The following is a 57671-nucleotide window of genomic DNA, read 5'->3' as shown; positions in this document are numbered from 1 at the left end:
ACGTTCAGAACCTCGATGCCGTGGTCCCGGGCAGCCTCCATGTCGATGTTGTTCACACCGGTAGCCACCACGGCAATGGTGCGCACCTCGGGGCAGGCTTCAAAATGCTCGCGGCCAAGCACGACCTTGTTCACCAGCACGGTATCAAAACCGCGCATGCGCTCGACGACCTGGTCCGGTGCCGTTCGGTCATGGCAGGTGATGGAGCCCACGACCCGCTCAATCGGAGACAGGTCAACATCCTCACCCAGAGTGGTGGCATCCAGAAATACGGTTTTCATGATTTTCACTCGACTCCCAATCCGGTAAACCGTCAGACTAAGTTAGACTGAGGAAAACGATCAACTTCCGGAGGACCAATATGGAGCATGAATTCTGGCACAAGCGCTGGCAGAGAGACGAAATCGGCTTTCACCAGGGCACCGTGAATGAGTATCTGTATGAGCACTGGACGGAACTGGCCGGCCAGGGTACAGACGCGGTATTCGTGCCACTGTGCGGCAAGGCCCACGACATGTGGTGGCTGCACGACCGCGGCCATCCGGTGATCGGTGTCGAGCTGAGCGAGATTGCCTGCAAGGACTTCTTTGAGGAAGCTGGCGAGAAAGCCAAGGTACACCCGGGCGAGCCATTCACGGTTTTCCAGCATGACAACCTGCAACTGTGGTGTGGCGATTTCTTTCAGCTGGTTCCGGACGACCTCCGGCACATCCGTCTGGTCTATGACCGGGCCGCGCTGATCGCCCTGCCCCCGGAAATGCGCAAAAGCTACGTCGAACACCTGACAGCGGTGATCCCGGATGGTACGGAGATTCTGCTGGTGACGCTCGATTACAACAGTGGGGAGATGAAAGGCCCGCCGTTCAACGTGACCAATGAAGAAGTCTACGAACTCTACGGCGAAGATTACGAAATCACCCACATCCGCAGCAACGACCTGCCCCGGGACAACCCGTTCGCCAAGCGCCGTGGCCTGCTTAACGGCGCCTCTGAGAGCGTATTCCGGCTGATCAGGAAGTGATCCCTCCGGCGGGCCGGTAACATAATTTAATGAACCTAATAGCTCCGCCAACTGTCCAAGACCCGTACCCTGATCTAAGCTCAGGTTAAAGGGCCGCGGGATTTGCTCCAGACAATCCCGTCCCGGCCCTGCCATTTCTTCCATCCATAACCAGACACCGACCGCCCGGAGAGGCGGCCAGACAAGCAACGGGGAAATTGCGTGAGTTAACAGGCAGATAACAATGCGAGCGGGGGATCATCCATGAGCATACTGCAGCAGTTCAAAGACCGCTATGAAGCGACCCAGGAAGAGGAATACTCCCTGGAGGAATACCTGGAGATCTGCAAGAACGACCCGGCGGCCTATGCCACCGCCGCCGAGCGTATGCTGATCGCCATCGGTGAGCCGGAGTTGGTGGATACCTCCCTCGACCCACGACTGTCCCGCATCTTTTCCAACAAGGTCATCAAGCGTTACCCGGAATTTTCCGAGTTCTACGGCATGGAAGACGCCGTGGAAAACATCGTCTCCTTCTTCCGCCATGCCGCCCAGGGCCTGGAGGAAAAGAAACAGATCCTGTATCTGCTCGGCCCCGTGGGCGGCGGCAAGTCGTCCCTGGCGGAAAAGCTCAAGCAGCTGATGCAGAAGGTGCCGTTCCACGCCATCAAGGGCTCACCGGTAAACGAATCTCCCCTGAGCCTGTTTGACCCGGCCGAGGATGCCCAGATTCTTGAGGAGGAATACGGCATACCCCGCCGCTATCTGACCTCGATCATGTCACCCTGGGCGGTCAAACGCCTGCACGAATACGGCGGCGACATCAGCCAGTTCCGGGTGGTCAAGAAGTACCCCTCGGTACTGGATCAGATCGGCGTGGCCAAGACCGAGCCCGGCGATGACAACAACCAGGACATCTCGGCCCTGGTGGGCAAGGTCAACATCCGCATGCTGGAGGACTACTCCCAGGATGATCCGGATGCCTACAGCTTCAGCGGTGGCCTGTGCAAGGCGAACCAGGGGCTGATGGAATTCGTGGAAATGTTCAAGGCGCCGATCAAGGTGCTGCATCCGTTGCTTACCGCCACCCAGGAAGGCAACTACAACACCACCGAAGGCATGGGTTCGGTGCCTTTCGATGGCATCGTGCTGGCCCACTCCAACGAATCCGAGTGGCAGACCTTCCGCAACAACAAGCACAACGAAGCCTTCCTGGATCGGGTCTACATCGTCAAGGTGCCCTACTGCCTGCGGGTGACCGAGGAAATCCAGATCTACCGCAAGCTGCTCACCAACAGCTCGCTGTCCGGCGCTCCCTGCGCTCCGGACACCCTGGACATGCTGGCCCAGTTCTCGGTGCTCTCGCGCATCAAGGAGCCGGAGAACTCCAGCATCTATTCCAAGATGAAGGTCTATGACGGCCAGAGCATCAAGGACACCGATCCCAAGGCAAAATCCATCCAGGAATACCGGGACGCGGCCGGCGTGATGGAAGGCATGGACGGGCTGTCCACCCGCTTTGCCTTCAAGATTCTCTCCAAGGTGTTCAACTTCGACACCACCGAGGTCGCCGCCAACCCGGTGCACCTGCTGTACGTGCTGGAAAAGCAGATCGAGCAGGAGCAGTTCCAGGCGGAAATTCAGGACCGGTACCTGCGTTTCATCAAGGAATACCTGGCGCCCCACTATGTCCAGTTTATCGGCAAGGAAATACAGACGGCCTACCTGGAAAGCTACAGCGAGTATGGCCAGAACCTGTTCGACCGCTACGTGACCTACGCCGATTTCTGGATTCAGGACCAGGAATACCGGGACCCGGACACCGGCGAAATCCTCGACCGCGCCTCCATCAACGAGGAGCTGGAGAAAATCGAGAAGCCGGCCGGCATCTCCAACCCGAAGGATTTCCGCAACGAGGTGGTCAACTTTGTACTGCGGGCCCGGGCCAACAACGGCGGCAAGAATCCGTCCTGGCTCAGCTATGAGAAGCTGCGGGCGGTGATCGAGAAGAAAATGTTCTCCAACACAGAGGACCTGCTGCCGGTCATTTCGTTCAACCCCAAAGCCAGTCAGGAAGACCAGAAAAAACACAAGCAGTTCGTCGAGCGCATGGTCGATCGCGGCTACACCGAGAAACAGGTTCGGCTGCTGGCCGAGTGGTACCTGCGGGTCCGTAAATCCCACTGACCCGGTGACCGTTTAAGGCAGGAGGTTCGCCATGGGCACGACGCATATTGTCGATCGTCGTCTGAACGGCAAGAACAAAAGCGCAGTGAACCGGGAACGGTTCCTGCGCCGGTATCGTCATCACATCAAGCGGGCCGTCAGCGAGGCGGTTCACAAACGCTCGATCACCGACGTGGAACGGGGCGAGAGCGTCAGCATTCCCACCCGGGACATCGACGAACCGGTGTTCCACCACGGCCAGGGCGGGCGCCGGGAAATGGTCCATCCGGGCAACCGGGAATGGATCACCGGCGACACCATCGAAAAGCCCCAGGGCGAGGGCGGCCAGGGTTCCGGTGCCGGCCAGGCCAGCCCGGACGGCGAGGGTATGGACGAGTTCGCCTTCCAGATCACCCAGGAGGAATTTCTGGACTTCCTGTTCGATGATCTGGAGTTGCCCAACCTCGCCCGCAAAAAGCTCAAGGACACCGAAGCCTTCAACTACGTTCGCGCCGGCTTCACCAGCCAGGGCGTTCCCGCCAAGCTGGATGTGGTGCGCTCACTGCGTGGCGCCCATGCCCGGCGGCTGGGCCTCGGCGGGGCCCGCAAACGCAAGATCCGGGAACTGGAACAGCAACTGGCAGAGCTGAAAGCTGCCCCCCATGAACCGGACCCGGCATTCTGCCACAGTGACCAGATTCAGGCTCTGGAGGAAGAGATCGCGCGCCTGAAAGCGAACGTGCGGCGCATTCCCTTCATCGACGAAATCGACCTGCGCTACCGCCAGCACGTCAAACAGCCACGGCCGGCCACCAGCGCGGTCATGTTCTGCCTGATGGATGTGTCTGGTTCGATGACCCAGATGCACAAGGACATCGCCAAGCGTTTCTTTATCCTGCTGTACCTGTTCCTGAAGAAAAACTACAAGAAGATCGACGTGGTCTTCATCCGCCATCACACCAGTGCCAAGGAAGTGGACGAGGAAGAGTTTTTCTACAGCCGGGAAACCGGCGGCACCATTGTCTCCAGCGCCCTGCGCCTGATGCAGCAGATCATCGAGGCCCGTTACTCGCCGGCGGAATGGAACATCTACGCCGCCCAGGCCTCCGACGGCGACAACTGGAACGATGACTCGCCGATCTGCAGCAAGCTGCTGGCCGAGCAGGTGCTGCCTCTGGTGCAGTATTACGCCTATGTCGAAATCACGCCCCAGGACCACCAGATGCTCTGGTACGAATATGAGAAAATCATGGCGCGGTTCCCGGAGAGCTTTGCCATGCAGCAGATTGCCGACGCCGGGGAAATCTACCCGGTGTTCCGCCAGTTGTTCGAGAGGAAAGCCGCATGAGCCGTATCGCCGACCAACCGAATGCACCGGAGCGCGAACAGCCCACGGCCGGGACGCCGATTTCCACCACCTCCGAATGGACCTTTGAACTGATCCGGGAATACGACGAGGCCATCGCCGAATGCGCGGCCGAGTTCGGCCTGGACACCTACCCCAATCAGGTGGAGGTGATCAGTGCCGAGCAGATGATGGATGCCTACAGCTCTGTGGGCATGCCGGTGGGCTACAACCACTGGTCGTTCGGCAAGCAGTTTCTCAACACGGCCCGCGGGTACCAGCGGGGCCAGATGGGGCTGGCCTATGAGATCGTGATCAACTCCAACCCCTGCATCGCCTACCTCATGGAGGAAAACACCCTGCCCATGCAGGCGCTGGTCATCGCCCACGCCTGCTATGGCCACAACTCCTTTTTCAAGGGCAACTACCTGTTCCGCACCTGGACCGACGCCAGCGCCATCATCGACTACCTGGTCTTTGCCCGCCACTACGTGGCCGAATGCGAGGAACGCTACGGGGTGGAGGCAGTGGAGGAAATTCTGGACTCCTGCCACGCCCTGATGAACTATGGCGTGGACCGCTACAAGCGCCCTGCCCCTATTTCCGCTGCCGAGGAGGCCCGGCGACAGAAAGAGCGTGAGGAGTACCAGCAACGGCGCATCAACGACCTGTGGCGCACCATTCCCCAGCCCGATGAGGACGAAGACCCGGTGCGGCGCCAGAAACGCTTTCCGGAAGAACCCCAGGAAAACCTGCTGTACTTCATCGAAAAGAACGCGCCGTTGCTGGAGACCTGGCAGCGGGAGATCGTGCGCATCGTGCGCAAGCTGGGCCAGTATTTCTACCCCCAGCGCCAGACCCAGGTAATGAACGAGGGCTGGGCCACCTTCTGGCACTACACATTGCTGCACCGGATGTACGACAAGGGGCTGGTCAACGACGGCTTTATGCTGGAATTCCTGCAGAGCCATTCGGCGGTGATCTACCAGCCGCCTTTCGACAGCCCTTACTATTCCGGGCTTAACCCCTACACGCTCGGTTTTTCCATCTTCACCGACCTGCGCCGGATCTGTGAGGCCCCCACCGACGAAGACCGGGAATGGTTCCCGGACATTGCCGGCAGCGACTGGCTGAAAACCCTGCATTTCGCCATGCACAACTTCAAGGATGAAAGTTTCATCCAGCAGTTCCTGTCTCCGAAAGTCATGCGGGACCTGAAGCTGTTTGCCGTCGAGAACGATGAACTGGAAGACCACTACACGGTCACGGCCATCCACGATGACCCGGGCTATCGGCCCCTGCGGGAGAAACTGGCCCGGCAGTACAATCTCAGTTACCGGGAGCCCAACATCCAGGTGTGGAATGTGGATGTCCGGGGCGACCGCTCACTGACCCTGCGCCACATCCCGGTGGACCGGGTACCGCTGGGTGGAGATACCGATGAGGTCATCCGCCACGTGCACCGGCTGTGGGGCTTCGATGTCCACCTGGAAAGCGTGGAAGACGGACGGGTGGTGGAGGAATTCCATTGCCCGACGCCACCGGCTGCGGACCCGGACTAGAATACAAAGTCGATCCGCACCCGAAGTCCGTTCAGCTCTGGCGACCGGTCCAGTGACATCCGGCCGCCATAGAGCTGTACCAGTTCGTTAACGATGGCCAGGCCCAGCCCGGAGCCTGACCGTTCCTCGTCCAGCCGGCCACCCCGCTCCAGCGCCTGCCGGATCTGCTCCGGAGACATGCCGGGGCCGTCATCATCGACGGTCAACGTCAGCGCCTGACTATCACCCGACACCTGCAGACTGACGCGGGCGCTCGCCCAGTGAATGGCGTTTTCCAGCAGATTGCCGACCAGTTCCTGAAGATCCTGCTGTTCGAACGGAACCGGCCCTGTCACCTCAAGGCCATGATGGAAGTTGATACCCCGGCGCCCGGCCAGGGTTTCCAGTGCCGACAGCACCGGGGTCAGGGTATCGCGGAGATTGGCCCCGCCACCAATGGCGGCCGGGCCGGCGGCCGAGGCGCGCGCCAGGTGATGACGTACGGCATCGTTCAGCCTCGCAAGCTCCGCCCGGAACTCCGCCTGTCGGGATGCCGGCAACTGCTCACAAAGATTGGTCAGGACAGCCACCGGTGTCTTCAGGGCGTGGGCCAGATTCCCGGCGGTGGTCCTGCCCCGCTCAATCAGTCGCTGGTCCCGCTCCAGCACCTGGTTAATCACTCTGGCCAGCCGGGCAAGCTCTTCCGGGAACCGGGTCTCCAGGGATTGTCGCTGGCCGGATTCCACCGCCTTCAGGCTGCGCTCGATGCGCCTCAGGGGCGCCAGCCCCCAGCGCACCTGCAAAGCGATCAGCGCCAGCAACAGGACGGCCAGAGTCACCAGCGACACGATCAGCAGGGCATGAAACCGCGCCACCTGCGCGTTTACTTCGGAAAGATCGCCGGCGACCGTGACGGTGACCGGGTCGGGGTACACAGGTAGTCGCACCTGGCGGGTCAGGGTCCGCAGGGACTGCCCCCGGGGGCCGGGCATCTCCTGCCAGCGCAGGCCATTCCCGGACGCCACCGGCAATCGCTGATCCCACAGCGAACGGGAGGTCACCACCGAACCTTCCGCCCCTGAAAGCTGCCAGTACCAGCCGGAGTAGACCCGGTCGAAGCGGGGATCGCCCAGTTGCGGGCCGGGATCCAGGGTGTTGCCCCCAGGGGTGAACTCAATACCGGCAATAACCACATCCAGCAGGGACTCCAGGCGATCATTGAACGCCGTGTTCACCGCTTCGCGGAAATTCCAGGCCAACAGGCCACCGGCCAGCGGCAGTACCAGTGACACCAGCACCAGGGCGGAGACCAGCATACGTGTTGCCACCGGCCACTGGCGCAGAGGTGGCATCATCCCGCGTCCTCCGCCTGGCCCATCATCCGATAGCCCTGGCCGCGTATGGTTTCAATGGCTTCACTGCCGAGTTTGCGGCGCAGCCGGCTGACCTGGACATCAATGACGTTGGAGTCCGGCTCCTGGTCGCCGTCGTAGACATGCTCTGACAACTCGATACGGCTGACAATGCGCGGAGCAGCGTGAATCAGGTGCGACAACAGGCGAAATTCCTGGGCGGTAAGGGAAACCGGCATTCCGGAACGGGTGACCTGGCCGGCATGGGTGTCCAGGGCAATGTCGCCCACATTCAGTACCGGGTGGGAGTGGCCGTGAGCCCTGCGCACCAACGCCCGCAGGCGGAACAGCACCTCGGCGGTTTCAAAGGGCTTGGTGACATAGTCATCAGCCCCCGCTGAAAAACCGGCGGCCTTGTCCGACCAGCGTTCCCGGGCGGTCAGGATCAGTACCGGCAGATCAATGCCCTGCTCCCGCCAGCGGGACAACCACTGGGTGCCGTTACCGTCCGGCAGCCCGAGATCGAGAACCACTGCGTCGTAACACTCTGTAGACACAAGAAAATCCGCCTGGCGGCCGTCACCAGCCACTTCCACCAGCACGCCGGCATCCTTGAGTGTGCGCGCCAGACCATTGGCCAGAGCCTGGTCATCCTCCACAAGCAGTATCTTCATTGTCGCTCCATGGACCGCAGGTTCCTGCCTTCGACTTCCAGCACTTCGCCGGTGCGGGCATCAATCTCGAACTCGGCCACCTGTCCCTCCGGCCCCAGAAGTTCGATCTCATACAGGATACGGCCATCCTCCTTTTCAATATCGACATCAATGACATCGCCTTTCCAGTCCTGCTGAAGGCTGTCCATGATGTCACCCAGGGGCTTGATGCGGCCGGCTTCCACCTCACGGTGAAGCTTGCGCCACTCATCGTCATCAGCCGCCGCCATCTGCAGGGTAAACGGCAGGCAGAGCGCCAGCCCAAATACCAGCAGCAGACGTCGGGAAAAACGGTCCCGGGGGATGAGGTTTGGTTCCTGATGTTTCATGGGGTTAATGATCCCAAAAGCCACATGAACGGTTGATGAATGAGTTGCTCACGCCGGTGTCAGATGCACCGGGGTAATCTGGCATCACGCTGGTGGCAGAAGCACTCCGCCACCCGTTGTATCCATCATATCGGCAGACACAAGGAGCTGACCATGAAAAAACTGATGACACTGACCCTGATCACCGGCCTGGCAACCGCCCCCATGGCGATCGCCCAGACGTCTCCCTCCCAGGCGGACCGCATACTGTCCCAGGGAACAGACTACGGCATCACCCAGTTCCGCAGCGTCGAGTTCAGCGACGGAGGCTATGATGATATTGAGCTGGAAGGCTGGATGAACGATTGGTACGTTGAACTGGACATGAACGGTGATGGCACCATCCGCAAGGAAGAGCGCCGCAAATACGAGCGCGAACCCTACGGCCTGAGTGCCGGCGAAATCCAGGACTACCTTGAGGCCGCCACCAATGAAGGCATGGCGACCGTGGATGAAATCAAGGTCGACCGTCGCGGAGAAGTCGAGGTGGAAGGTGAAGACGACACCGGTCGAGAGCTGGAACTGGAGTTCCGCAAAGGCGAGCTGGAACCGGTTCGCATCAAACGGGATGACTGAGCCTGGATGACCTGCAAACCGGCACAACCAGCCCCCAATACAACCGCCGGCAACACAGGCCCTGTGCTGCCGGCCTGATCAGCCGCTGACCGATGGCAGGCCGGACAGGGCCATCGCCAGCTCCTGCTCATCGTACTCGTGGTCGTGCAGTTCGCCGGCGAAGTACGAGGTGTACGCCGCCATATCAAAGTGGCCATGACCACAGAGGTTGAACAGAATGACCTCGTCCCGGCCCTCACGCTTGCACCGCAGTGCCTCCTCAATCGCGCCCTTGACGGCATGATTGGCTTCCGGCGCAGGCACAATGCCCTCGTGGCGGGCAAACAGCACGCCGGCTTCGAAGCATTCGCGCTGAGTGTAGGAAACGGCATCAAACAGGCCCAGTTCACTGGCGTGAGACACCATTGGCGCCATGCCGTGATACCTCAGACCACCGGCATGGAAGCCCGGCGGCGTGAAACCGGAGCCCAGGGTGTGCATCTTGGTCAACGGCGTCATGTGCGCGGTGTCGCCATAATCATAGGCATACCTGCCGCGAGTGAGCGTCGGACAGGCCGAGGGTTCCACCGCCACAATCCGTGACTTTTCACCGCCCCGCAGGGCATGCCCCATGAACGGGAAGGCAATACCCGCGAAGTTGGAGCCACCCCCGGTACAGCCCACGATGACATCCGGCCAGCAGTCGGCCATCTCCATCTGCTCCATGGCTTCCAGCCCAATCACGGTCTGGTGCAGCAGCACATGGTTGAGTACCGACCCCAGGGCGTACTTGGTACCCGGATCCTGTGCCGCCAGCTCCACCGCCTCGGAAATGGCAATCCCCAGACTGCCGGTATGTTCCGGGGTCTCGGCCAGCACCTTGCGACCGAACTCTGTCAGTTCTGACGGGGAAGGCACACACCGGGCTCCGTAGGTTTCCATGACCGCCCGACGATAGGGTTTCTGGTTATAGGACACCCGGACCTGAAACACCGTGACATCCAGATCAAACAGGGATCCGGCAAACGACAGTGACGTGCCCCACTGACCGGCCCCGGTTTCGGTGGTCAGGGTCCGGATACCCGCTTCCCGATTGTAGAAGGCCTGCGGTATCGCGGTATTGGGCTTGTGACTGCCCGCCGGACTCACCCCCTCATACTTGTAGAAAATCTTTGCCGGTGTGCCCAACGCTTTTTCCAGACCATGGGCCCGGTACATGGGCGCCGGGCGCCACAGGCGGTAGACATCCCGAACCGGCTCCGGAATCTCGACTTCCCGCTCGGTGGACACCTCCTGTTCAATCAGCGCCTGGGGAAACAGAGGCTCAAGATCGCTCGCAGTAATCGGTTGCTGGCTGCCCGGATGCAGCACCGCCGGCAAAGGCTCCGGGAAATCGGCCTGCAGGTTGTACCAGTATCGGGGAATGCGATCCTCATCAAGTACGTACTTGGTTTGCATGGTTTTCCTCACCCTGAGAGTTGTTGTCGTCCGGCCCGCTCAGACCGGCAGCCACGTTTCCATAAGATCCACCAGCCAGGGCACCACCAGGGCCGTGGCAAATGCAGACAGAGCCATGGCCAGCCCCGAGAACGCGCCCATCTGATTGTTCACCTGAAACGCCCGGGCCGTGCCTATACCGTGAGCGGCCACGCCCATGGCGATACCCCGGGCCGCGTCATCCCGCACCCGGACCCACTCGAACAGCTTGGTGCCCAGCACGGCGCCAATAATGCCGGTGGTCACCACCAGTACTGCCGTCAGCGATGGCAGGCCGCCAATCTTTTCCGAAATCCCCATCGCCACCGGCGCTGTGGCGGATTTCGGTGCCAGCGACATCTGTATTTCCAGCGAGCCTCCGAACAGCCGGGCCAGCCCGATTGAGCTGGTAGCCGCGATCACCACACCCGCCACCAGAGAAATGGCCACCGGCAGCCAGAGCTGCCGCAACCGCGACAGCTGCTGATAGAGCGGAACCGCCAGGGCCACCGTCGCAGGTCCCAGCAGAAAGTGCACAAACTGCCCGCCTTCGAAATAGTCACTATACGGAGTACCCGTCGCCAACAGCAGGCCGATCAGCAACAGCACGGAAGTGACCACCGGATTGGCCAGAGGGTGACCATTGCTGCGCTGATATAACCGGAAAGCCAGCCCGTAGGCCACCAGCGTAATGGTGAGCCCCATCAGCGGCGACGCCGACAGGTAGACCCAGATATCCTTCAGCCCGGGCTCAGTCATGATCGGCCTCCTGCGTCTCCCGGGCGTTCCCCGTCAGCCAGCGGGTGGTCACCTGCATGACTATCGCCGTAGCCACCATGGTGACGATGGTGCTCAGAAACAGGGTCAGAGTAATGGGTAGCCACTCGGCGGCAATCCGGTCGAAATGCGCCATCATGCCAACACCGGCGGGCACGAACAGCAGCGACAGGTGACTGAGCAGAGTCGATGAGGCATGATCCACAGCCGCGGGCGTCCCGCCCCGAATCGCCAGGGTTGCGAACAGCATGACCATGCCCAGCACCGGACCGGGAATCGGCAGGGCAAACAGGCGCACGGTGATCTCACCCACTAACTGATACACCAGAAGCAGGGTGATTCCATTGAGGAACTGCATGTCGGTTATCCCCACAAAAACTCAGGATCCAGCCGGGAATACCAGAGGCCCCGGCCACCAGACCCCACACTATACTGCGAAGTTCCAGCCGGAGAACAGAATGGAGAAAAGGGTCAGGCGATCTGGAGCAAGCGCATCAACTGGGGGCGATGCTGACTCTGGATAACATCCGCCAGTGTGTACTGATCAAGTACATCCAGAAACGCCTTGAGGGCTTCACCAAACATGGACTTCAGACCACAGACCGGAGTTATGCGGCATCCATTCTTGCCGGAAAAGCATTCAACAATACTCAGGTCCTGTTCGGTTTCCCGGATCAGGATGCCGATGTTGATGTCTGCCGGTTTCATATTCAGGCGCATGCCACCCTTTTTGCCACGGATGGTTTCGATGTAGCCCTTTTTATTGAGCTGATGGACCACCTTCATCAGGTGATTCTTGGAAATGTCGTAGCTATCTGCGATTTCCTGGATGGTCGCAAGACGATCACCCTCTGCCGCCAGGTAGATCAGGACCCTGAGTGAATAATCGGTGTAACGGGTGATGTGCATTCAGTGCTCCAGATAACAGATAACTTCAGTAGCTCGGTCGACTGAGCATATAGCCAGCAACCGCAAGCAGGAACAGACCGGAAATGGTCAGAACCAGCCCTGAGGCTCCCAGCATCAGTAGCATCCCCCAGCTTATCGACATCATCGCCCAGGCCAGGATCTTGGCCTTCAGGGGAATGGCTCTCCTTTGCCGCCACTGTTCAATGGCAGGGCCAAACTGTGGGTGCTGTTCCAGCCATCGGGCAAAAGCCGGCGATCCCTTGCTGGCGAACCAGGCCGCCAGGATCACGAATGGCGTGGTTGGCACCAGGGGTAATACAACCCCCGCCAGCGCAAGTCCCAGTGAAAGATACGCAAGAAGTCGAAAACCGGTTCTACCGACACTCATACGCATGGCACGAGCCTCACAAACGTTCATGTCTGCAATCATTCTACCCTGATTTACCGGCACGGGACATGCGCCCTTATATCTCATATACAAAATATATCTTAGTAGAAAAACCACGCCCCTGCCGCCTCCAGAGGTCCCGGAAAAGCGACCGTGGTTTAACTGCGCCTGCCGTGCTACCGTAATCCTTAATCCATTGTTTCGGTATAGGAACCATGTCCGGAAACCGTCTGACAGACCGCTTCGGCAGAACCGTCAGCTACGTCCGACTGTCGGTCACAGACCGCTGCGATTTTCGCTGCGTCTACTGCATGTCCGAAGACATGACCTTCCTGCCCAAGGCCCAGATTCTGACCCTGGAGGAAATTGCCCGGGTCGCCCGCAACTTCGTGTCACTGGGCGCAGAAAAGATCCGCCTCACCGGCGGCGAGCCCCTGGTACGCAACAACGTGCTCGAACTCGTGGAAGAAATTGGCGGTTACGGGCTTCGGGATTTTGCGCTCACCACCAACGGCAACCGCCTGGCCAGCATGGCGCAGCCACTGCGTGAAGCGGGCTTGCATCGGGTCAACATCAGTCTGGACTCGCTGGATCCATCGCGGTTCCGGGAACTGTCCCGGACCGGTCGGCTCGAGAACGTACTCGACGGCATCGACGCAGCCCGCGAAGCCGGGTTTGACGGCATCAAACTCAACGTCGTGGTGATCAAGGGGCGCAACGATGACGAAGTACCCGAGCTGATCGAGTTTGCCCGGCGCAAGCGCATCGACATCAGTTTTATCGAAGAGATGCCTCTGGGCGAAATCTCCGAGCACGACCGGGGCCTGGGCCTGTGCACCAGCGATGAGGTGCGGGACATCATCAGCAAGCACCACGAACTGATCCCGACCACGGACGATTCCGGAGGCCCGGCCCGCTATTACCGCATGCCGGACAGCCCGGTTCGGGTCGGCTTTATCTCCCCCCATTCCCATAACTTCTGCGCCAGTTGCAACCGGGTCCGTGTCACCGCAGAAGGCCGCCTACTGCTGTGCCTCGGCAATGAACATTCGATGGACCTGCGGCGCGTATTGCGGGCACATCCCGATAATGACGATCCAGTGCGTCAGGCCATTATCGGCGCCATGGATCTCAAACCTGAACGCCACCACTTCTCCGCAGACGGGGATGTGCAGATACTCCGCTTCATGAATATGACCGGAGGGTGATGGAGCAACCATCCCATAAACCGGACAACAATAATGAACAACGACAAAACCGATGTTGTCATCATAGGCGCCGGCCTCGCCGGCATCACCACGGCTCTTGAACTGCTCGACAGCGGGTTTGCCATCACTCTGGTAGATGGTTCGAGTGGTCAGGCCCTTGGCGGCCAGGCCAATGAAGCCTTTGGCGGTATGCTACTGATCAACACCCCGGAACAGTCACGCAACCGCATACAGGATTCCCCGGAACTGCTGCTGGAAGATTGGCTGACAGCCGCCCGATTCGGCGACGGTGATCGCTGGGGTCGGGCCTGGGCGAGCCTCTATGCCGAGAAAAACCGGAGCATGATCTATGACTGGCTGCACGATCGCGGCATCCGGTTTGTCCCTTCCGTCCAGTGGGTGGAACGGGGCCTCTACGGCGACGGTAACCGCCGCCCCCGTTACCACATTGCCTGGGGCTGCGGCCGTGGCGTGGTCCAGACCCTGATCAGACAGCTGGAACAGCACCCCAGCCGCGACCGGTTGACCATACTGCGCAACCACCGGGTACAGACACTGACCCAGGACGCAGGGGGTGTCACGGGTTGCCGGGGCCAGACCGAAGACGGCAAGCCCTTCGAAATAACCGCAGACAACACCGTGGTCTGCACCGGGGGCATCAACGGCAACCTGGAAAAAGTCCGGGAGCACTGGGATGCCTGTTACGGCCCCGCCCCGGAAAACCTGCTTGCCGGTTCAAGCCCCGATGCTGACGGCGCACTTCATGATCAGGTCGATGCCATCGGCGGCCAGGTGGTTAACCTGCACTGGATGTGGAATTACGCCGCCGGAGTCCGTCATCCACAGCCACAATTCGAACATCATGGCCTGAGCCTGATTCCTCCCCGGTCGGCCCTGTGGATGGACTGCTACGGACGGCGCATCGGCCCCATGCCCTTGGTGACCGGATTCGACACCCACGATCTCTGCAAACAGATCGGACACCTGCCGAACCAGTATTCCTGGCAGGTAATGAACCGGCGTATTGCCGTGCGCGAACTGGCGGTGTCCGGCACTGACAGCAACCCCGATTTCCGGGATGGCAAGCTGTTGAAGGTCGTATGGCATGCCCTGCGCGGCGGCAACCCGGCCCTGATGGACTGGCTGATCGCCGAATGCCCGGACGTGGTCGTTGCCGACACCCCGGAACAGCTGGCACAGGCGATGGCCGGCGTCGACGGCACGGTGCCGGTCGACACAGCAGGCATGATCGCCGACCTTCAGGCCTGGGATGACCAGCTTGCATGCAGCTCCCGCCTGGCCAATGACGACCAGATCCGCCGCCTGCAACACCTGCACCAGTGGGGTCCGGACAAACTGCGCACCTGTAACCTGCAACCCATCCTTGATCCCAAAGCCGGGCCTCTGATCGCGATCCGCGAGCAACTGATCAGCCGCAAGAGCATGGGCGGCATACGCACAGATCTGGAATCCCGGGTACTGGATGCCTCGGACCAGCCCATTCCCGGTCTCTATGCCGCGGGTGAAGCGGCCGGATTCGGTGGTGGCGGTATTTCCGGTATAAGATCACTGGAAGGCACTTTCCTCTCCAACTGCATTCTGAACGGTCGTCGGGCCGCCCAAAGCATCAGCGGCCGGCTCTGAATCAACAAACACAACAAGGAACGGTCATGAAAAAATCCGGCGCGGCACTGGTACGATTCGCTCTCGAACAACTGGGCATTCGCAGGACTTTCGGCATCCCCGGGGTCCACACCACCGAAATCTATGACGAACTCGACCGCTCGGAAAGCATTACCCCCACCCTCGTTGCCCACGAGTGCGGCGGCGCCTTCATGGCCGATGCGGTCAGCCGGACCGGCGCCGAAATCGGCACCCTGCTGATCGTGCCAGCGGCCGGGGTCACCCACGCCGCCAGCGGTATTGGCGAGGCGGGTATCGACGGCATCCCAATGCTGATCATCTCCGGTGGCATTCACTCCCGGACCGAACACCGCTACCAGTTGCACGAGATGGACCAGCACACCCTGCTCAAACCCATCACCAAGGGCACCTGGCGGGTGGAGAGTCACCGGGACATCATTCCCACCCTTTACAAGGCCTACGAAACCGCCAACAGTGGCGAACCCGGCCCGGTCTTCGTCGAGATCCCGTACAACATCAGCAATTTCTTGGGTGACGTGGATGATCTGCCCCAGTGGCAACCACCGCAAAGTGAGGCACAGCCGGATCAGTCACTGATCGAAGCCGCGGCAAAGGCGCTCGCCGGGGCGAAGAAGCCGGGCATCTTTGCCGGCTGGGGCGCGGTTGATGCCCAGCCGGCGCTCATTGAACTGGCCGAACACCTGGACGCGCCGGTGGCAACGACCCTCCAGGGCCTCAGTGCCTTTCCCGGCAACCACCCACTGCACACCGGTATGGGCATGGGGGATTACGCCGTCCCCGCTGCCACCAATGCGTTCAGGCATGTGGATTGCCTGCTGGCCATCGGCACCCGCTTCTCCGAGATCCCCACCGGCAGCTACGGCATCACGCCCCCGGACAACCTGATCCACATCGACATCAACCCCGAGGTATTCAGTGCCAACTACCCGGCCAGCCACACCCTGGAAGGCGATGCCCGAACTCTGGTGCCGGCACTGCTTGAGGCTGTCAAAACCCTGAAACCGGAGGCAGCCGAAACGGGCATCCGCGACCAGATTGCCACCGACAAGGCCGAGTACCGCAAGGAATGGCAGGATCACGACAGCGGCGACCGGGTCAACGCGGAACGGTTTTTCACCGAACTGCGCCAGCAACTGGCCGACGATGCCATTGTGGTGGCGGACGACGGCAACCACACCTTCCTGGTGGCCGAGCTGATGCCCATCCTGGGCGCCCGCAATTACATGTCCCCGAGCGATTTCAATGCCATGGGGTACTGCATCCCCGGAGTTATCGGCGCCGGCCTGGCCAACCCGGACCGGCAGGTGGTGGGCATCGTCGGCGATGGCGCCCTGCTGATGACCGGCATGGAGCTGGTCACCGCCGTGCGCCAGCAACTGGGTGTGGTGGTGTTCGTGTTCAATGACGGCGAACTGTCCCAGATCGCCCAGGCCCAGCAGATTCCCTACAACCAGAAGACCTGCACGGTGCTGGGCGAGGTGGACTACGAGGCCTTTGCCCGGGCCTTCGGGGTGGAATACGTCGCCATGAACGGCAACGAAGAGGTCACCGATGCCATCAGGGCGGCCCTGGCCAAATCGGCGGAAGGGCGGCCCGTTCTGGTGAACGTGCGCATCGACTACAGCAAACCCACCCGTTTCACCCGGGGCGTGGTAAAAACCAACCTCGGGCGCATGGCGACCCGGGACAAGGTCCGCATTGTTGGCCGGGCGCTCTGGCGGAAGGTGCGCCCCTGACGGGGCGCGACGCACTCACTCGTGCGTCATATCCTCCATGGGCTCCATGCTGCCCATGGACATGCCCTGATTAAGATGGGCCATGGTCACCTCGGCGAAGGCCAGGACCTCGCCACCGAAGTCTCCGGCGAAGGCCTGTGCATCATCCTGGTTAGCAAATGACGCCAGGGTGGGGCCCATGGCCCCGGCCATTTCCGATCCGACCACATACCAGGCTTGCCGGGCATCCACCAGATGGCGATCATCCGGCGTATGCCAGTCAGAGCGGGCCATGTCATGCACGTAGACGGTATGGTCCCGGTTTTTGTTCTCCGGTTGCAGCAGCCAGGCAAACAGATCCCGGGTGGAACAGAACTTGTGCACGCCGCCGCCATTCTCGGGAAACGCTTCGCCCTTGGGGCCCGGGAATCGGGTGATCGCCATGCCGCAGACATGGCACTCGTCTGCGGACTCAAAATGAACCGGGTCCGGGCGCTCGGCAGTTTCTGATGACTCCTGCGAACAACCTGCCAATAAGAGAGCGGCCAGCACGAGCCCGGAACACCGCATGAAAAAACTCGCCATGGTCATAGTCCCCTCAGATTCGACGATTACGGAAAAGCATCAGGGCGCCGGCCAATGGCAGCCCGCACCACAGAAGCAGAGCCAGCCAGAGGCCAGCCGGCCCGACCGGCAGGTCTGAGCCCAGACTCAGCACACCACTCAGGGAGTCGCTACCACCAAACGCCACAATATTCAGTAACCGGTAGATATCGGTGGGATTAAGCAACAGCAGCCAGGGCAGAAGCTCCGGGTTCAGTGTTCCCTCGCTGGCCACCAGTCCTCCCAGCAACATCAAATCGAAAATCAGCACAAAGAAAAACCAGATCGCCAGGGCCAGGCCTGCGGCTACCGGCTTCTCGCTGACACGGACACTGACCAGATAGGCCAGAGCGATAAAGCCCCACCCCAGCAGAATCGTGGACCCCATGAACCGGGCCATGGCCGTCGCCAGGCCGGCAATGGCCACGTCATCCACCAGCAGTGCGATGGCAATACCCGCCACGCCAAACCCCATCACCGTTGCCAGAGCCAGAGTCAGGCCGTGGCCCAGGAACTTGCCCAGCAGCAACTGGGTGCGACTGAGCGGATAGGTCATCAGAAGCAGAAGCGTGCCGCCCTCCTCTTCCCCCACAATGGCGTCGTAAGCCAGCAGCAGGGCGATCAGCGGAATCAGGAAAATACCCAGGCTGGCCAGACTGGCGATGGTCGCCGGCGTGGAGGCATAACCAACCTGCCCGGAGGCCGCCGCACCAAACCAGGCAATGCCCAGCGCCAGGGTCGCGAACACCAGGGCAATAGACACCAGCCACCGGTTGCGCAGGCTGTCACTCAATTCCTTCCGGGCGATGGTCCATACAGCGTTCATTGGCCTCCTCCCCGGTGGGCAAGACCGCCGGCACCGATAAAGTGTACGTAGATGTCCTCCAGGCTTGGCTGGTGGATGGCAAGATCCGCAACCGCGCCGGAAGGCAGCAATGCCTGCAGGAACGCCATTTTATTCTGCGGGGCAATATCCACGCTGAGCTGATCACCCTCCCAGCGTAACGCCGCGCCCAGACCATCGGCGGCCGTGTCGACAGCGTCCGCCAGCGAATCAATGGCAGCCACAGGAGAGAGCCCCAGAGTCACTGGCATATTCGCCTGCTGGCGCAATGACGGCAGGTCACCCACCGCTTTCAGGCTGCCATCGGTCAGGATGGCTGCCCGATCAATATAGGGTTCCACCCCGGGCAACACGTGGGAACAAAGCACAATGCCGGAGCCTTCGTCTTTCAGTTGCTGTAGCAGTCGATACAGGTCGGCGGTGGCAACCGGGTCCAGTCCGACGGTAGGCTCATCCAGCATCAGCAGCCGGGGTTTGCCCAACAGGGCCTGGGCCAAACCCAGGCGCTGGCGCATCCCCTTGGAGTATGTGCGGGTGCGGGCATCCATGGCATCCGCCAGGCCCACCTGCGCCAACAGGTCCGGCACCTGCCCGGGCGAAGCCCCTTTCAGCCGGGCGAAGTGGCTGAGAATTTCCCGCCCGGTCAACTGGGGGTAAAACATAACGTTCTCGGGCAGGTAACCGATATGCTGGCTCACCCTGGGATCGCCCGCTTCGCCCCCCAGTACAGACACACGGCCAGCGCCGGGTTTGATCAGCCCCAGAATCAGCTTGATGGTCGTGGTCTTTCCGGCCCCGTTATGGCCGAACAGACCCAGGATTTCTCCCGGCTTCAACTGCAGGCTGATGTCCCGCAACACATCTTCCCGGTCATAACGATGGCTGACCGTCTCCAGCTCAAAACAGTTCATCGGATCTCCGATTGCAGAGGTTCAGGTATGCGCATCAACGGGTGCGGATCGCTCACCCCGGCCGACTTGACCACCGGAAAGGTCTCCTGCACCCAGCGCAGGGTGTCCACCGCCGGGCTGAACATCAGGACCTTGGCTTCCGGGTATTTCCAGAGCAGCCGGTCCACGTTGTCGTTGGGCTCATAGGGCACATCGCCAATGCCATCCTGGTCCCGGTCCCAACCCAGATAGTCACTCCAGTAGTTGCCGGTTTGCTCATCGGCCCAGGTCTGGGTCCGGGTGGCAACGTATTTCACCTGCCGCTGGTTATCCACGAAAGCGTTACCGAATACCGCGTTGTCCTCGGAACCGGCAGTCAGGTGAATACCGATATCGCTGTGAGCGAAGAGGTTGCCTTCAAAGGTGTTGTACAGGGAGTTGTAGATAAACACCGCCTTGCCCTCGGCACCGTCGATGGAGACTCCGGCAGACTGGCCCTGGGATACCCCGGTCACCACATTACCCCGCAGTTCCGACTGGGTGATGAAATTCATCAGGATGCCGTAGTTCTCGTCACTCTCGGACCGGTTGTTAATCACCTTCAGCCGCTTGCTCTGCATCAGCGCATAACCGGTCCGGGTTCCCCGGGTGATGTTGTTCTCCAGGAGGTTATCCATGGAATACATGTAGTGGATGCCGTAGCGCAGATCGGTCATCACATTGCCCCGCAGGGTATTGTGGTTGGCCGTCTCTATATAAATGGCATCACGGGTCTGGCTGATGTCGTTACCTTCAATCAGCGCCCCGGTGGTATTGAACAGGTGAATGCCGTTGCCCCGATCCTGGGAACGCAGACTGGTGTCACCCCGGATATGGTTGTTGCGCACCGTGACATCCGGCGTTGCGTCCAGCCAGACCCCGAACGCCGGCCCCTGCAACCGATTGTTCTCAATCATCACCCCCTGCGCCTCCCGGGCCACAAAGATCCCCGCATCCAGTTCGTTCAGGTCGTTGCCCCAGTTACGCACGGTGCAGCCGGACAAAGTCACTTTCTCGGCAACAACATGCACCGCATTACCCTGCCCACCAGCGTCAATCACGGTGTCGGGATGACAAGACACCGTTACCCCGGGCACCCGAATGGCCAGCGAAGGCACCTGCCCGGCGGGAAGCTCAAAAGCGGCGCCTGGTTCCAGGGTATCCAATTGTTCCTGTAAGTCCGCATGCGCGGTTAGCGATAAAAGAGCGACGGTCAGGGCCACTCCATAACGCAAAGGTGAATACATCGATGTCTCTCAGAAACTAAAGTTATCTTCGGTCAATACCGAAGCTGGGCAAGCCAAGAGGAGGACCCTTTCCAAAACTGTGCGGAGCCAGGGAAGGCGGAGCTCAAGCGTCACATGGATGTGCCGCAAGGAGCGTGTTTTGGAAAGGGTCCTCCTCTTGGTTTGCTACTGCCAATTCAAGGACATACCGGAGCCCCAAAACAGGAGCTCCGGTACACAGGCAGCCTATCAGGCCTTCTCAACCAGCATGCGACCACGCATCTCCATGTGCAGCGCATGGCAGAACCAGTTGCAGTAGTACCAGTGAACTCCCGGCTTATCAGCCACAAAGGTCACAGAGGATGTCTGCTGCGGACTGATTTCCATGCTCACACCGTGGTTGACCATGCAGAAACCGTGAGTCACATCCTCAATGGTATCCAGGTTGGTCACATAGACCGTCACCTCATCCCCCTGCTTCACCTTGAACTCGGTCAGGTTGTACTGGGGCGCAACGGAAGTGATGTAGACCCGCACCTTGTTGCCGTCACGGACAACCTTGTTGTCGGCCGTCAGGTTAACGCCATCCTTCTGTGCCTGCTCACGGGCAGAGGCAAAGAACGGATCCTCGCGGTCCCAGACTTTCCTGGTCTGGGTAATCTGATCACGGCGCAGCAGGATGCAGTCGTGAGGCTCGGCAAAGGTCGGGCCATCGTGAACCAGCTTCATTTCCTCCCCGGAAATATCGATCAGCTGATCGTTTTCCGGATGCAGGGGACCAGCTGGCAGGAAGCGGTCCTTGGAGAACTTGGACAGCACCACCAGCCACTTGCCATCGGCATCCCGTGACTCGGTCAAAGAAGCGTGGTTGTGGCCCGGCTGGTAATGAACATCCAGTTTCTGGCGGATGTAGTTCACCTTCTCGCCGTTGTAATGACGAATGGCATCCTCGATGTTCCACTTGCACACCTGGCTGTCGATAAACAGCGTGGTGTAGGCATTACCACGGCCATCGTAGGTGGTGTGCAGCGGCCCCAGACCCAGTTCAGGCTCAGCGACAACGACATCACGCTCGTTCTCCAGCTTGCCGGCAAACAGATCGTCCAGTTTGTCGATCTGGATGATGGTGCAGGTCGGCGACAGTTTGCCGTTGGCAATAAAGTACTTGCCATCCGGAGACGTATTCAGACCATGCGGGTTCTTGGGAACCGGGATGTAACGGGTCAGTTCGGAGCCATGGCGACCATCAACCACGGGCACCTCGGAATCACCCAGGGTCTTGTAGTTGCCGTTCTTGACCGCCTGCTCGATGCGTTCGATATTGAACACCACCGCCCAGTCGCGATCGTTACGCATGGTGCCCGCCAGATCCAGCGCCTTCTCGGAGTTGTAGCAGGTTGAACAGGCGTATTTGCCGGTGTAGTCGGCGTCGGTGTTATCCAGGTTGCCATCGACGATCACCTGGAAGGCCACTTCCATGGTCTCGGCATCGAGGGCGTTGAACATGGTAAAGCTGCTTTCCAGACTGGTGTCACTGCCGTCGTTCGGATGCGGAATGACATACTCTGCGTTACAGAAGACATACTTGGTCTTCGGTACTTTCTGCAGCCGCAGCCCGTGGATTGCCTGCACGTTGGGAATAGTGGTGATCTTGTCGCACTTCATGATATCAAGGCGGATACGCGCCACGCGGGTATTGGCCTTGTCATTGATAAACAGGTATTTGCCGTCGTAACGGCCGTCGGTCATGGAAATGTGCGGGTGGTGACAGTCACCGTTCAGGTGGGTGTTGTCATGGCCCAGAACATCCTTGCTCTCGTTGGTCAGACCCCAACCGGTGGCCGAGTCCACGTTGAACACGGGAATCCGCATGATCTCACGCATGGAGGGAATGCCCAGCACCCTCACTTCACCGGAGTGGCCGCCACTCCAGAAACCGTAATACTCATCCAGTTCGCCCGGGTGAATCACATAGTTATTGCGCGCTTCCTCTGCCGCAGCGGCAAACGCGTCCCTGGACATGACCGCCGTACCGAGGCCGGAGGCACCCGCCACACCCGCCAGGGCAGCGGCACCCATGAACCGGCGGCGGCTCAGGCCGCCTTCAGCCGGTTCCGGCACGTCATTGGTCAGTTCATCTCGTTTTTTCATAGCCTCTATCTCCGTTTCTGGTTATGACGGTTTTCATTTTTTCGGGTACTGCTGCTTACTCCACCTGGGCCACGGGAATCTGCTCCGGGTGCCCGGGGGCGTTGTGACCACGGCGCCGGCCCCGACGTTTAACGATCAGCGGCGGGCACTTGTGGTCATCGAAATAGGTCATCTGGCAATCCAGGCAGTAGTGGCACTCCATGTAATTGATGTGGCCATCGGGATGAATGGCCTGCACCTCGCATTCCTTGTCACACAGACGACAGGGGTTACCGCACTCCTTGCGCCGTTTGAGCCAGTCGAACACGCGCAGTTTGGTCGGCAGCGCCAGGGCGGCCCCCAGGGGGCAGAGATAGCGGCAATAGACCTTGCGGGTGAACAGGTTGACGACGAGCAGCGCCACGGCGTAGACCACAAAGGGCCAGCTGCGGGCAAAATGCAGGGTGATTGCGGTTTTGAACGGCTCCACTTCCGCCAGTTGCTCCGCGGTGCCCATGGCTTCCAGGGACACCCCGAACAGAACCAGCAGGATGATGTACTTGATGGCCCAGAGCCGCTCATGCCAGACGAACGGCACCGTGTACTGGGGAATCTTCAGTTTGCGGGCGATCTCATTGAGCAGTTCCTGCAGGGCACCGAAGGGGCACAGCCAGCCACAGTAGACCGCCCGCCCCCAGAGCAGGACGATGCCGGCCACCACGGCCCAGAGCACGAACATGATCGGATCAATCAGGAAAGTTGCCCACTTGAAGCCGCTGATCAGGCTGTTGACGAAGGTCAGCACATTGACGATGGACAACTGCCCCAGGGCATACCAGCCGATAAAGACCAGGGTATAAACCAGAAAGCCATGCCGTATCCAGCGCATCATCCGGGGCTTTTTCACCAGCCAGTCCTGGAAGAACAGGATGAACAGCAGAACCCCGATCCCCAGGCCCAGCACCGTGATCTGGAACTGTTTCTGATACCAGACCTGCACCCACATGGGCTGTGACTCCAGCCACTCCTCTTCGGTCAGCACCGGCTCGGGTCGAGTGAAATACTGGTCAGGCAACTGGTACTCCAGAGGAAAGACCTGGAACTCGCTGTCCAGTGGACCGGTCTGGCGTTTGACGGTCAGCTCCAGAGTCCAGGGCGTACCCGGATCAAAGTTGTACTGCTGGCGAACGATAAAGATCGCCATTTCATTGAAGTCCGGCATACCCTCGGCATACACATCGCTCAGGCGATAGTAGTCCAGGTCCCGGAAGTTGAAGGTGTCACCGAACTGGCGGATCTGAATGCGATCGAAAATGCCGCCACGGACATAGCCGGAGCCCTTGAAGGAATAATCTCCGTTGGCCATGACGGCAATGGCGTGCTCGCCGGGCTTCAGCTCGCGGGTCAGTCGCTGGTATTGGTTTTCACCCAGCAGGTTGCGCCCGATGCTGGGAACATCCAGATAGGCGGCATAGAGGTCGATCAGGGTATCGTCGCGCTCTTCCGGTGAAGCACGATCGACGTCTTCGGCGGGAGTCCCCTTAAAAGCATCATCCACCTGGCCCCGTGTCAGGCGCAGCCGGCGTATCGCGCCGTTGCCGGTCAGCTCCTGCCAGCTACGTGGCTGGAAGCCGTCTTTCTGTACCTGTGCAATAGGCGGCCGATTGGAAGCGCCGCCTTCCACCACACCGATTTCCACACCCACCCGGTGGGCGGTGCGCATCAGCACCTCATTGACCACCATGACAGTCACCGTGGCGCCGGACACACCATCCACAGCAATCTTGCGCTCATTGGACGTACCACCCACCGTGACTTTCTGGTCAGCCTTCAGGCCAACGTACTGATCGGTGAATTCGTGCAGCTTGCGCTCGGGAATACCTACGAGAAGGATGGGCTCATGGTGCTCGATAACCCGGGCCGCCCGGATTTCGCCTTCGGGGTCCAGAACCACCACCGCGTTGATCGGCTTACCGGAGTAGGCCGGCGTCTGGACAAAGTCCAGGCTCTGGTAGACATAGCCCTTGAGTTGCTCACCGGCATACAGGGCCTGGATGGCCCGGTTCCCATCCAGAGGCTCAAGACGGCTGGCTTCCGGGAAGGCGTTTTCAATCACCTGACGGCCAGCTACCGGCTGGTATTCGGAAACAGGCGCAGCCTGCACTGCCCCGCCGGCGAGGCCAGCCAACAGAACACAGAGCAGTACAATCCTTGAAACCAGCGTCACACGACCTCCCCGGCCCGATGTTTCATACCTTCCAAGCCTATGCGGATTAATTTCAAATCAAATACCTCTTTTTAAATACTCACCCGGAGCAATGCAGTGCCCGAGCTCCTCAGTCGCCGGAGTCGCTGAGGATGAGCCGACACACGTCATCAACCGCGCGTTCGTCGTAGCTCTGGCCGTAATGCTTGCGGAAGCCAACTTCATACAGGCGCACATGCCGCTCCGGCACCACGCCGATGTTTGCCAGGCAGGCCCGGGCACAGTGCAGAGGACAACCATCGATCACGGTGATAGCCCGCCCTGACCGGGCCGTTTTGACCAGGGCCGGCACCTGGCCTCCGACACCGGAAATGCAGGACATCTCAAAGGCACCGGAATGATCCAGACGCACGGCGGCGTTATTGGCCAGTTGTGCCACATCGGAACAACCCGAGCAGGCATAGATCAGCGGGCGCTGCTTGCGGGGTTTTATGGCGTCTCCATCAGACATGGCGTTACTGCCCCATCTGCATCAGGGCATTGGAGTCCGGAATGAACAGACGGCTGCGGTTCACCCTGAGCAGGTTGTTGGACTTGAGCTCCGCCAGAATCCGGGAGAATGTCTCAGGCTGCATGGCCAGGCGGGAAGCCACCAGGCATTTGGGCAGTGGCAGTTCGACCTCGCCGCCCTGGTTGGCGTCTTCCGGCAGAAGATCAATCAGGTAGCGCACCAGCCTGTCCCGGGCGCTCTGTACCGTCATGATTTCCAGTTCGTGGAAACGGTCCACAGCGCGCTTGGCGTAATGCCCCAGCGCAGCCCGGGCGTATTCCGGATGCCGGTCCAGCAGTTCGCGGTAAGCCCGGATCGGCACCATCATCACTTCCGATGCCTTCAGTGCCTCGGCATAGCAGGCATAACGGGGCGGGTCCGCGTAAATCATGACCTCGGCGAAGCAGTCACCGGGCGCGATACTGTCGAGTGTGCGGTCCACGCCGGACGAATCCAGGCGATACAGACGTAACCGCCCGGACACCACAAAAAAGAAATGATGGGCCAGCATGTCCTGGCGATACAGTAACTGGTGATGCCCCAACCGAAGACGCCGGGATTGCTGGATCAGGCGCTCCATATCCGCCGACCTCAAGCTACGGAACATGGCGTGCGCACGCATCGCCCGGAGACCGTCGTCCTCTTCCAGACTGCTGTTTACAGCCACAAGGACAGGCTTGGAGTACTGCGTGTTGGCGGCTTGAGTGACGGCCATGGGAATACCCCCTGCATAATCATTCATCAAGAATATTTGTTTATAATGCTAGACCCAGCCCCCGGAAAAATCGCTCCCCCGATGGGGGTAGAATCCGGATAACCGGCAGGGAATTGATTCAGCTCAATCCATTGGGAGGAGAGGTCGCCGGGGCCGGGTCTGCCCGCAACTGCCAGGCGAACATCCAGAGCGTGCCCGACAGCAATCCGAACAGAACCATGAACACGGCCGTACGGATGCCCAGCCACTGGTTGATTGCACCAAAGACCATGGGCAACACAAACGCCACGCTACAGGCGGCTACCAGCAAAAATCCGGCGAACAGGGAAGCCTCAATGCGGTGAGCGAGAATGACCCGATGCTGGAGGCTGCCCATGGCACAGCCCATGGCGAGTCCCAGCAGGACCACAATGGCAGTTTCCAGGGGCAGGGGCATGGCAAAGTCAATGACAATGACGGACCGGATACCCTGAATCGCCATGGTCATGGGAGGGTAAGACAGAACGAACAGCGCCATCAGACAAGTTACCAGCGCTCTCATGGCAACCCGGGCGCTGCCATAGCGATCAGAAAGCCCGCCCCCAACCACCTGCGCCAGAGCCCCTGGAATCACGAACCATTGAGCAAGGCCCGCCCCTTCATTCAGGTGCAGACCGAACTGTGCTGACAGAAAATCAGGCAACCAGAGCGCGAGCGCAAAGAAGCTGCCGGCGACCACACCGAAATAGAGGCAATAACGGAAAGTCGGCCCATGACTCAGGCGTTGCGCGAAATCCACCATGGATACCCGCTGGGCAGAATCTGCCGCCAGAGCCGGCTCCCGATCCGTCAGCATCATCAGAAGAGCAATCAGCAATAGCAATACAATCAGGTAGGCTACCGGCACGCCCTGCCAGGAAAACGCCTCGTGGAACAGCGGCACCAGATAATAGTTCAGGCCAGCGCCGGTTACCCCTGCCCCGAAAAGCCCAAGCACCAGCCCAAGGCGGCGAACCGGACAATGGCGTATGACAAACTGCAGACCGGCACTGTAGAAACCACCGGCCAGGCCAAGCCCGCCGGCAACCAGCAGATAGCCGATAAACGTATCCACCAGCAACAGCAACGCCATGCAGGCCGCCAGCCCTGCCAGACACCAGAGCATCACCTGACGGGCACCCCGGTTACGGGCTGCCAGCCCGGCTGGAATCGCCAGGGCGGCACTGACGGCCATCGGCGCAGACAGCAGAGCGCCGAACTGGAGACTGTTCAGGGCCAACCCCTGCCTCAGTTCAACGCCGGCCACGGCAAACAACGTCCAGCAACCGGCCGCCACCACAAAGCCGGTCACCGCCAGTGGTAAAACCACCGCCAGCGACGTCCCGTCCTCCTCCTGCCAAGGCTCCTGCATACCACCCTCTCCCGGAATTCCGAAATTTATTCTTCCTCCGGGACAGACAGCCGGTCAAAGACTATGATGGGTTATCAACCATCGGGGTAATTGACTATCATAGAAGAGGTATCAGGTTTCCTGGTTTTCGACCATAATTCCCCGCAAAGCACGACATCAGCACAGAACCACTGCCCAGGCTCCCCATGACTGCAAGAAATCCCCTGGTAAACCGAATCGGCATTGTCATTGGCGCGATTGTGCTGACCGCCATTGTCAGCATGGCCACGACCCTGGCGGTTTCCAGCAGCATTGAAGGTAACGCAACCGCCATCAACGTTGCCGGTTCACTGCGCATGGGCGCGTTCCAGCTGGTGTCCCGTTCAGGCGTACCACCGGGGCCGGGAGCCCAGAGCCAGCAGAGGCAACTGGCAGACTACGAAGCGCGCCTGCACGCGCCGGTCATCACCCATTCGATCCCCAAAACCGACGACCATCCGCTGGCTGTTCAGTACCGCACAGTGAATGAAACCTGGAATACCCTGCTCAAGCCCGCGCTCACCCGTCATTCGGTGGGCCAGCCCATTTCCCGGGAACTGATGTCTGCCGTGGAAACCTACACCGGTCAGGTGGACCGCCTGGTCACCATGCTCGAAGAACGCACCGAGGCCCGCATCGACCTCCTGCACCTGATCCAGATTATCAGCATGGTGTTCTCGATCCTGATCGTGGTGGCCCTGTTCCTTGACCTGAAAAACCGGATTATCCGTCCGCTGCTGAAACTGGTTGCCATTGCCAATGCGGTGGGCGAGCAGGATTTTTCCCGAAAGGCCCGGCTGGAAGGCTCGGACGAGCTGGCACGACTGGGGACCGCTTTTGACCAGATGACCGACGAGCTGGCCCAGACCTACCATGAACTGGAAAGCCGGGCCCGCCAGAAAACCGAAGAACTGGAAATCAGCCATGCCGCACTGCAGGCGATGCATTCCGCCAGCCGTGGCCTGTTCGCCAACCATGATCTTTGCAGCGGCGCCATCCCCATGCTGCACCAACTGGAGCGGCTACTGGGCATCGGCCCGATTCGCCTCTACCTGCATGACAAGGAATCCTCAGAGCCGGTGGAGGCCATCACCACCGCCACCGCCAAGCGCCCGTTCTATTGCCGTGACCACCACTGCAACGCCTGCCTGGTCAGCCCCGAGCAGTTTGATCAGATGCCCCTGGCAAACAGTGATGGTCGTCGCCTGCTGTTACCCATCCGCACACCTGGCCAGTTGCTGGGCACACTGGAGGTCTGGTACCCGGCCCGGACCGGGCTGTCTGCCACTTCCCGGCGACTGCTGGAGACCCTGACCGACCAGTTGGCCACCGCCATTTTCCTGGAGCGTCAGATTACCGAAGAACAGCAACTGACCCTCAACGAGGAACGCACCGTCATCGCCCGGGAGCTTCACGATTCCCTGGCCCAGTCCCTGTCTTACCTGAAAATGCAGGTTGCCCGTCTGCGCCGGCTGAACATCGAAGGCGAACAGGAACAACTGCATGCCGACATCATGGACGAACTGAGCAATGGCCTGAACAGCGCCTATCGCCAGTTGCGGGAACTGCTGGCAACCTTCCGGCTCAAGCTCGACACGCCGGACCTGGTGACTGCCCTGGAACGGACCATCGAAGAATTTTCCGAACGACTGGGCAAACCGGTGGAGCTGGAATACAACCTGCCCCCCCAGACCCTGTCACCCAACGAAGAGGTGCACACCCTGCAGATTATCCGTGAAGGGCTGGCCAACGCCGTCAAACACGCCGACGCCAGTGATATCCGGGTACAGGTACTGTTTGAATCACCCGGGGTCTATGCCTGTGTCCTGGACAATGGCAAAGGGCTCCCGGACGAAGGTCAGCCAACCAACCACTATGGCATGGTGATCATGCAGGACCGGGCCCGAACCCTTGGCGGTGACGTGACCGTCCGCAACCGGGAGCAGGGAGGTGTGGAAGTCGTGCTGACCTTCATCCCCAAAAGCCGGAACCTGATAAAGACAGAAACAGCGCCGGTCTGATCGCCGGCCACAAGACAGATCAAGAGAGAGACTATGGCTGAGACACCGGCAAGCATTCTGCTTATCGACGACCATCCCCTGCTGCGCCAGGGCATCAAGCAACTGATCGACATGGAAGAGGACATGGCCATCGCCGGTGAGGCGAGCAACGCCGAGGACGGCATCCGGCTGGCCACCGAACTGGAACCGGACTTGATCCTGATGGACCTGAACATGCCGGAGATGGATGGCATCCAGGCACTGCGGGAACTGCGGGAACAGAACGTGGCCTCACGCATCATCATGTTCACCGTGTCAGACCAGGAGGACGACGTGGTGGCTGCCCTGCGCGCCGGTGCCGACGGCTACCTGCTCAAGGACATGGAACCGGAAGACATGATCAAGCAACTGCATCAGGCGGCAACCGGCAAGATGGTGATCAGCGACCGCCTCACCACCCTTCTGGCCGAAGCCCTGCGCTCCAACCGGTCCCGCCAGGCGTCACGGCCGGACTTCGACAGCCTGACGCCCCGGGAGAAAGACATTCTGCGACTGATCGCTGAAGGCCTGTCCAACAAGATGATTGGGCGAAAGCTCAACATCAGTGATGGCACCGTGAAAGTTCACGTAAAACACCTGCTGAAAAAGCTCAATCTGCGCTCCCGGGTGGAAGTCGCGGTATGGGCGGTCGAGGAAGGTTTCCACCGGGGTTAATCCAGCTGAGCCATATCAAATCCCCGGGGAAAGCTTTCCAGTATGGTGGAAGGCTTCTGACCGTACGGAGCCTTTCATCATGCTGACATTGCCCAGACTGCCTTCCCCCGGTTCCCTGGCACAGGTTGGGGCGTGGTTTCAGCCCAACACCCTGGCCGGCCAGTCGGTTGCTGTTCTGAAGGAGTTTCTGCCCTCCCCCAGCCCGGCACTCGGACTGATTGAGCGCAGCATTCCCATGCCCCTGAAACAGCTGTTGGCTGAAACCCCGCTCAACCGACTGTTTGCCGAGGCCATGGAAGACGGTGAATTTGACGACTTCGAAGGCCGGCGCATCCGCCTGGAAGTCAACGGGGGCCACCCGGGCGTCACCTTCGGGTTCCGGGACGGCCGGCTGAGAATCGTCGAGGGCCCGGGCGAAGCCACCATCCGCGGTTCGCTGGCCGCTTTCCGCACCCTGGCCGAACGCCGCCAGGACCCGGACCAGCTGTTCTTCCAGCGTCGGCTGGTGATTGAAGGCGATACCGAGCTGGGGCTGGCCCTGAAAAACCTGCTCGACAGCCTGGAATGGGACGTCAGCCCCGGTAAACTCCTGCGCGGCTGAGCCCCGGGGTTCAGTCGTCCTCAGCCGGGCTGCCATGCCCGGCCATCGCCTGCAGTTCTGGCAGGGAGATCAGATCACTCCGCCGGAGCTGGTTTACCGCTGTCCGCCCCATCAGAGACAGGGTCAGTTCGGTTTCATAGCGAATATTGGTGAGCAGGTGTTCAATGGCCGGCTGGCCACCAGCGGCCAGGGCATACCCCCAGGGCCGCCCCATCAGGCAACCGTCCGCCCCCAGGCATAGCGCCCGCACCAGATCCTGGCCGGTCTGGACACCGCCATCAACCAGCACTTCACAGTCGCCAGCCACCGAATCCACCACGGCAGGCAAAGCTTCCAGGGAGGCCGGCGCGCCTTCCAACTGGCGGCCTCCGTGATTGGACACCACCACTGCATCCGCCCCGACCCTGACGGCGTCTTTGGCATCTTCCGGCTCCAGAACACCCTTGATCACGAGCTTTCCGGGCCAGTGCTCGCGAATCCAGTCCAGATCCTGCCAGGTCACTGAAGGATCAAACTGCGCCTCTACCCAGGCCTTGAAGTCTTCGGGCCGGCGTCCGGAGGGAACGGCGCTGGTGAGATTGCCGAACGACAGGGGTTTACCTCCCAGGGCAACCTCCTTCAGCCAGCGGGGATGTGCCAGAAGGTCGGCAAGCTTGCGCAGCCTGCCAACCGGGGAAAGACCGCCATTCATACCATTGCGGACATCCCGGTAGCGCAGCCCCAGGCGGGCCAGATCCACCGTAAAGACCAGCACCCGATAACCGGCCTTCCAGGCCCGGCCCAGCAATTCGGCCGAAAACCCACGGTCGCGCAGGACATAGAGCTGGAACCAGCGATCCGCCTCTGGCGCCGCCTCGGCCACTTCCTCCATGGAACAGATGGAAACGGTGCTCAGACAGAAGGGCACCCCGGCAGTCAGAGCCGCGCCCGCCGCCTGGCATTCGCCCCGCCGGGCCAGCATGCCCGCCAGCCCCATGGGAGCCATCACCAACGGCAGAGCAACTTCATTGCCAAGCAGAATTGAGGACGTATCCGCCTTCGAGACATCACGCATGACGCGTTGGCGGAAATGCCAACGGCTAAACGCCGCCCGGTTGGCGGCCAGGGTGGTTTCCGCGAAAGCGCCGCCATCGAGATAGTCAAACAGCAGCCGGGGCAACCGGCGACGGGCAATCCGGCGGTAGTCATCCACCGAGGCGGGGGTCAGCATGGAGCGCTCCTGTTTATTGTTATCGTGCCCTCTGCCTTCCGGAAGATACCGGCAAACAGCCTATCCAGGCTTTCCGTCGGCCCTTACGGAGAGCAGATAATGGTTATATCCAACAATATAGAGCAGATAGGCCAGTAACCAGAAAACGAATGGCAAAGCCACTCCCGCCAGCAGGTAGTATTCAGGCCAGAGCATAGGCACCAGAGTACGGAGTATCACCGTGACGACCAGCGCAGCCAGCGCAATCCAGATCACCCGTGGCAGACGAAGAGGCCTGCCTGTGTGGCGAAGCCCGGCAATGCATAGCACCGCAAGGACCGCAGTGCCGACGGCGCCGGCCGACAACGCATGACGGCCGGTATAGCCGGGGAGCAGCGCCGTCAGATCGGTTATTCCGACCAACACCAGGCCAACCATCATCCAGACATAGGATAACGTCAGTAGTAAAAGATACGGTCGCTTCATTGACCGCCCCCAGGGCCATTCGCTGATCCGGTCCGCCTGCGCAGCGGCGGCAGCCAGAGCAATCCAGCCCGTCACCGCATGCCCCGGCGCAAAAACATCCGCAATAGCGAACAAGACCAGCATGAACACAGCCAGACGCTCCCTGGCAACGGTCAGGCGGAACGGTCCGCAGAGACCGGATTCATGACGCGCTGCCATAGCCACCACCCGAACAATGCGGGAAACGGTCAGGGCAATCATCACCAGCAGGAGGTTGACCGTGCTGTTCAGCACGTCAATAGACGTCATGCCGGGCAGGCGTTCCGGCCATAACCAGCTCAGGTAGAAAATGCCCTGCATAACCACATAGACCGCCAGACCAACACCGATACTGGTATGAGCCCGCCCGCCTTCTGAACAAAAGGCAGGTACAACCGATGCCAGCAATGCCAACGAAAACAACAGGTTCACAGCAGCTACCAGCACAGGCGGGACGGCCGCGCAGAGCCAGAACAGAACCCGTCCGGCAAGCCAGATCAACACCAGCGCCAGCAGTCGCCCGCCGGTAACTGGCTCATATCCGGACCAGGATGGAACGGCTGTCAGCAGGAATCCGGCCAGTGCCGCGCCCACAAATCCGAACAGCATTTCATGTCCATGCCAGGCAATGGGTGGCAGGGGCATTGGCAGGGTGAAAAGCTGAAGCAATGCACCCACCCAAGGCAGCAGGGCCAAAGGTGCATAAATAGCTGCAAGCAGAAAGAACGGCCGGAAACCGTAGGCGAAGATGGGACTGGAAACCAACGACGACTCAGTGTTCATCTGCATTTTCTTTCTTCCCGGGCACGATTCAACTCACGGCATCCGGCAGATAGAAACCGGTATCCGGCAGCCTGCCGCCAATAAAGTCCGGTGAAAGCTCTGCCAGAGCGGTCAGGAAGGCTTCCAGCTCTGGCCGGGCTTTCGACGCCGGCATCATGACCATTTGGGTACGGGGGATGGCCCCCTGGTACACATTCTCCGCGAGGGGGGAAAGCTCAGCGCCCAGGGTCGCGGCCTTGGCGGGTTCACTGGTTACCCAGGACACAGCCCGGCCAATCGCCGACTGCATCACTTCCAGTGCCTGCGGATCAGCCTCCAGCAGATCCCGACGACAGATAACTCCGGCCTGCGGCAGCGCCGCACCTTGCCCTGTAAGCCGCCCCCACTCTTCCTGCAAATCAAGTTCTTCCGGTTTCTGGCCGAATTGCCCCGCCTGCAGCCGGGCGGCTGTGCGCACCGGCTCGGGCAGGACCGCGGCATCGAGGCGTTGCGCCACAAACATCTGCACCGTTTCAAGGGGGCTGGACTGATAAGTCACCCGCAGGTCCCGGTCAACCTCCAGCCCCGCCTTCCGGATCAGGAAACGGAACACAAGATCCGGCATATCACCGCGCCAGGGAATACCAATGTGCTTGCCCGCCAGGTTCTCGACGGCTGTCAGCGGGCCACTGGCCGGCAATCCCAGCATACCGAGCGTGCCCCAGATATTGACATTCATAAGAACAATAGGAACACCACGGTTGTATAGATTGGCAGCCACATTGGTGGGTGTTGCCGACAGGCCCACCTCCCCCCGGGCAAGCCAGGCCCGGAGCTGGTCCGGTGTCCTCCAGTTTCGTAGCTCCCGCTCAGGAATTCGGGCATTGACGTCCGGATCCTGCAGCGCGCGCGCGAGAATAACCTGAGGTAGTCCAAGTGGCGCGGCTACCGACAGCTTGCCGGTCATCGCAGCCAGGCAATGCTGCAGCGGCAATGACGCCAACACGGCAGCTCCGGCTGCCAGCTTCAGGAAGTCCCGTCGATCCGGATTCATGACATTCGCTCCGATGTGCGCTGAAACAGGAAACTCTTCCGGACCACCTCTTGGCGCAGAAGATGGCCAGCCTGTTCGTAAAGCCAGGCCGGCGAGCGTTGATGGAACGGGGTTCCAACGCAATGCTCAAACACCACTCTGCCGGGATGGCCCGACACCACTACAACCCGATGGGCCAGCCGCAAGGCTTCGGTAAGATCATGGGTAACAATCAGCGCGGACATCCCCTGATCCACAACCAGGCGTTCAACGAGATCCTGGCCCTCGGCCCGCAAACCCACATCCAGTGCACTGAAAGGCTCGTCCAGCAGCAGAATGTCAGCCTCGATAGCCAGGGCCCTCGCCAGAGCAACCCGCTGCTGCATGCCGCCAGACAACTCATGGGGAAAACAGTCATGGCTGTCTTCCAGACCCACCTTGGAGGCCAGAGCCCTGGCCCGTGCCAGACGCTCGCGGCGTCCGACTCCCCTTGACTTAAGGCCCAGCGCGATGTTTTCCAGCGTCCGGTGCCAGGGCAACAGGCGTGGGTCCTGAAAGACCACCCCGGTTGCGCCAAAGCGGTTGTTCACCGTCCCGGAAGATGCCTCAACCACACCAGCGGCAAGACGCAAGAGACTGGTCTTACCACAGCCGGATGGCCCGACCAGGCATACCGATTCACCTGGGGCCACCGTCATATCGATATCGGCAAGAATGCCGGAGGTGCCGATCGTCAACGAGACATTTTCAAAAGACAGCAACATGGCCTCCCGTTTCACACGGCCCCGGATGGTTTTGCCGACTGGCGCCAGGGTTCCATCTTTTTCTGCAGTGGGCGCAGCAAACCATGTTCAGCCATGAGAAGGAGGGCCACCACCACCAGAATCCAGGCCATGGCACCCGCGGTATCCAAGTTCACCCGAGTCAGCGCCATGCCTGCCCCGACACCATCATCGGTTGCAAACAGTTCCGCCATAACGGTGACCTTCCATGCTACGCCCAGTGCCGTAACCAGAGCGGGGAAAACGTAGGACACAACGTGTGGCAAATAGAAATCCCAGACCCTCATCCTCAAGGACACGCGGTAAACATCGGCCATCTCCCGCAGACGCGGGTCCAGAGTCCGCGTACCCATCTGAGCGCCGGCAAATGTCACCGGTACCGTGGTGACCGCCACCGTGTAGATCGCCGCCATGGAACCACTGCCGAACCAGAGCAGCGCCAGAACAATCCAGGCAATCGGCGGAATGCCCAGAAGCACCGTTGACACCGGCTCCAGAACCCGGCCAGCGGTGCCTGAAATGCCAGCCAGCATCCCGAACACGATTCCCAACAGTGCAGACAAAGCAAAGCCAGACATGGCCCGCCAGGTAGTTGCCCAGACGGCGCTCCATAACTGATCATCCACCGCCAATTCAACCAGCGCCCCGATGGCGTCCCGGGGGCCAGGTAACAGGAAGCTGCCGTAAACAAGACTGCCCCATTCCCAGAATGCCGCAAACAACAGGACTCCCGTCAAACTGCCAGCCCAACTCAGACTGCCCCGAATCAATCCGCCCATAGTTCTTCCGCCCAGATAGACCTTGGCAGTGTACCTTCAGCAAAGCTCACATCCTTTGACAATTATCAAATAAAAATTCATCTCATTCTCATTATAATTACCGACTGTCCTTGAACCTGTCGGAGCACCTTATGCCCTATCGTCCCCAAACCCTGAATCTCACAGCCCTACTCCTCTCCACCATAATGATCCCCGTGGCCAGCGCGGATGAGTCACAACTCCAGGAACTGGTGGTTACGGCAAAAGGCTATGAAGCCGACACCCTAGAAACCGCCAGCGCAGCAGAACAGATCACCACAGAGAGTGCCGCCGCATCGAAAACCACCGGTGACCTGTTTCGTGGCAGGCCGGGCCTGGCGGTCCAGGGAGATGGTGGCGCCTGGGGCGGCAACCCCGTTATCCGGGGCCTGAAAAAAGAAAGCGTGGTGATGCTGGTGGATGGTGTACGCCTGAACTCAGCTCAGCCCCAGGGCGCAATTGCCTCCCTCGCATCCATGAGCCTGCTCGACACCGTAGAAGTGGTCAAAGGCCCGGCTTCTGTGCTCCACGGCACCGGAGCCATGGGGGGCGCTATCAACCTGCGCACACCACAGGCCCGGTTTTCTGAAAAGCCGCAGGCAAAGGGTCGCTTCAGCGGCAGCACAGGCACGGTTGACAGCAGCCTGGCCGGCGGTGCCCTGCTGGAACTGTCAAGTCAGGACCACGGCCTGGTACTGGGAGCCGCCGCAAAAGACGTCGATGACTATGAGACACCGGACGGTGACGTGGAAAACAGTGGCTTCCGGTCCAACTCGTTTCTCGCAAAATACGCCTACCGGGTCACAGAGAACCAAAAACTCACGATTAACCTGCAGAACCATGAGGACCGGGATGTCTGGTATCCGGGTTCTGCCAAATCAGGTCCCGGCGGTAACGGTACTCTGACGATTCACTCGCCGAAACAGGAACGCACCCTGATGGAACTGGGGTACGAAGCTGCCCTGGCAGGCGGCACTCTGGAAACCAGTGTTTACAGGCAGGAGGTTGACCGACAGATCCGCGCCTGGTGGGACTTCCAGAACCGCAACCAGGTCTGGAATGACGTCACCTTCCGAACCGACGGCATCAAAGCCCAGTACCGTTTTCCGGTTGGTGAAAGCCATCTGATCACTCTTGGGGCCGATGCCTGGGAAATGACCGGCGACCCCCAACGATTCACCTACAATCCACCCATGTCCAACTCCGTGATCGCCAATTCGCCTTTCCGGGACGGTGAGATCGAAAGCCGGGGCCTGTTCGTCCAGGACGACATTCACGCCGGCAAATGGAACTTCCAGATTGGTGCCCGCTATGACAAGGTAACCGGCGACGCCAGCGTCGTTGGCAACGGTCCGGCGGCCCAGACGCAAGGTCTTGAGAACACCGCAGAAACCCTGTCCTGGTCAACCGGGGCCATCTATAACGCAAGCCCGATGCTCAACCCCTACATCAGCCTTGGCACCGCCTACCGCGCACCCGACATGAGGGAGCGCTTCGAGGATGCCAGCCGGGGCGACGGCTATTTCCATCGTGGCAATTCACAACTGGATCCGGAGAAATCAACCACTGCCGAGATCGGCCTCAAAGGTCGCGGTCAAGATGCCCAATACCAGGTTGCTGCATTCTATACCCGGATAGACGATTACATTGCCGGTCGGGTTACCGGTCAGAATCACCCCCAAAACGGACTTCCGATCAAACAGACGGAAAATCTGGATGAGGTGATCATCTATGGCATTGAAGCAGGCTTCCTTATGCCCCTGGAATCTCCACAGATTGATATGGATGGCAGCCTGACCTGGCTTCGTGGCGAAAACAAGCAAGACAATGAGCCGCTTTACCAGATGCCCGCCCCGGAACTGACACTGGGTCTGGGGGAACAAAACCGGGCCGGTTTCAACTGGCATGGTCAGGTACGGGCCGTTGCTGAACAGGATCGCACCGCTGATCGCTTCTCCAACGGAACCGAGAACACCACACCCGGCTACGCCACCCTGGACATGGAACTGGGCTGGAACTTCGGCGCCATCGGACGTCTGAGCAGCCTGGAAGTCTCCGTGGAAGGCAATAACCTGCTGGACAAACGCTACCGGGAACACCTGACCGATGGCGATATCCTGTCACCGGGGCGGGGCCTGGTAGCCAAGCTCTCCGGGACATTCTGAGGCGTATCGTCAACGCGCAGTTCCCGGAAGAATAACTTCCGGGAACTGCGGATGCTCGACGTCAGATTTCAGTTCGACTGCTCACGCAGTTCCCTTGCAGCAGCCACCATATTGTCCAGGGCCGGGATCACCTCGGGCCATTGGCGGGTTTTCAGGCCACAGTCCGGGTTCACCCACAGGCGCTGTGCCGGAATACGCTCAGCCGCCATTTTCATCAGCTTGACGATCTGCTCCACGCTCGGAATGTTCGGCGAATGAATATCATAGACGCCCGGGCCGATCTCGTTGGGGTACTCGAACTCCTCAAACACATCCAGCAGCTCCATATCGGACCGCGACGTTTCAATGGTGATCACATCCGCATCCATATGGGCGATGGATTCGATGATGTCGTTGAACTCCGAGTAACACATGTGGGTATGAATCTGGGTTTCGTCCCGGACACCATTCGCCGTAATCCGGAAAGACTCCACCGCCCAATCCAGATAGCTCTGCCATTCCAACCGGCGCAGCGGCAGGCCTTCCCGTAGCGCGGCTTCATCAATCTGGATGATGTTCACACCCGCCGCTTCCAGATCCTGGACCTCCTGGCGAATGGCCAGGGCCAACTGCAGGCAGGACTCGCTGCGCGGCTGGTCATCACGCACGAATGACCAGTTCAAAATCGTGACCGGGCCGGTCAGCATGCCTTTCAGGGGCTTGTTGGTCAGGGACTGGGCGTACTTGATCCAGTCAACGGTCATTGCTTTCGGCCGACTGATGTCACCGAACAGAATCGGCGGTTTAACGCAGCGGGAGCCATAGGACTGGACCCAGCCAAACTGGCTGAACACATACCCCTCAAGCTGTTCACCAAAATACTCCACCATGTCGTTGCGCTCGGCTTCACCGTGGACCAACACGTCCAGGCCCAGCTTCTCCTGCTCACGCACGGCATGTTCGATTTCCGCTTTCATTTTTGCGGTGTAGTCGCCGGCGGATATTTCCTGCTTCTTGAACGCCAGGCGCGTTTTGCGAATATCCTGGGTTTGCGGGAAAGAGCCGATGGTGGTGGTCGGATACAGCGGCAGGTTGAGATGAGTGTGCTGTTTGCCAGCACGCTCGCCATAGGGGCTCTTGCGCTGCCCCAGATCCGGACTAATGCTCCGGACGGCCTCCTTCACCTTCGGATTGTGAACCCTCTCGGACCTGGCGCGGCTATCAATAGCCGCCTGATTGGCCGCCAATTCATCGGCTACCGTTTCATAGCCATCATTGATCGCGCGGGCCAGGACACTCAGCTCCGCCAGCTTCTGCCTGGCAAAGGCCAGCCAGCTTCGGATGTCGCTGTCCAGCTTCGCTTCGCTGCCCAGGTCAACCGGCACATGCAGCAGCGAGCAGGATGGAGCCAGCCACAGGCGGTCGCCCAGTTTTTCGGCGACCGGGTTCAACCACTCCAGCACCCCGTTCAGGTGGGTTTTCCAGATATTCCGCCCATTGATCACACCCACCGACAGCACCTTGTGCGGCGGCAGCCAGTCCACCACCTTGGTCACTTCCTCGCGAGCGCGCACCGCATCCACGTGCAGACCGGCCACCGGCAGATTGCAGGCCAGTTGCAGGTTTTCCTGGAGGGTTCCGAAGTAAGTGGCCAACAGCAGCTTCGGCCGATTGGCCTTCAGGGTGTGATAGGCGGTCTCAAACGCGTGCTTCCAGTCCGAATCCAGTTCCGTGACCAGCGCCGGCTCATCAATCTGGACCCATTCGGCGCCCGCATCCGCCAGTTTCTCCAGCAACTGGCTGTACACTGGCAACAGTGCCGGCAGCAGGTCCAGACGGTTTGATCCATCCTTTTCCTTGCTCAGCCACAGATAGGTCACCGGACCAATGATCACCGGCTTGGCATTGACGCCGTTTTCCCGCGCTTCCGCCAATTGTCCGAGAAGGCGATCCGCGTTCAACGAGAAGGTGGTTTCCGACGTCACTTCTGGAACAATGTAGTGATAGTTGGTATCAAACCACTTGGTCATTTCACCGGCGTGGACACAGTTGCAGCCGCTGTCATTGGCGGACCGACCACGGGCCACGCGAAAATAGTTGTCCAGCTCACTGCCTTCCAGGCCATCGACCCGGGCCGGCAGGTTGCCCAGGGTAAAACTCATGTCCAGGACCTGGTCATAAAGGGAAAAATCGCCCACCGGCACCAGATCCAGGGATGACTGGGTTTTCCAGTTTTCAGCCCGGAGTTGCTTGGCCAGATCCAGCAACTCTGCTTCAGAACTCTGTCCCTTCCAGAACGCCTCCTGGGCGAATTTCAGTTCGCGCTTTGCACCAATACGCGGAAAACCAAGGTTATGAATTAACGCCATGTTTATTGCCTTTTCCATGAATTCTTGAAAGTAGGCGCAGCATAAGGGTGTTTCAAAATGAACAAAAATGGTTTATTTTCAGCATTCCATTAATTTTACTCATACAAAAATGCTTGAACGTCACCACCTCAAAGTTATTCAGGCCGTGCATCAACAAGGCTCCGTGACGGCGGCAGCCAATCATCTGCACCTCACCCAGTCCGCCCTGAGCCATACCATGCGCAAGCTGGAACAAGGCATCGGCACGCCCCTCTGGCTGCGGGAAGGCCGACAACTGAGGCTCACCCAGGCCGGAGAGTTCCTGCTCAACACAGCCAACCGCCTGTTGCCACAGATGGAACATGCAGAAAACCGATTGCGACAGTTTGCCGAGGGCGAGCGGGGCTCGCTTCGCATCGGCATGGAGTGCCACCCCTGTTACCAGTGGCTACTGAAGATCGTATCGCCCTTCCTGGCGCAATGGCCGAGCGTGGATGTGGATGTAAAACAGAAATTCCAGTTCGGAGGCCTTGGCGCCCTGCTGGATTTTGAAATTGACCTGCTGGTCACGCCAGACCCTTTCTATCGCCCCGGCCTGACCTTTGAACCCGTGTTCGACTATGAGCAGGTTCTAGTGGTGCCCTCAGAGCACGCTCTGGCGAACCGGGACTACGCCCAACCGGAAGACCTGCGGGGCGAAACCCTGCTCAGCTACCCGGTGGCGCTTGACCGCCTGGACGTCTATACCCATTTCCTGAACCCCGCAGCCGTTGCCCCCAGGCGCCACAAAACCATCGAAACCACCGACATCATGCTGCAAATGGTGGCCAGTGGGCGCGGTGTGGCGGCGCTGCCCCGCTGGCTGGTCAGGGAGTACTGTGAAAAGCTGCCCCTGGCAGCCGTCCGCATGGGCGCCGGAGGCGTTGATAAACAGATCTTCGTGGGTACCAGAGACAGCGACAAAGGCACGGAATACCTGCGGGCCTTTATCGAGCTGGCCCGCAACTACGAGCACCCGGAGGTAACATAAGGTCTGAACCTGACCAATCCTTAGGCAAGCCCCAGCCATTTCCGGATGGCCGGGACAAAGCGCTGCCTCACTCCCGCACCTCCAGGGATTCGAAACAGGGGGACAGCGCCTGCCTGACCAGGTCCGTATCGCGGCGTCTGTTTGTCGCTGTAAGCAGTGCCGGGTTCAGCATGGTTCCCCCTTCCCTGGCCAGTTGCAGGGCAAACCTTCGGACACCTTTGCGGGAAAGGGCTTCGCCAATGGCGATGACGTCTTCAGTGGCATGGAGGGCACCATGCCAGGTCAGCCGGCACTCAAAATCCACGGCAGCGGCCTGTAACGTGTCAATGGCCGCCCAACTGTCGGGCCCCGACTGTCGGCGAGTGGTGACTGCCTCGTAGCCGGATGGCAGCGCCTTGATATCCAGCCCCACCCAGTCCAGCCAGGGCAACAGCGGGCGCAGTCGTCTCAGGTTGGGAGCGCCGGTGTGCAGGCCGTTGTGAAACCCCATGGCCCGGGTTTCCTGCAAGGCCGGCAACAGGGCTTTCTGGATGGTGGGTTCACCACCGCTGAAGATAACGGCATCCAGAAGACCCCGCCGGTTGTCCAGATGCTGGCGAACCTGTTGCCAGGTGACGGGGTCGCGGCCCGGGTAAGCCGGGATCAGATGGGGATTGTGGCAGTAATGGCAACGCCAGGGGCAACCCTGCAAAAACAGGGTTGCCGCCAGGTGTTGCGGATAATCGACGGTGGAGAAAGCAGCCATGCCTCCGATCACCAGGTTATCCGCCTTCATTTCAACGCTCCCGGAAATGGGTCCGCTCACGGTGCTCGGACTGCTTGCCCTTGTTAAAGGCCGAGACGGGGCGGTGGTAGCCCATCACTCGCGTCCACACTTCACAACGCTGGCGCTGGCTGTCATGGGGAAGTTTCTGGTGTTCCATGCTATTCTCCTTTTGCTTACGGGAAATACCGGTAACGGCTGCGGCAACAGCCGTCGCCGGCTCTGTTCGGGACCGGGCACCATGCCCGGTCCCGTCATTCAGGCTGCGGTGGTCGGCTTCTCTGCCAGTGTCTGCCCGGCCAGCAACTGTTCATCGCATTTCGGGCAGAACTCGTGCTCGCCGTTCAGGTAACCGTGAACCGGGCAGATGGAAAAAGTCGGGGTAACGGTAATGTAGGGCAGCCGGTAGTTCTCCAGCACCGTTTTCACGAACCGGCCACAGGTGGCGGCATCGCTGATGCGCTCGCGCATGTACAGGTGCAGCACCGTGCCGCCGGTATATCGGGCCTGCAGGTCGTCCTGTAGGTCCAGGGCTTCGAAGGGATCGTCGGTAAAGCCCACAGGGAGCTGGCTGGAGTTGGTATAGTAAGGCGCCTCGTCGGTTCCCGCCTGGAGTATGCCGCTGAACCGTTTCCGGTCTTCCTTCGCAAAGCGGTAGGTGGTTCCTTCCGCCGGGGTTGCCTCCAGGTTGTACAGGTGCCCGGTCTCCTCCTGGTACTGTTTCATGCGTTCGCGCACGTGATCCAGCAGTTCCAGTGCAAAGCCCCGGCCCCATTCGGTGCTGATGTCTTCCCGGTCGTCGGTGAAGTTGCGGACCATCTCGTTCAGCCCGTTCACGCCAATGGTGGAGAAGTGGTTTCTCAGGGTGCCCAGATAGCGTTTGGTGTAGGGAAACAGGCCTTCAAGCATCTGTTGCCCGATCACCTGGCGCTTGGTTTCCAGGCTGTCCCGGGCCAGGTCCATCAGACCACCCAGCCTGGCGATCAGTGCCGCCTTGTCGCCTTTGTGCAGGTAGCCCAGCCGGGCGCAGTTGACGGTCACCACGCCCAGTGAGCCGGTCTGTTCCGCCGACCCAAACAGGCCGTTGCCACGCTTGAGCAGTTCCCTCAGATCCAGCTGCAGCCGGCAGCACATGGAGCGCACCATGTTGGGTTCCAGATCCGAGTTGAGGAAGTTCTGGAAATAGGGCAAACCGTAACGGGCCGTCATCTCGAACAGTCGTAGGGCGTTGTCGGATTGCCAGTCAAAGTCGCGGGTGATGTTGTAGGTGGGAATGGGAAAGGTGAATACCCGGCCCATACTGTCACCGGCAGTCATGACATCAATGTAGGCGCGGTTGATCATGTCCATTTCCGCCTGCAGATCACCGTAGCTGAACGGCATTTCCTCACCACCGATCACCGGAATCTGTTCGCGCAGGTCCTTCGGGCACACCCAGTCAAAGGTGATATTGGTGAACGGCGTCTGTGTGCCCCAGCGGGACGGAACGTTCAGGTTATAGACAAACTCCTGGATGCACTGTCGCACGGCGTCGTAGTCCAGCGTGTCCTTGCGTACAAAGGGAGCCAGGTAGGTGTCGAAAGAGCTGAAGGCCTGGGCCCCGGCCCACTCGTTCTGCAGGGTGCCCAGAAAGTTAACCATCTGGCCAATGGCGCTGGAGAGGTGCTTCGGCGGCGCCGCCTCTACCTTGCCCGGAACGCCGTTCAGCCCCTCATGGAGCAATGTTCGCAACGACCAGCCCGCACAGTAGCCACTGAGCATATCCAGATCATGAATGTGGATATCGGCATCGCGGTGGGCCTGGCCGATCGCCGGGGTGTACACCTCGTTCAGCCAGTAGTTGGCGATCACTTTACCGGCGGTGTTCAGTATCAGGCCACCCAGGGAGTACCCCTGATTGGCGTTGGCGTTGACTCGCCAGTCACTGCGGTGCAGGTATTCGCGAACTGTTGCGGAAATATCCAGCAACGCGGGGTCGATTACCTGAAATGGGCTGTTGGCGTGCATCGGGTTCCTCCTGGAATCGCGTCAGGTCGTCGTCACCCTCGCCGAATCAGGAGACCAGGCAGGAACGCACTGCCTGCCGGTTGGTCAACTGTTCACCCTGAGTCGCGAAGGTTCAGTACATGTTGCCTGGCAGGTCTTCGGACTCAGGGGCATGAACCTTCCGGTTCGGCCTTGCGGGGCGACTTCCCGGCGTGCGCCAGTGTCTCCATGCCCCGCTTGTTCCCCAATACCGCTGCGCGTCAGTTCCGGAGTCTCACCGGATTCCCACAAAAAGCACAATATATTGTGCCCCTCCAGACCCTAACAACTATATATGCACACTAGGACACATGCAAAAATATTTATTTTATTTGAATGTTTCTTGATATTAATCAGGCCAGACGGAGAGTCCACCTGATGTCTGCCCCCCCCCTCCAAGATACCAACCGGCAATGTCTAGACCCGGCCGTCCTCTTTCAGACCCATTTTCTTCAGGATCACCATGGCCGGGCACCATTTGGTGAACGCGGACTGAATCAGGTTCAGGGCGATAAAGCCGGTAAAGAAAAGCCAAAGAGGGCTGACGTAATGCGCCAGCAGGATGGATATCAGGGTAAACACACCCGCCATCAAACGAAGACCTTCGTTGACTGTCATGGAAACCTCCAGAGAATATAGATATGCCATCAAGGTATATAGCATACCTCCCATCAAGTAGCCATGGTTTTACAGTCCGTCTGAAGCTACCAACCGGCGCAGACGGCTCATCACATCCAGATTGTTACGCTCCATCCGCTCCAGGGCTTTAAGCGCATCCTCGGGCTGCCCCGCATGATGGGCCGCAACAGCCTGCCGGGCGTATTCATGAACCTGCCTGTGAGGCTCCTCAATGGCACTGAAATCCAGTTGGCCAGCAAACTGCTGCTTGCCCACCCCCTGGTAATACCACTGCCCGAGCCTGCATTCGGTTTCCGCGGGCAGGCTTTCTGCCTTCGCATCCGACAATCCCGACAGCACCTGATAAACCTGCAGCTTAATCTCCAGCTCCTCCAGATTGGCCAGTTCCACCTCGGAAAGAAGAGCCGCATGATCCAGGGCCGTGGAGGAATTGCCGGCCAGATCAATCAGCACCATCAAACGCTCCCGTGCGGTATTGGCCTCCACTGCCAGTTGCTCCATCTCATCACTGTTGTTGCGGCTCAATCCGGACACGGTCGATGTTTGCTGGCGAATACGACCAATGGCCTCGCCAATCTCCAGGGTGGCCTCACCCGCGCGTGAAGCCAGGTTACGTACTTCCGAGGCGACCACACTGAATCCCCGACCATGTTCGCCGGCGCGGGCCGCTTCAATACTGGCATTGAGCGCCAACAGCGAGGTCTGATCGGAAATCCCGTCAATCACCCCCACCAGGGAGTCAATGCTCTTGGTATCCTGTTCCAGGGATGCCATTTCCCGGACAGAGTGCGTCGCACTCTCCCTGGAGCTCTCCAACCGCTGTATCAGCACCGCCACACTGTCCCTGACACGCCCGGACTCATCCCGGGTAGTCAGCGCATCGGCCCGCCGCGACCCCAACAGCCCGGACAACTCGCCAAACGACGCCTTCAGTTCGGTCAGCGAATGACCGAACTGCCCCAACCCCGACATCAACCGCTGATTGATCGCCAGCTCATGCCGGGTTCGGGCATGGGCGTCGGTTTCCTGGGCCAGCTTTTCATTCAGTTCGTTCCTGTGCCCCGTGGCCACCGCCAGCTCACCCTGAACCCTGGCCAGCTCCTGCTCCAGCACCCGAACCTGCCTGCCGTTTTGCCAAAATTTCATGCTCCTGCCTCAAGCCTCTTAAAGATTCATTATTAATGAATCTTAACAAAAAAACTCTAGGGGTTTGTAACAAACTGAAGGCACGCCTCGGTTTTGATGACAATTGTCATAACTTAATGAGAATTAATTTCATTACCATGATCCCTAATGATTGTTAACAGCCCGCGAGGGCTCGATACCACAAGAGCAGTTGCTAGGGAGAATAAACAGGCATGGCTTTTACAGTGTTCCCGTCAGAGGCGGGCAAAAGACCCCATTGGGCCCGCCGGGGGTCCATCACCGCCGTCATGGCCATGGTTATCGCCGGTACCGGCGGGGCACAGGCAGCGGATGATGACACCGAGCAGGCCCTGGAGCTTTCCCCCATCCTGGTCACCAGTGACCGTGACAGCGATGAGGTCAAACAGGAAAAGGTCTACACCGAAAACGTCACCAACCTCTACAAAGACCGCGAACAACTCAAGCGCCTGCAAACCGCCAACCCCGGCGATGTGTTCAAGGGCATGAACGGGGTGTACAGCATGGACACCCGCAGCAGCCAGTCAATCACCCCGAACATCCGGGGCATCACCGGCGAGGGCCGAACACCGTTGACTGTCGACGGCACCGAGCAGTCCACCAACGTCTGGCTGCATTTCTTCGGCGCGGGCAACCGCAATTACATTGACACCGCCCTGCTGCGAAGCATCGAAGTGGAAAAAGGCCCGTCACTGAGCCGGGACGTCCGAAGCGGCGTGGGCGGCGCGGTGAACATGCGCACCATTGAGGCCAGCGATATCATTCCCGAAGGTGACAGTGTTGGCGTTGAGCTCAACCTGGAAACCTCGGGCAACACCAGCGAGCCCCAGTTCGACGCCAGCGCCGTCTACGGCCAGGATTACCGAGACATACCGGGCGCGGAGCGGGCCAACATCACCAACATCAATGTGCCCTCACCCAACCCCCGCACCCGGGACGACGGGCAAACTCTGAACCTGGAAGACCACGCGGAAACACTCGCGATTGCCGCCCGTAACGACTTTGTGGACATACTGCTGGCACGCAGTGAGCGCACTACCGGCAACTACTACGCCGGTGAGGAGAATGCCGACAAGTACGCCGGCCATGACCCCTACGCCGAAAACACCACCGACAGATACATCCCGAACCTGACCAAGCTGTACTACCCGGGCAATGAGGTGTTCAACACCGCCAGCGACACCAGCACTACCCTGGTGAAAAATAACTGGTACCTGCCCCAAAACCAGAAGATTGGCCTGCAGTTCATGCGCACCGACTCCACCTTCGGGGAGACCACACCCGGCCAGTCAATACTGCTGTGGGGCTACCGGGAGGGCGCGGAACAGGCAGAGCCAGACCGCGACTGGGAAAACGAACGCCAGTTCGTGCTCGAATACCCCCACTCGGATTTACGGCTCGACCGGTACCGCCTCAGTTACGACCTCAAGCCCACCGGATCGGACTGGCTCAACCTGGAAACCAGCCTGTGGCGCACCGAACTGGAAGGCACCCGCTACCAGACCGGCGCCAGCCCCTACACCATTGACATCGACCAGGCCACCTACGACGAACTGGAATTCTGGGAAACCGTCTGGGAGGAGGTGTGTCCCGGCTGCATGCCCGAGCCGGAGCACGACGGCACCATCGTCTCCAAGGGCCGGCAATGGACCCGCCACGACCGCACCGGCTTTGATTTCAGCAACCAGATGCACCTGACCGACGCCCTGCAATTCACCTTCGGTGGCGGCTACCAGGAGGAAACCCTGGACGAGAAGATAACCGGCGCCAATTCCCTGTCTACCACCACCGGAGGCGTTGGCGTTGAAGGCGGCACCCTCTATGCCTCCACCGACCGCCTTGGCCCACGCTCGGGCGAGCGCGAAGAATACTCGGCCATGATCAACCTGGCCTGGCAGCCCACCAACTGGCTGAACATCACCGCCGGCACCCGCTACCTGCACTATACCGGCAAGGACACCGGCACCGCCGAGCGCCGGCGCCGGCAGGAGGCGTTTTATGCGGCCGAGCGGCGCCTGGCCGGGCTGGAACTGGAATATCAGGAGCTGATGTCGCCTGAAGAGAAGGCGGAACTGGAGCGCTTGAGCACGGCGTACGAAAACGCACGAACCTCAGTGGACCTTAATGACCCTGCAAACTTTGAAACTTACGAATTCATCTACCATGCCACTGATGGCGATCGTTACCTCGAGGCCGATTTCCTAACAGGAAACGCCGGATTCCGGGATGCCGCGACGGAGCTGGTGAGTTTTCTGTCTTCACAGGATGCGACCAGCTTTTCGAACTTTGGTAAAGAAACGCTCCTTAACGCGGACGGCTCAGCCAATACCGATGAGTTTGATAACGCTCTATTTGGCCTCCTCAGGGGAACCCCTAATGATATAAGAAACGGAAACTACTGGAAGAAACGCGTCCTTCTGCCCGCCGAGGACGGCAAGTACGATTCGTCCCAGAACCCCTTCGCCACCGGCGAGGTGGACGCCACCGAAGTGGTGGAGGACCCCTACAACCCGGGCACCACCGTACGCCGGGTCATCCCCGAGGGGGGTTATGGCAGGCGTGTCTACAACAATATTGATGCCGGCCAGGCCTGGGAAATGCCCGAAGAGCAGTCCGGCGAGGCTTTCAGCCCGGTGTTGAGCGCCACCGCCCGGGTGACCTCCCATGGCACTGTATTCGTGCGTTACGCCCAGACCACCCGCTTCCCCAGCGTTAACGAGCTGACCTCCAGCGCCATCATCGACGGTGGCGGTACCGTCGGCAACCTGGCGGTAAACGGCGCCAGCAAACCCGAGCGCAGTACCAACTGGGAGCTGGGCTACAGCCACGACCTGACCCAGTTCTTCCCCGACCTGCGGTTTGCCGACGTTCGCCTGAGCTACTACGACACCGAGATCGAGAACTTCATCGACCGGGACTTCTATTACAACGTCATTCAGTTCGACGAGAAGAAAACCACCGGTATCGAACTGCAGTCCCGCTTCGATACCGGCGGGTTTTACGGCAGCCTGGGTGCCTCCTACCGGTTGAAGCAGAAACTCTGCGACCAGGATTACGCCTCCGGCATGGACCCCTACTACAACCGCATCCCCAGCTGTATCACCGGCGGTTTCCCCGGCACCTACAGTGGCAGCAGCCTGCTGCCCAAGTACTCCATCGACATGACCCTTGGCACCCGCCTGCTGAACAACCGGCTGGACCTGGGTTGGCGCGGCACCTATCACTCCGCGGTGGAAAACGACCAGTTGGATAACCTGCTGGCTTCCGAGACAGGTTCTTCGGTTAACGACTTCCTTGCCCGTGATGCCTGGTTCCGCCAGGGGGTGGACACCTTCTACACCCAGTCAGTGCTGCTGCACGACCTCTACGCCCACTACCGCGTTCACCCGTCTATCACCGTCAACCTGGGCGTGACCAACGTGACCAACGAATACTACCTGGACCCCATGGCCAAGACCCTGATGCCCGGGCCCGGGCGCACCGTCACAGCCGGGCTGAAGGTCAGTTTCTAGCTTTTTTGCTGGTTTTTCTCGAAAAAACCAGTGTTTCATCACTATCAACCAAAAGGAAATGGATATGAAAAAGTCAACATTAACACTGGCAATCATGGCCCTGATGGGCAGCAGTACCGCCTTTGCGGCATCCCCGAATGTGCAGGGTAGCAGCTCGAATACCAGCGGCGTGGAAACCGGGGAGTCCAATCACATCCTGTTTGGCGGCGGCAATTCCGGCGTGGCGCTGAACGGTGCCAGCAGCTACATCGACCTGGCAGGCGGGCCAATCAACGGCTCCAACAATGCCATCGATGACCATGGCAACGGCGCCATCATGACGCCTGCGGATATGGGCCTGTTTGGCGGGCTTTCCGTCGCCCAGGTGTGGAAGGCCGACGCAGCGGTGAACGGCGGTGGCAGCACCTACGCCAACTTCGCCATCAACAGCGTACGCCAGATCACCACCCTGTCCTTCGCGCCGCAGTTCGGCGGCCTGGTGATCGGCCAGGTGGGTGCTAACAGCACCGGCTCCGCCGCAGACCCGGCACAGCCCCTGTCGGTCGGCGAAGGTGTCTACTTCGGTGAATGGGCGCCCCGGGCCGACGGCACACCGCCCCAGGACAGCACGGACCTGAACATGGCCAGCAGCGAGCGCACCGTCTGGTACGTGGGTGACGATGCGGTAGACACCAACAGCATGCCGACCGCCATCAATGCTACTTACGGCGTGATCGGCATCAATGGTGTGGGCACTACCGCCGGCGGGTCGCCGGATAACCCGAACCTGTATACCGGTACGCTGACCGCCAGCTACTCGTCCGGCTCTGGCTCTCTTTCCGGGTCCATCAGCCGCGGTGCAGCCAGCGTCAACTTTAACGGTACCAACATCCACGACAACGGCCGCTTCAGTAATGGCAGCAACCCGACCATAGAAGGGCGTTTCTATAACGGCGCCGAGGCCCTGGCCGGTATCTACACCGGCTCCAGCGGTGCCGCTGACGATGTCGCCTTCGGCGGTAGCAAAATCAGCGGCACCATTACCCCGTAACGTTTGACCACTCTCCACTGGCGGCCACCAGTGAAGAGCGTCAAACAGGGCGATGCCGGATGGGTTCCGTTCGGTATCGCTTTCGGGAGCACCTTCGGAGGCCGGTTCGCCGGCCTCCATTCTAATGCACGCACATTCGTTGTGGGAATACGCTATGCCTTGCCGTTTCACCGCCATGGGGCTGTTGCTACTGTCCTGCCTGGTCGCACCCGGCACCCGGGCCGATGACGACGACACACGTTTTCTGCAGGACCAGACCCGCCGAACCCTGGAACAGCAAACCCGGGGCGAGGAAAAGTTGGCTGCCCCGCCCGGCACACTGATGTACGAAGGCCGGCGCTATCAGGTGCCAACCACCCTGGAGGCTCTGGCCCCGGCCATCTACGTGGCCATCAACACCAACCAGTGGTCCCAGTTGCCCGGCTTCCTGGACCGCTACCGGCAACTGTCTGGCCACCGGCCGGCCCTGGTGGCCATGGCCGAAAGCCTGCTGGCTCGGTTCAGGGGCAACCACACCAGGGCCCTGGAACTCATGGAAACCGCCAGCGAGCTGGAACCGGACGATGCCCGCATCCGCCTGGAACTGGCACGGCTGTGGTTTGAAGACAACCAGGACCAACGGGCCAAGGCAGGCTTTGAAAAGGCACTGGCCGCAGGCCTGCCGCCCCAGGCGCAGCATCTGGTCCGGCAATACCGCCAGGCGCTGGCCATTCGTGACGACTGGCATGGCAGCTTTGCCCTTGGTCTTGGCTATAACGACAACATCAACCAGGGCAACGGGTACTACTCCTGCCTGTCGGCGTTTGCCGGCTACTGCCTGTTCGAGCGGCGGATGCCAGAGGCCATCGAATCGGAAATGGCCAGCTACGAGCTGTCTCTGCAGCGCCGCGTGAACCTGGCCGGCAACCACAACCTGCAATTCCGCCCCGTCAGCTATGGCAACTACTACCCGGAAACCAATCCGTCCGAAACCGCGGTTATCCAGGATTACAGCACCAACCTGGCACTACTGCAGGCCGGCTATCAGTACCTGGACGCCCGGGACAGCGTCCGCCTGACCCCCTACCTGGAGCACTACTACCGCAACCGCACCAGTGAATACCTGGCCCACGGCCTGGAACTGGAATGGCGCCATTTCCTCAACCGCCAGTGGCAACTGGCGACCAGCCTTGACGCCAAGCGCTACGAATACACCAGCAATGGCGAAACGGTCGGAACCGACTACAAGCGTTACCAGTGGGATGCCAATGCCACCTACCAACCCCGGGCAAACACCAGCCTCTATGGTGGCGTGACCCTAAGCCGCCGGGAATACGAGCAGGAAGCCGCCAGCAGCAAATCCTGGGCCGTTCGGGCCGGCCTTTACAATGCGTTCCCCGGCGAGGCGGGCCTGTTCGTCAACGCCCTGGCGATCTACCGGGACAGCCGTAACGACGCCTACGACTTTTTCCTGGGCGACCGCCGCCATGACCAGCAGCAAGTCTACATCCTCAGCGCCGGTGCCAACGGCTGGTCCATCGCCGGCATGACTCCGGAACTCCGGGTACGCCACACCATCAACCACAGCAACCTGGATTGGGCGTTTGGCTTTGAACAGACAGAAGCCAGCCTGCTGCTGCGCAAAAAATTCTAAAAATAAATGTGAAAACCGGGGCATCCAATGCTCTAATATTTAGTCGAGGATAGATCGACTCAACACTTGTGGTTACCTCACGACGCTGGGAATCCGGTTTCCAAGCTCCCCTGGGCAAACTCCTGAAGGAGTGCGCCCACTGAGATGATACTGAACTCTGCTACCTCTGATTAAATTAATCGTCCGTTCTGTTTGTAGCCTGCATAGACTAGGTGTCCGTCACTCGACCGAAATACCCTGGAGCAAGCTCTAAATGACACCGAACGCCAACATCGCATCGGCGACCCGACAGAACCCTGTGGTATTGGCGCCGAACACATAGTCTCCGGGCCGCCCGTACTCTTCGGCGGTTTCGAAACAGGAGCGGTGGATTTCAATCATGATGTCCTTCAGGCGCTGTTCGCTGTAATCGAAGCTCCAGGAATCCCGGGAAGCGTTCTGCTGCATCTCCAGAGCACTGGTGGCAACGCCACCGGCATTGGCCGCTTTCGCAGGACCAAATAAAGTGCCCGCCTCACGGAACAACTTAACGGCTTCCGGAGTGCACGGCATGTTGGCTCCCTCGGCGACGGCCATAATGCCATTACGAATCAATATCTTGGCGTCTGAGCCCGTCAGTTCGTTTTGCGTCGCACATGGCAGCGCAACCTGACACGGCAGCTCCCAAATGGACGCTCCGGCTACAAAATCACTGCTATTCTGGCGACGAGCTGCGTAGTCGCTGATTCGTCCCCTCTCGACTTCCTTGATCTGGCGAACCAGACTGACATCGATTCCGGCAGGGTCGTATACATAGCCCCCCGAATCGGAGCAGGCGACGACCTTGCCGCCGAGCTGCTGGACCTTTTCCATTGCGTAAATCGCGACATTTCCGGAGCCGGAGACCAGCACCTCTTTGCCCTCCAGGCCTGCGCCCTGGGCAGACAACATTTCCCGAACAAAATAGACGGTCCCGTATCCCGTCGCTTCCATGCGAACTCGGGCACCGCCCCAGCCAAGTCCCTTGCCGGTCAGCACTCCGGATTCGTAGCGATTGGTCAGGCGCTTGTATTGCCCGAACATGAATCCAAGCTCTCTGGCGCCGACGCCAATATCCCCTGCAGGCACGTCCGTGTACTCACCGATATGTCGATACAGCTCTGTCATGAACGACTGGCAAAACCGCATAATCTCGTTGTCAGACCGGCCCTTCGGATCGAAATCCGAACCGCCCTTGCCCCCGCCGATCGGCATACCACTCAGGGAATTCTTGAAGATCTGCTCGAACCCCAGAAACTTGACCACACCCAGATTCACGGAGGGATGGAACCGCAAACCACCCTTGTAGGGGCCAAGGGCCGAGTTGAATTCCACTCGAAAACCACGATTAATTTGCACCGCCCCGTTGTCATCCACCCAGGGAACCCGAAAAATGATCTGCCGCTCAGGTTCACAAATTCTCTCCAGAAGTTTCGCTTCCTTGTATTCCGGATGTTTTGCGATCACGGGCGACAAAGACTCGAGAACCTCCAGAACAGCCTGATGAAATTCTGGCTCCGCAGGGTTTCTCTGAACTACCTGCTCGTAAAGCTTGTCAAGGGTGTCTTTCTGATGCATAGGGCTTCCTTGTTCAGTTTGCGTTAGTCACATGAATAATTCTCAGACTTAGAGTCTTCTTGCCGACCAAAGGCCAATCAATGCGATCGCCTACTCGAAGACCCAGCAGGGCCGCACCCGCCGGAGCCAAGACGGAGACACACTCCTCCCCTACCTCTCTCTGGGTAGGGTAAACGAGCCTTAGCGTGTGCTCCGCATCGTTGCCCTCGTTCTTGAAATGGACCAGAGAATTCATAGTCACTGTGCCAGAAGGCAACTTCTCGACTTCAACCAGCGTCGCTCGATCCAGCTCCAACGAAAGCGCTTCGGCTGTCTCGTTGCCATGTGGTTGTTTTTCCAACATGGCGGACAAACGATCAAAATCATGCTCTAGAACAAAAATATTTGGACGATCGGACATACCGACTCCTTTAGGCCTTGATGGCAAAGTTCAGTTTGAGAAGAGTTTCAGAGGGTCTCGCCGAATTCGGCGATTAATACGACGAATTCAGCGGGAGGAATGGAAAGCAGCGTGGAGCGTGTGACTCTGTGCGGTCAGAGTACGCTCAGCGGAATATTTTAAGTTAGAGAGTCGACACATGTTGCAAATACTACTTCCCTAAGAGATTACGAAATACGTTACCCGAATCGACATGAAAAGAGAATGCCCTTGAAGCATCACCTAAGATGCTGAACTTACTGAGATCCATCATACTCAATCCGAATACACATCCTCGGTGTCAGCAATTTAAATCCAAAATCAAAAGATGTCATAGATCTTTCAAATCAACCTTCTCTATCCGACCACTACGGTGATGCCTAAATTCGGAACTGACACGTCTGTGGTTTGAAGACAACCAGGCCGATGGGTACTACTCCTGCCTGGCGGCGTTTGGCTTCGAGCAGACAGAAGTCAGCCTGCTGCTGCGCAAAAAATTCTAAAAACAAATAAAGTTATTCGTCATTGATCTATTGAGTCCCGGCCTCCGCGCGTCCTCTTAAATACAAATGATCACCATTACTATTTAAAGAGGATGTTCTGTGGTTCCCCTTTCCAACCAAACGCACCGGCGCCCAGCCGCTCTCCTGTGTATGAGCCTGGGCCTGATGGCCGCCTGGCCCTTATCCGCCAGCGCCCAGCAAGGTGCCCCGACAACACAACAACCAAACGTGACCGCTTACAACTTCAACATACCCGCCCAGGCCCTGGATGACGCCCTGCTCTCCCTCGCCCGGCAGACCGGCGTAGAGATCGTCATGGGCGATGCGGTGTTTGCAGACACCCGCAGTCAGCCCCTGACCGGCCGGCTGACTCTGGACCAGGCGCTGTCAGAACTGCTGGGCGGCACCGGTATTGGCTATGAGCTGCAACCCGGACAGAACAACCGGATGGAAGTTCACCTGCATGAAATCTATGCCACCCGGAACACCGGCGGCGGCGCGCCTCAGTTGCCCATCATCGAGGTGCTGGGGAACCCGGACGACGTACCCAGAGACGAGAAAGGCTACAACGCCGTTTACGACGACAACCTGGCCACCAGTTATATCGGCAAGACAGAGATTGAACGCTACAAAGGTGCCAACCCGGCCGACCTGCTCAACGGCATTGCCGGTGTCTTCAGTGGCGATGCCCGCAACAGCAATGCCCTGGACCCCAACATCCGGGGTATCCAGGGTCCGGGCCGGGTGCCCCTCACCATTGACGGAACCGAGCAGGCCATCACCGTCTGGCGCGGCTACAACGGGGCAACAAACCGCAACTACATCGACCCCAACCTGATCGGAGGCGTTCAGGTGATGAAGGGGCCAGGGCTGGAAAGGGACGTCTACACCGGGGTCGGCGGTGCGGTCGTCACAACAACCATCGGGGTGGACGACATTGTCGAGCCCGGCGAAACCTTCGGCGCCGAGCTTAAGCTCGAAGGCAGCAACGGCTCCGTGGACCCACGGGTACCGAGCCTGCACACCGGCGAGGACTACCGCGATATCGACGGATTCATCCCGGGCATGCTGGGGTCCCTGGGCGACCCCACCCTGAAATTGGAGCCCAAGAGCAGCAGTGACAACGACCTGCTGTCCAGCGACGACTACGCCTACCGGCTGGCGGTCGGCACCCGCCAGGATCATTTTGATGCCATGATTGCCTACGCCTACCGTGACAAGGGCAACCATTTTTCCGGCAGCCACAACGCCGGCTTCTACTCCACCCCCCATGATTCCGACGGCGACACCCTGGCCGAACTGAACCCGATACGGGGCCTGGCGATTGGTTTCCCGCCGGGTGATGAGGTCCTCAACACCTCCAGTGAGATGGAATCCTGGCTGGGCAAGCTGACCTGGAAGATCGATGAGCGGCAGGAACTGAGTTACACCCTGCGCGACACCGAGAGCCTGTATGGCGAGGTGATGCCCTCGCGCATCCGCGGCTCCGGTTACGGCAGCGGCTCCGGCCGGATCCAGTGGCCACTGAGCAGCGTTGATGCCCAGGCCCACAGCCTCAAGTACACCTGGAACCCGGAACACAACCAGTGGATCGACTTTTCCTCCAACTTCTGGTTTACCGACACCCGCAGTGACACTTACACCGCCGGCGGCACCCCGAACTTTGCCTTCGGCCCGGACGATCCGCTCATTATCAATACCGCGCTGCGTGGCCAGGACAATGAGCGCACCGGGGTCACCCTGAGCAACAAGATGGCCCTGCTGGATTCGCTGGACCTGACCCTGGGCGGAAGCTGGCAATATGAAAAACTGCGCTCCGACAGCATGGGCCTGGACTACGACCCGGATTCATGGAATGGCAGTTGGAGCCTGCCCCGGGCTGGCCGGCGGAACGAGTGGGAAGGCAACTTCCGGTTCGACTGGCGCCCCTCCAGCCGGCTGAGCTTCAGTGCAGGCGCACGCTACTCCTCCTACTGGTCATTTGATGATTACCTCGAGGAACAGCAGGAAGCCGGCAACATGGCCACCTCGGAAACCCTCGACAGGGGGCGGGTGGTGTCCTGGACCGAATACGTTGTTTACACCCAGGAACAGTGGGATAGCGTCTATCAGCCCAGTTATGACGAATTCGTGGCGGCTGGTTTATCCCCGTCACTGGCTGACATACTTGCCTCCAGCGTAGCATCACAGCAATACCCGAACCCGGGACAACAGACCCCCGTGGTCAAGGCAGACGCCGCCTGGTATGCCGACGACCAGGGCGAATACGACCGGGCAGACAACCCCTGCACCAACGGCGAGCTGGCCGATGTCGAGGACTGCACCGTCTGGTATGAAGGTACAGGAACAGCCCCCGACGCCGTGCGGGAGAAAAAGGAAGAACTCGAATACACCGTGGATACCACCGCTGAAAAGAAACGCGGCCACGCCTGGACCCCGTTCTTCTCTGCCACCTTCAACATCACCGACTACAGCCGGGTGTATTTCCGGTACAGCGAAGCCAAACGCTACCCCAGCATGTTCGAGAGCACCGTGGGTTTCTCGGCCAACCAGAACGCCGGCTACGACCTGGAGCCGGAGCACGCCCGCAACTACGAGCTGGCCTTCATCCAGGACCTCACCCAGTGGGTCGATGCCGACTACGCCGATCTGAAGCTCACCTACTACCAGCACCGCACCGAGAATGTCATTGAGC

General features: G+C 59.8%; 47 protein-coding genes, 1 pseudogene and 1 riboswitch (2 of these 49 only partly in view). Of the genes and pseudogenes, 17 read left to right on the top strand and 31 right to left on the bottom strand.

What is annotated here, in order from left to right; genetic code table 11:
* Window positions 1–281 carry the 5' end (the start) of a D-2-hydroxyacid dehydrogenase gene (locus HNR38_RS02895; protein ID WP_183699564.1) on the bottom strand. 667 nt of this gene lie to the left of the window's left edge, so only the first 281 of its 948 coding nucleotides appear in the window; its start codon is at window positions 279–281; its stop codon lies off the left edge, out of view.
* Window positions 282–361: 80 nt separating this feature from the next.
* Here HNR38_RS02895 and tmpT point away from each other — a divergent pair, with 80 nt between their 5' ends.
* From tmpT to HNR38_RS02875, 4 genes are all read left to right on the top strand, one after another.
* The gene (gene tmpT / locus HNR38_RS02890; RefSeq protein ID WP_183699562.1) at window positions 362–1021 is read left to right on the top strand and encodes a thiopurine S-methyltransferase; all 660 of its coding nucleotides are present in this window, start codon (window positions 362–364) and stop codon (window positions 1019–1021) included.
* Window positions 1022–1264: 243 nt separating this feature from the next.
* Complete coding sequence (locus tag HNR38_RS02885) at window positions 1265–3187, top strand: PrkA family serine protein kinase (RefSeq protein ID WP_183699560.1); 1923 nt, start codon at window positions 1265–1267, stop codon at window positions 3185–3187.
* Window positions 3188–3218: 31 nt separating this feature from the next.
* Window positions 3219–4514, top strand: a complete 1296-nt coding sequence (locus HNR38_RS02880) for a YeaH/YhbH family protein (protein WP_183699558.1) — start codon at window positions 3219–3221, stop codon at window positions 4512–4514.
* Window positions 4511–6073: a SpoVR family protein gene (locus tag HNR38_RS02875; RefSeq protein ID WP_183699556.1), complete on the top strand. Its 1563-nt coding sequence runs from the start codon at window positions 4511–4513 to the stop codon at window positions 6071–6073. The genes HNR38_RS02880 and HNR38_RS02875 overlap by 4 nt, the downstream gene beginning before the upstream one ends.
* Here the strand turns inward: HNR38_RS02875 and HNR38_RS02870 are convergent.
* Genes HNR38_RS02870 through HNR38_RS02860 form a run of 3 tightly spaced genes read right to left on the bottom strand, consistent with a single transcriptional unit; the run spans window position 6070 to window position 8446 of the window.
* Window positions 6070–7407 (bottom strand): sensor histidine kinase, encoded by a 1338-nt coding sequence (locus HNR38_RS02870; RefSeq protein ID WP_183699554.1) that lies wholly within the window; start codon window positions 7405–7407, stop codon window positions 6070–6072. The genes HNR38_RS02875 and HNR38_RS02870 overlap by 4 nt on opposite strands.
* Entirely contained in the window at window positions 7404–8078 is a 675-nt protein-coding gene (locus HNR38_RS02865; protein ID WP_183699552.1) for a response regulator, read from the bottom strand. Before HNR38_RS02865 ends, HNR38_RS02870 begins: the two co-directional genes overlap by 4 nt.
* A complete protein-coding gene (locus HNR38_RS02860; RefSeq protein WP_183699550.1) occupies window positions 8075–8446 on the bottom strand; it encodes a PepSY domain-containing protein in 372 nt (123 codons plus the stop codon). Before HNR38_RS02860 ends, HNR38_RS02865 begins: the two co-directional genes overlap by 4 nt.
* Before the next feature lie 153 nt (window positions 8447–8599).
* Here HNR38_RS02860 and HNR38_RS02855 point away from each other — a divergent pair, with 153 nt between their 5' ends.
* On the top strand, window positions 8600–9061 hold the full coding sequence (locus HNR38_RS02855) for a PepSY domain-containing protein (protein ID WP_183699548.1): 462 nt from the start codon (window positions 8600–8602) through the stop codon (window positions 9059–9061).
* 78 nt (window positions 9062–9139) lie between these two features.
* On the opposite strand, the gene HNR38_RS02850 is transcribed toward HNR38_RS02855, so the two are convergent.
* From HNR38_RS02850 to HNR38_RS02830, 5 genes are all read right to left on the bottom strand, one after another.
* Window positions 9140–10498 (bottom strand): TrpB-like pyridoxal phosphate-dependent enzyme, encoded by a 1359-nt coding sequence (locus tag HNR38_RS02850; protein WP_183699546.1) that lies wholly within the window; start codon window positions 10496–10498, stop codon window positions 9140–9142.
* Window positions 10499–10537: 39 nt separating this feature from the next.
* Window positions 10538–11275 carry an LrgB family protein gene (locus HNR38_RS02845; protein ID WP_183699544.1) on the bottom strand — a complete coding sequence of 246 codons (738 nt, stop codon included), beginning with the start codon at window positions 11273–11275 and terminating at the stop codon, window positions 10538–10540.
* Window positions 11268–11651: a CidA/LrgA family protein gene (locus HNR38_RS02840; RefSeq protein ID WP_183699542.1), complete on the bottom strand. Its 384-nt coding sequence runs from the start codon at window positions 11649–11651 to the stop codon at window positions 11268–11270. The genes HNR38_RS02845 and HNR38_RS02840 overlap by 8 nt, the downstream gene beginning before the upstream one ends.
* A gap of 113 nt (window positions 11652–11764) precedes the next feature.
* Window positions 11765–12202: an RrF2 family transcriptional regulator gene (locus HNR38_RS02835; RefSeq protein WP_183699540.1), complete on the bottom strand. Its 438-nt coding sequence runs from the start codon at window positions 12200–12202 to the stop codon at window positions 11765–11767.
* A gap of 25 nt (window positions 12203–12227) precedes the next feature.
* A complete protein-coding gene (locus tag HNR38_RS02830) occupies window positions 12228–12620 on the bottom strand; it encodes a YbaN family protein (protein ID WP_246362287.1) in 393 nt (130 codons plus the stop codon).
* 185 nt (window positions 12621–12805) lie between these two features.
* On the opposite strand from HNR38_RS02830, the gene moaA reads away from it, so the two are divergent.
* Genes moaA through HNR38_RS02815 form a run of 3 tightly spaced genes read left to right on the top strand, consistent with a single transcriptional unit; the run spans window position 12806 to window position 17199 of the window.
* Entirely contained in the window at window positions 12806–13798 is a 993-nt protein-coding gene (moaA, locus tag HNR38_RS02825; protein ID WP_183699538.1) for a GTP 3',8-cyclase MoaA, read from the top strand.
* A gap of 33 nt (window positions 13799–13831) precedes the next feature.
* Window positions 13832–15442 (top strand): FAD-dependent oxidoreductase, encoded by a 1611-nt coding sequence (locus HNR38_RS02820; RefSeq protein WP_183699536.1) that lies wholly within the window; start codon window positions 13832–13834, stop codon window positions 15440–15442.
* Window positions 15443–15468: 26 nt separating this feature from the next.
* Entirely contained in the window at window positions 15469–17199 is a 1731-nt protein-coding gene (locus tag HNR38_RS02815) for a thiamine pyrophosphate-binding protein (RefSeq protein ID WP_183699534.1), read from the top strand.
* A gap of 15 nt (window positions 17200–17214) precedes the next feature.
* On the opposite strand, the gene HNR38_RS02810 is transcribed toward HNR38_RS02815, so the two are convergent.
* From HNR38_RS02810 to HNR38_RS02770, 9 genes are all read right to left on the bottom strand, one after another.
* Complete coding sequence (locus HNR38_RS02810) at window positions 17215–17763, bottom strand: nitrous oxide reductase accessory protein NosL (protein WP_183699532.1); 549 nt, start codon at window positions 17761–17763, stop codon at window positions 17215–17217.
* Window positions 17764–17776: 13 nt separating this feature from the next.
* Window positions 17777–18607 carry an ABC transporter permease gene (locus HNR38_RS02805; protein WP_183699530.1) on the bottom strand — a complete coding sequence of 277 codons (831 nt, stop codon included), beginning with the start codon at window positions 18605–18607 and terminating at the stop codon, window positions 17777–17779.
* Window positions 18604–19536: an ABC transporter ATP-binding protein gene (locus HNR38_RS02800; RefSeq protein WP_183699528.1), complete on the bottom strand. Its 933-nt coding sequence runs from the start codon at window positions 19534–19536 to the stop codon at window positions 18604–18606. Before HNR38_RS02800 ends, HNR38_RS02805 begins: the two co-directional genes overlap by 4 nt.
* The gene (locus HNR38_RS02795) at window positions 19533–20801 is read right to left on the bottom strand and encodes a nitrous oxide reductase family maturation protein NosD (RefSeq protein ID WP_183699526.1); all 1269 of its coding nucleotides are present in this window, start codon (window positions 20799–20801) and stop codon (window positions 19533–19535) included. Before HNR38_RS02795 ends, HNR38_RS02800 begins: the two co-directional genes overlap by 4 nt.
* 228 nt (window positions 20802–21029) lie before the next feature.
* A complete protein-coding gene (gene nosZ, locus HNR38_RS02790; RefSeq protein ID WP_183699524.1) occupies window positions 21030–22931 on the bottom strand; it encodes a TAT-dependent nitrous-oxide reductase in 1902 nt (633 codons plus the stop codon).
* A gap of 55 nt (window positions 22932–22986) precedes the next feature.
* Window positions 22987–25137 (bottom strand): transcriptional regulator NosR, encoded by a 2151-nt coding sequence (gene nosR, locus HNR38_RS02785; RefSeq protein ID WP_379919082.1) that lies wholly within the window; start codon window positions 25135–25137, stop codon window positions 22987–22989.
* A gap of 109 nt (window positions 25138–25246) precedes the next feature.
* Window positions 25247–25627, bottom strand: a complete 381-nt coding sequence (locus HNR38_RS02780; RefSeq protein WP_221275626.1) for a putative zinc-binding protein — start codon at window positions 25625–25627, stop codon at window positions 25247–25249.
* 4 nt (window positions 25628–25631) lie between these two features.
* Window positions 25632–26381, bottom strand: coding sequence for a Crp/Fnr family transcriptional regulator (locus tag HNR38_RS02775; RefSeq protein ID WP_183699522.1), 750 nt, complete (start codon window positions 26379–26381; stop codon window positions 25632–25634).
* A gap of 118 nt (window positions 26382–26499) precedes the next feature.
* Window positions 26500–27771 carry an MFS transporter gene (locus HNR38_RS02770; protein ID WP_183699520.1) on the bottom strand — a complete coding sequence of 424 codons (1272 nt, stop codon included), beginning with the start codon at window positions 27769–27771 and terminating at the stop codon, window positions 26500–26502.
* A 185-nt stretch (window positions 27772–27956) separates the two neighbouring features.
* On the opposite strand from HNR38_RS02770, the gene HNR38_RS02765 reads away from it, so the two are divergent.
* The 3 genes from HNR38_RS02765 (at window position 27957) to ubiT (ending at window position 31104) form a co-directional block, all read left to right on the top strand.
* Window positions 27957–29810 (top strand): histidine kinase, encoded by a 1854-nt coding sequence (locus HNR38_RS02765; RefSeq protein ID WP_183699518.1) that lies wholly within the window; start codon window positions 27957–27959, stop codon window positions 29808–29810.
* A 33-nt stretch (window positions 29811–29843) separates the two neighbouring features.
* A complete protein-coding gene (narL, locus tag HNR38_RS02760; RefSeq protein ID WP_183699516.1) occupies window positions 29844–30503 on the top strand; it encodes a two-component system response regulator NarL in 660 nt (219 codons plus the stop codon).
* A 79-nt stretch (window positions 30504–30582) separates the two neighbouring features.
* Window positions 30583–31104 (top strand): ubiquinone anaerobic biosynthesis accessory factor UbiT, encoded by a 522-nt coding sequence (ubiT, locus tag HNR38_RS02755; protein ID WP_183699514.1) that lies wholly within the window; start codon window positions 30583–30585, stop codon window positions 31102–31104.
* Between the two features lie 10 nt (window positions 31105–31114).
* On the opposite strand, the gene HNR38_RS02750 is transcribed toward ubiT, so the two are convergent.
* The 5 genes from HNR38_RS02750 to HNR38_RS02730 are packed head-to-tail and all read right to left on the bottom strand — an operon-like array spanning window position 31115 to window position 36096.
* Window positions 31115–32314, bottom strand: a complete 1200-nt coding sequence (locus tag HNR38_RS02750; RefSeq protein ID WP_183699512.1) for an L-lactate dehydrogenase — start codon at window positions 32312–32314, stop codon at window positions 31115–31117.
* A 60-nt stretch (window positions 32315–32374) separates the two neighbouring features.
* Window positions 32375–33586 carry an NnrS family protein gene (locus tag HNR38_RS02745; protein ID WP_183699510.1) on the bottom strand — a complete coding sequence of 404 codons (1212 nt, stop codon included), beginning with the start codon at window positions 33584–33586 and terminating at the stop codon, window positions 32375–32377.
* A gap of 22 nt (window positions 33587–33608) precedes the next feature.
* Window positions 33609–34613, bottom strand: coding sequence for an ABC transporter substrate-binding protein (locus tag HNR38_RS02740; protein ID WP_183699508.1), 1005 nt, complete (start codon window positions 34611–34613; stop codon window positions 33609–33611).
* Window positions 34610–35356: an ABC transporter ATP-binding protein gene (locus HNR38_RS02735; protein WP_183699506.1), complete on the bottom strand. Its 747-nt coding sequence runs from the start codon at window positions 35354–35356 to the stop codon at window positions 34610–34612. The genes HNR38_RS02740 and HNR38_RS02735 overlap by 4 nt, the downstream gene beginning before the upstream one ends.
* A gap of 11 nt (window positions 35357–35367) precedes the next feature.
* Window positions 35368–36096, bottom strand: coding sequence for an ABC transporter permease (locus HNR38_RS02730; protein ID WP_221275625.1), 729 nt, complete (start codon window positions 36094–36096; stop codon window positions 35368–35370).
* A gap of 188 nt (window positions 36097–36284) precedes the next feature.
* Between HNR38_RS02730 and HNR38_RS02725 the strand changes: the two genes are divergently transcribed.
* Window positions 36285–38336: a TonB-dependent receptor plug domain-containing protein gene (locus tag HNR38_RS02725; protein WP_183699502.1), complete on the top strand. Its 2052-nt coding sequence runs from the start codon at window positions 36285–36287 to the stop codon at window positions 38334–38336.
* Window positions 38337–38404: 68 nt separating this feature from the next.
* Here the strand turns inward: HNR38_RS02725 and metE are convergent, their stop codons facing one another.
* Complete coding sequence (metE, locus tag HNR38_RS02720) at window positions 38405–40684, bottom strand: 5-methyltetrahydropteroyltriglutamate--homocysteine S-methyltransferase (protein ID WP_183699500.1); 2280 nt, start codon at window positions 40682–40684, stop codon at window positions 38405–38407.
* Window positions 40685–40793: 109 nt separating this feature from the next.
* On the opposite strand from metE, the gene HNR38_RS02715 reads away from it, so the two are divergent.
* Window positions 40794–41693: a LysR substrate-binding domain-containing protein gene (locus HNR38_RS02715; protein ID WP_183699498.1), complete on the top strand. Its 900-nt coding sequence runs from the start codon at window positions 40794–40796 to the stop codon at window positions 41691–41693.
* 67 nt (window positions 41694–41760) lie between these two features.
* Here the strand turns inward: HNR38_RS02715 and HNR38_RS02710 are convergent, their stop codons facing one another.
* The 5 genes and pseudogenes from HNR38_RS02710 to HNR38_RS17465 form a co-directional block, all read right to left on the bottom strand.
* The gene (locus tag HNR38_RS02710; RefSeq protein ID WP_221275624.1) at window positions 41761–42468 is read right to left on the bottom strand and encodes an anaerobic ribonucleoside-triphosphate reductase activating protein; all 708 of its coding nucleotides are present in this window, start codon (window positions 42466–42468) and stop codon (window positions 41761–41763) included.
* Window position 42469: 1 nt separating this feature from the next.
* On the bottom strand, window positions 42470–42616 hold the full coding sequence (gene nrdD, locus HNR38_RS02705; protein ID WP_183699496.1) for an anaerobic ribonucleoside-triphosphate reductase: 147 nt from the start codon (window positions 42614–42616) through the stop codon (window positions 42470–42472).
* A 98-nt stretch (window positions 42617–42714) separates the two neighbouring features.
* Window positions 42715–44418: pseudogene (locus tag HNR38_RS02700) on the bottom strand (ribonucleoside triphosphate reductase); the annotation flags it as partial.
* A 156-nt stretch (window positions 44419–44574) separates the two neighbouring features.
* Window positions 44575–44776: riboswitch (cobalamin riboswitch) on the bottom strand.
* Between the two features lie 122 nt (window positions 44777–44898).
* Window positions 44899–45099, bottom strand: coding sequence for a YgaP family membrane protein (locus tag HNR38_RS02695; RefSeq protein ID WP_183699494.1), 201 nt, complete (start codon window positions 45097–45099; stop codon window positions 44899–44901).
* Between the two features lie 69 nt (window positions 45100–45168).
* Window positions 45169–46266, bottom strand: a complete 1098-nt coding sequence (locus HNR38_RS17465) for a methyl-accepting chemotaxis protein (RefSeq protein WP_183699492.1) — start codon at window positions 46264–46266, stop codon at window positions 45169–45171.
* A gap of 212 nt (window positions 46267–46478) precedes the next feature.
* Between HNR38_RS17465 and HNR38_RS02685 the strand changes: the two genes are divergently transcribed.
* The 3 genes from HNR38_RS02685 to HNR38_RS02675 all read left to right on the top strand — a co-directional run bounded on the left by HNR38_RS02685 (window position 46479) and on the right by HNR38_RS02675 (window position 52459).
* The gene (locus tag HNR38_RS02685) at window positions 46479–49796 is read left to right on the top strand and encodes a TonB-dependent receptor domain-containing protein (protein WP_221275622.1); all 3318 of its coding nucleotides are present in this window, start codon (window positions 46479–46481) and stop codon (window positions 49794–49796) included.
* 64 nt (window positions 49797–49860) lie between these two features.
* Window positions 49861–50826 carry a Slam-dependent surface lipoprotein gene (locus tag HNR38_RS02680; RefSeq protein ID WP_183699490.1) on the top strand — a complete coding sequence of 322 codons (966 nt, stop codon included), beginning with the start codon at window positions 49861–49863 and terminating at the stop codon, window positions 50824–50826.
* 154 nt (window positions 50827–50980) lie between these two features.
* Window positions 50981–52459, top strand: coding sequence for a surface lipoprotein assembly modifier (locus HNR38_RS02675; protein WP_183699488.1), 1479 nt, complete (start codon window positions 50981–50983; stop codon window positions 52457–52459).
* A gap of 249 nt (window positions 52460–52708) precedes the next feature.
* Here the strand turns inward: HNR38_RS02675 and gdhA are convergent, their stop codons facing one another.
* Window positions 52709–54055 carry an NADP-specific glutamate dehydrogenase gene (gene gdhA, locus HNR38_RS02670; RefSeq protein WP_183699486.1) on the bottom strand — a complete coding sequence of 449 codons (1347 nt, stop codon included), beginning with the start codon at window positions 54053–54055 and terminating at the stop codon, window positions 52709–52711.
* Between the two features lie 13 nt (window positions 54056–54068).
* Complete coding sequence (rnk, locus tag HNR38_RS02665; RefSeq protein ID WP_183699484.1) at window positions 54069–54455, bottom strand: nucleoside diphosphate kinase regulator; 387 nt, start codon at window positions 54453–54455, stop codon at window positions 54069–54071.
* 749 nt (window positions 54456–55204) lie between these two features.
* Between rnk and HNR38_RS02660 the strand changes: the two genes are divergently transcribed.
* Window positions 55205–57671: the 5' portion of a TonB-dependent receptor domain-containing protein gene (locus tag HNR38_RS02660; protein ID WP_221275621.1), read on the top strand. The gene runs 581 nt beyond the window's last position; the window shows 2467 of its 3048 coding nt (coding positions 1–2467); the start codon lies at window positions 55205–55207; its stop codon lies off the right edge, out of view.

The organism is Marinobacter oulmenensis (assembly GCF_014201735.1).
GTDB classification, from domain to species: domain Bacteria; phylum Pseudomonadota; class Gammaproteobacteria; order Pseudomonadales; family Oleiphilaceae; genus Marinobacter; species Marinobacter oulmenensis.
The sequence above is the reverse complement of the archived record's forward strand: the minus strand, read 5'-3'. Positions and strand labels throughout refer to the sequence as shown.

Bases quoted from the DNA above. Each gene is read 5' to 3' on its own strand.
- HNR38_RS02765 (WP_183699518.1), top strand. From the start codon at position 27,957: ATGACTGCAAGAAATCCCCTGGTAAACCGAATCGGCATTGTCATTGGC.
- HNR38_RS02835 (WP_183699540.1), bottom strand. From the start codon at position 12,202: ATGCACATCACCCGTTACACCGATTATTCACTCAGGGTCCTGATCTAC.
- HNR38_RS02725 (WP_183699502.1), top strand. From the start codon at position 36,285: ATGCCCTATCGTCCCCAAACCCTGAATCTCACAGCCCTACTCCTCTCC.
- HNR38_RS02855 (WP_183699548.1), top strand. From the start codon at position 8,600: ATGAAAAAACTGATGACACTGACCCTGATCACCGGCCTGGCAACCGCC.
- HNR38_RS02680 (WP_183699490.1), top strand. From the start codon at position 49,861: ATGAAAAAGTCAACATTAACACTGGCAATCATGGCCCTGATGGGCAGC.
- nosZ (WP_183699524.1), bottom strand. From the start codon at position 22,931: ATGAAAAAACGAGATGAACTGACCAATGACGTGCCGGAACCGGCTGAA.
- HNR38_RS02880 (WP_183699558.1), top strand. From the start codon at position 3,219: ATGGGCACGACGCATATTGTCGATCGTCGTCTGAACGGCAAGAACAAA.
- HNR38_RS02865 (WP_183699552.1), bottom strand. From the start codon at position 8,078: ATGAAGATACTGCTTGTGGAGGATGACCAGGCTCTGGCCAATGGTCTG.
- HNR38_RS02840 (WP_183699542.1), bottom strand. From the start codon at position 11,651: ATGCAGTTCCTCAATGGAATCACCCTGCTTCTGGTGTATCAGTTAGTG.
- gdhA (WP_183699486.1), bottom strand. From the start codon at position 54,055: ATGCATCAGAAAGACACCCTTGACAAGCTTTACGAGCAGGTAGTTCAG.
- tmpT (WP_183699562.1), top strand. From the start codon at position 362: ATGGAGCATGAATTCTGGCACAAGCGCTGGCAGAGAGACGAAATCGGC.
- HNR38_RS02830 (WP_246362287.1), bottom strand. From the start codon at position 12,620: ATGAACGTTTGTGAGGCTCGTGCCATGCGTATGAGTGTCGGTAGAACC.
- rnk (WP_183699484.1), bottom strand. From the start codon at position 54,455: ATGTCCGATCGTCCAAATATTTTTGTTCTAGAGCATGATTTTGATCGT.
- nrdD (WP_183699496.1), bottom strand. From the start codon at position 42,616: ATGGAACACCAGAAACTTCCCCATGACAGCCAGCGCCAGCGTTGTGAA.
- HNR38_RS02685 (WP_221275622.1), top strand. From the start codon at position 46,479: ATGGCTTTTACAGTGTTCCCGTCAGAGGCGGGCAAAAGACCCCATTGG.
- HNR38_RS02735 (WP_183699506.1), bottom strand. From the start codon at position 35,356: ATGTTGCTGTCTTTTGAAAATGTCTCGTTGACGATCGGCACCTCCGGC.
- HNR38_RS02820 (WP_183699536.1), top strand. From the start codon at position 13,832: ATGAACAACGACAAAACCGATGTTGTCATCATAGGCGCCGGCCTCGCC.
- metE (WP_183699500.1), bottom strand. From the start codon at position 40,684: ATGGCGTTAATTCATAACCTTGGTTTTCCGCGTATTGGTGCAAAGCGC.
- ubiT (WP_183699514.1), top strand. From the start codon at position 30,583: ATGCTGACATTGCCCAGACTGCCTTCCCCCGGTTCCCTGGCACAGGTT.
- HNR38_RS02745 (WP_183699510.1), bottom strand. From the start codon at position 33,586: ATGCAGATGAACACTGAGTCGTCGTTGGTTTCCAGTCCCATCTTCGCC.
- HNR38_RS02805 (WP_183699530.1), bottom strand. From the start codon at position 18,607: ATGAACGCTGTATGGACCATCGCCCGGAAGGAATTGAGTGACAGCCTG.
- HNR38_RS02845 (WP_183699544.1), bottom strand. From the start codon at position 11,275: ATGACTGAGCCCGGGCTGAAGGATATCTGGGTCTACCTGTCGGCGTCG.
- HNR38_RS02870 (WP_183699554.1), bottom strand. From the start codon at position 7,407: ATGATGCCACCTCTGCGCCAGTGGCCGGTGGCAACACGTATGCTGGTC.
- HNR38_RS02695 (WP_183699494.1), bottom strand. From the start codon at position 45,099: ATGACAGTCAACGAAGGTCTTCGTTTGATGGCGGGTGTGTTTACCCTG.
- HNR38_RS02750 (WP_183699512.1), bottom strand. From the start codon at position 32,314: ATGCTGACCCCCGCCTCGGTGGATGACTACCGCCGGATTGCCCGTCGC.
- HNR38_RS02800 (WP_183699528.1), bottom strand. From the start codon at position 19,536: ATGAACTGTTTTGAGCTGGAGACGGTCAGCCATCGTTATGACCGGGAA.
- HNR38_RS02860 (WP_183699550.1), bottom strand. From the start codon at position 8,446: ATGAAACATCAGGAACCAAACCTCATCCCCCGGGACCGTTTTTCCCGA.
- HNR38_RS02875 (WP_183699556.1), top strand. From the start codon at position 4,511: ATGAGCCGTATCGCCGACCAACCGAATGCACCGGAGCGCGAACAGCCC.
- HNR38_RS02710 (WP_221275624.1), bottom strand. From the start codon at position 42,468: ATGAAGGCGGATAACCTGGTGATCGGAGGCATGGCTGCTTTCTCCACC.
- HNR38_RS02795 (WP_183699526.1), bottom strand. From the start codon at position 20,801: ATGTATTCACCTTTGCGTTATGGAGTGGCCCTGACCGTCGCTCTTTTA.
- HNR38_RS02715 (WP_183699498.1), top strand. From the start codon at position 40,794: ATGCTTGAACGTCACCACCTCAAAGTTATTCAGGCCGTGCATCAACAA.
- HNR38_RS17465 (WP_183699492.1), bottom strand. From the start codon at position 46,266: ATGAAATTTTGGCAAAACGGCAGGCAGGTTCGGGTGCTGGAGCAGGAG.
- HNR38_RS02780 (WP_221275626.1), bottom strand. From the start codon at position 25,627: ATGTCTGATGGAGACGCCATAAAACCCCGCAAGCAGCGCCCGCTGATC.
- HNR38_RS02740 (WP_183699508.1), bottom strand. From the start codon at position 34,613: ATGAATCCGGATCGACGGGACTTCCTGAAGCTGGCAGCCGGAGCTGCC.
- HNR38_RS02885 (WP_183699560.1), top strand. From the start codon at position 1,265: ATGAGCATACTGCAGCAGTTCAAAGACCGCTATGAAGCGACCCAGGAA.
- moaA (WP_183699538.1), top strand. From the start codon at position 12,806: ATGTCCGGAAACCGTCTGACAGACCGCTTCGGCAGAACCGTCAGCTAC.
- HNR38_RS02675 (WP_183699488.1), top strand. From the start codon at position 50,981: ATGCCTTGCCGTTTCACCGCCATGGGGCTGTTGCTACTGTCCTGCCTG.
- HNR38_RS02770 (WP_183699520.1), bottom strand. From the start codon at position 27,771: ATGCAGGAGCCTTGGCAGGAGGAGGACGGGACGTCGCTGGCGGTGGTT.
- HNR38_RS02775 (WP_183699522.1), bottom strand. From the start codon at position 26,381: ATGGCCGTCACTCAAGCCGCCAACACGCAGTACTCCAAGCCTGTCCTT.
- narL (WP_183699516.1), top strand. From the start codon at position 29,844: ATGGCTGAGACACCGGCAAGCATTCTGCTTATCGACGACCATCCCCTG.
- HNR38_RS02815 (WP_183699534.1), top strand. From the start codon at position 15,469: ATGAAAAAATCCGGCGCGGCACTGGTACGATTCGCTCTCGAACAACTG.
- HNR38_RS02850 (WP_183699546.1), bottom strand. From the start codon at position 10,498: ATGCAAACCAAGTACGTACTTGATGAGGATCGCATTCCCCGATACTGG.
- HNR38_RS02810 (WP_183699532.1), bottom strand. From the start codon at position 17,763: ATGGCGAGTTTTTTCATGCGGTGTTCCGGGCTCGTGCTGGCCGCTCTC.